The sequence below is a fragment of the Paenarthrobacter sp. NPDC058040 genome (assembly GCF_042885775.1).
Lineage (GTDB): Bacteria > Actinomycetota > Actinomycetes > Actinomycetales > Micrococcaceae > Arthrobacter.
The window spans coordinates 57,672-115,342 of record NZ_JBHVRN010000014.1 but is presented as its reverse complement, the minus strand read 5'-3'; the positions used below and the strand labels follow the sequence as shown (position 1 = coordinate 115,342).

The window sequence follows — 57,671 nt, the reverse complement described above, 5'->3', positions numbered from 1 at the left end:
TCCCGGACTCGATGCCTGGCGTGACCTGCCCATTTCGCAGCAGCCTTCCTGGGCTGACGCGGACGTCTTCAAGGCTTCCGTCAAGGAACTCTCGATCGTTCCGCCCCTTGTTTTCGCCGGTGAAGTTGACGTGCTCCGGGACCGCCTGGCGGCCGCTGCACAAGGGAAGGCCTTCCTCCTGCAGGGTGGCGACTGTGCCGAGACCTTTGAAGCCGCGACCGCGGACAAGATCAGTGCACGCGTCAAGACGATCCTCCAGATGGCAGTGGTCCTCACCTACGGCGCGGCCATGCCCGTCATCAAGATGGGCCGCATGGCCGGCCAGTTCGCCAAGCCGCGTTCCTCGAACGACGAAACACGCAACGGCGTTACCCTGCCTGCCTACCGCGGGGACATCGTCAACGGCTACGACTTCACCCCGGAGTCCCGCGCCCACGACGCCGGAAGGATGCTGCAGGCCTACCACACGTCGGCCTCCACGCTGAACCTGATCAGGGCGTTCACGCAGGGCGGTTTCGCGGACCTTCGCCTCGTCCACCAGTGGAACAAGGGCTTCACGGAAAACCCCGCGCACGCCCGCTATGAATCCCTGGCCCGGGACATCGACCGCGCCATCAAATTCATGGATTCCTGCGGCGCCGACTTTGAGGCCCTCAAGCGCGTCGAGTTCTTCGCCAGCCATGAGGCCCTCCTCCTGGACTACGAGCGAGCTCTGACCCGCATCGACTCGCGCACCGGGCTTCCGTACGACACGTCGGCGCACTTCCTGTGGATCGGGGAGCGCACCCGCGAACTCGACCACGCCCACGTGGACTTCCTGTCCCGGGTCCGCAACCCGATCGGCGTCAAGCTCGGCCCGACCACCAGCGGTGACGACGCCCTGCGCCTGATCGACAAGCTGGACCCGAACCGCGAACCCGGCCGTCTCACCTTCATCACCCGGATGGGCGCCAAGAACATCCGGGAAAAGCTGCCGGCCGTCGTCGAGCGTGTCACCGCGTCCGGCGCCCAGGTCCTCTGGGTTACGGACCCGATGCACGGCAACACCGTCACTTCGCCCAACGGCTACAAGACCCGGAACTTCGACGACGTCATTGACGAGGTCCGCGGGTTCTTCGAAGTCCACCACTCGCTCGGTACCGTTCCGGGTGGCCTGCACGTGGAGATGACTGGTGACGACGTCGCCGAGTGCCTTGGCGGCGCTGATCCGATTGACCAGGATGCGTTCCTGGATCGCTACGAGTCTGTCTGCGACCCGCGCCTGAACCACATGCAATCCTTGGAGATGGCCTTCCTGGTGGCGGGAGCCCTCTCGAAGCGCTGACCCTAGGAATACAAAAGGCGCGGCCCGGAATACGGGGCCGCGCCTTTGGTCTGCCTGCACCTCTTAGACCACAGTCAGGGTGATGGTTGAACCCTCGGGAACCTCAGTGTTCACTGGGTTCTGGTCCCGCACCGTTCCGAAGAAACCACCCAGGATTTCGTTGACTTTGACATCGAAGCCCAGGTCCTTGAGTTGCTTCTGTGCTTCCTTCGCCTGCTTGCCTATGAAGCTGGGAACCTTCACCAGCTTGGGCCCCTTGGAAACGGTCAGCGTCACGGTGTCGCCCTTGAACAGGTTTCCGTTGGCAGGAGCCTGCGACACGACCGCACCTTTTGGCACTGTTTTGTCATTAACGGTCTCCGGCGCGATCACGGCTTTCAATCCGGCGTCCTGGATGGCCTTGACCGCGGCGTCCTGTGCCTGGCCACGCACGTCCGGAACCGGGATGGGCTGCGGGCCCTTGGAGACCACAAGGGCCACCGGGGTGCCGTGGCGTACTTCGGTGCCTTTGGCCGGGTCCTGCGAGAGTACGACGCCGGCAGGCGCCTTGTCGTCGTAGGCCTGGGTGACGTTACCCAGGGCCATTTGGGCTGTGTTGAGCGCGTTCTTGGCGTCGTCGAGCGTCCCGCCGGTCAATCCGGGAAGCGCAAAGAGTTGCGCGCCTTTGGACACGAAGAGGGTGATTGGCTGGAATTTCCGCACCTGCGCGCCCGACTCGGGCTTGGTTCCCACAGTGAGGCCGGCCTTGATGTCGTCGTCGAAGACGTCCTGCGGTTCCGATTGGAATCCCGCCGTGCGAAGCAGTTGCTGTGCCTCGGCAACCGACTTGTTCTTCACGTCCGGAACTGTGCCAGGAGAGCCCGGGCCCATGCCGAAGAACCAGCCGGCGGAACCGGCCAGGAGCGCCAGGATCACTATCACGACCGCCCAGATGACCCCCCGCCGCCGTGGATTCCCTTCGCGCAGGGGCCGCACAGGTGTTGCTGCAGCCCGGGCCCGGTCCTTGGCATCCTGCTTTTCCATCCGCTTCAATTCCCGCTTTCCCGGCGGGCGTGCGTCCTCGTCAACGCCGGGAACGGCCATCCGGCTCCGGGAATCGGCGGATGCCATGACCGTTGTGGGATTGCTTTGGTGGGAGATGAATTCGGTGGGGGACGACACTGCCGGGATCGCTTCGGTTGGGCGTTGCCCGTGCGGCATCGCCTCCGTGGCCGGCATGCCCGCGGGGAAGGGCTGCCCGTTCGGGGACGCCTGCTTGTGGTCGAGTTGCTCGTCGCTGAGCGATGTACGGATGTGCCGCAGTTCCGACAGTAGCGCGGTTCCATCTACGGGCCGGTTCTCGGCGTCCACCGCAGTGCACCACTGGACCAGTTCGTCCAGGTCCTGTGCCAGGCCGGGAGCCGCCTCGGAGGGCCGTGCTACCGCGGAGTTGACGTGCTGGTAGGCCACCTGGATGGGGGACTCTCCGGCGTATGGCTGCTTGCCCGTCAGCATTTCGTAGAGCATGATCCCGGCAGAGTAGATGTCGCTGCGGGCATCGGCAGCTTTGCCGAGAACCAGTTCCGGGGCCAGATAGGCCACAGTTCCGATCAGGGCTCCGGTGCTGGTTGTGGCAGTGACCGCGCGGGCCAAGCCGAAATCGGCCACCTTGATCCGGCCGTCGTCGGCAATGAGGACATTTTCGGGCTTGATATCGCGGTGGATGAGGCCGGAACCGTGCGCCGCAGCGAGGCCGGCGATCACAGGATCGATCAAGGCCAGGGCCAGCCGGGGAGGAAGTGCCCCTTGCTCATTGAGGACATCGCGGAGTGTGTGTCCCTTGACGTATTCCATCACGAGGTAGGCGATGTGGCCGTCCTCGCCTTGGTCAAGGACACCTACCACGTGCGGGTGGGACAGGCTCGCGGCAGCCTTGGCCTCGCGGCTCAGGCGCTCCAGGAAGGTCTGGTCGTTGGCCAGGTGGGGGTGCAGGACTTTCAGTGCCACGTCGCGTTCCAAGCGCTGGTCCGTGGCCAAGTAGACCGTGGACATTCCGCCCCTGGCGAGGCGGGAGCGCACCAGGTAACGCCCGTCCACAGTTGTTCCGATGAGATGGTCCTGCTGAGGTTCTTGCACCTTACGATCCTAATCGAGGCATGGAAGAGGCCCGAATTCCAGCGGAATCCGGGCCTCTTCCATGCGTGGCGGCAGGGTGCTCAGGCGAAGGTTCGCTGGCGGGCCTTGATGGACTCGACGTAGCGCTTGGTGTCGTCGTACATGCCGTATTTACTCACGGAGTACTGGCCTTGGTAGTAGCCGGCAATCGCGGTGTCCAGGTCCTTGCTTGTGGCAACGAGGGCACGGATGATGGCGACGCCCGCAGTGGCATTGTCGTACGGGTCCAGGAGGTTCAACTTCCGGCCCACCAGGTCCGATGCCCACTCGCCAGAGGACGGGATGACCTGCATGGTTCCGATTGCGTTGGCAGGGGAGACTGCACGCTGGTCGAAACCTGATTCCTGTTCCGCGAAAGCCAACGCCAGCGAAGGGCTGACGCCCATGCGCCGGGCCGTGTCCGCCACGATCGTCTTCATCTCGGCGCGGCTGGGCACCGGTGAGGCGTTGAGCAAGGCTTTGTTTTCGTTGGCCGAACTGACAACGGCGGGCGGGTACGTAAACCCCAGGAAGGAACTGGGCACCAAAGGCGCGGTGCTCGACGCCGGCGCGAGGCCGGTGCTGCCTGGAATGGTCAGTTTCTGGCCGGGATAGATGACCGTCGTGGCGGTGACGTTGTTGGCGCTCATGAGCGCGGACAGCGAAACGCCCTGCCGGGATGCGATGGAGCTAAGGGTGTCGCCGGCTTTGATGGTGTAAGTGCCGGAGCCCGACGACGGCGCGGAAGGAGCCGGAGCGGGCGCGGGAGCCGACGGCGCAGGTGCAGCGGAGCCGCCACTGACCTTGATCTTCTGGCCGGGATAGATGATGGAGCTGCCATTGAGGTTGTTCCAGCTGAAGATGCTGGAAAGAGGCACACCATGACGGGCAGCAATGGCGCCCAGCGTGTCCCCGGCTACCACGGTGTAGGTCGTGGCATTGGACGAGGTTGCCGGGGCTGGCGCAGCTGCCGGCCCTGGGGCGGGAGTGGAAGCGGGCGCCGTTCCCTTCAGCTGGATGGTCTGGCCTGGGTAGATCAATGTCGTGGCAGTGAGCTTGTTCAGCTTCAGGACGTCGTTGGTGTCCAGGTTGAACCGGTGGGCAATGGCGCTGATGGTGTCGCCCCGGACGATCTTGTACGTGTCCGGAACGGACGGTGCCATGGGGCGCAGGGCCGCAGGAAGAGTTGATGCGACCGCCTGTGCGGGGATGACGTTGCCGGCTTGTGCGGCCTGGGCCTGGATCGCCGCGGCAAGCGTGGCCGGTATCTTCCGCGGCTGCGGCGCCGGAGCCGCCATGGCTGGCTGGGCCACCGCAAGGGAGGACAACACCACGGCAGGAAGCGCAGCCGTGGTAGCCGCGATAACGGGCATGCTCATGGTTCGTTTCGTCGAGCGGGGCGTGGTCATGGAGTGGGTCCTCATCTCGGCAGCGGGGATGGTTGGGTGTTGCCGCTGTTACCAATGTTACTGATGTTATCAATGATGCAGTTGTTATCAATGGTACAAGTGTGATCAGTGTGAATCTCTCACACTTATTCCATCGGCACAACAATTCCGCCCGTTTGACGAAATCAAACGCGAATGGCCACGCAAGGCCCAATCGGGAAATTCGCACCTTGCTTAATCAACCGGCTAGGCGGGGAGCGGGGCGTCGTGGCACCCTTGATCCGTGAGTAATCTTGAAAGCCTTGTAACCGACTGGCTGCCCCTGCCCGATGTAGCCGAGTTGTTGGATGTCACCATCACCAAAGTCCATGGACTGCTCGACGAACGCGCGATTGTGGCGGTCAGGCGGGGTGAGCGGAATATCCGTTCCATCCCGGCGCTGTTTATCCAGGATGGACACGTCGTGGACAGCCTCAAGGGGACCGTTGCGGTCCTGAGCGATGCAGGCTACAGCGACGAAGAACTGATCGTCTGGCTGTTCACGCCCGACGAGTCCCTGCGCGGACGGCCAATTGATGCGTTGCGTGAAGGACGTAAGACGGAAATCAGGCGCCGGGCCCAATCCCTGGCCTGGTAACCGGACCAAACAGAAGGGACGACGGCGGTGGCATACCGCCGTCGTCCTTCTTTAAGCCGCGCGGCTTACTGCCGCCTCCGCCAGTTGCCGAAGCGCCGAAAGCGGCAATTCCGCCAGAGGGAGCTGTTCCAGCGCAGCGAATGCCTTGTCACTTAGTTCGGCAATGAGTGATTCAGTAGCGTCCAGGGCTCCGCATTCGACAATAATGTGACGGATGCGGTCAACTTCCTCCGCGCTGAGGTCCTGCTTGCCCAGGATTTGGTCCACGTAGGCTGCGTCGGCGTGGGATGCCATATTGATGGCGAATCCCACCAGGACGGTGCGTTTGCCTTCCCGGAGGTCGTCACCGGCAGGCTTGCCGGTGGTTTCCGGATCACCAAAGACACCGAGGACGTCATCACGCATTTGGAAGGCTTCGCCCAGCGGCAGTGAGAATGCAGAATAACCCCTGAGCAATTCCGCCGGGGCACCAGCCAGGGCCCCGCCGAGGGCCAATGGATGTTCAGTTGAATATTTAGCCGATTTGTACCGGATGATCGACTTGGCCCGGTCCACCGATCCTGCGCGATCCCGCACCGGACCAGCTACCTCCTCGAGGATGTCCAAGTACTGTCCGGCCATCACTTCGGCGCGCATGAGATTGAAGATGGCCCTGGCCTGGGTGCCGGCGGCGGCCCGGGGGCCGATCAAGGTAAACGATTCTTCGCTGAAGGAGAGGCAAAGATCTCCGGTCAGGATCGCGGCCGCGTGGCCGAACCGTTCGTTGTCCAAGGCCCAACCGTTGACCTCGTGCAGTTGGCTGAAGCGCTTGTGGACACTGGGGCCACCGCGCCGGGTATCTGAACGATCGATGATGTCATCGTGGATCAAGGCCGCCGCCTGGAAGAGCTCCAAGGCACAGCCCGCGGTTTGGATATCCGGATGGTTCTCGGCGCCACCGGCTCCGCGCCAGCCCCAGTAGCACATCAGGGCCCTAAGCCGCTTGCCGCCCGTTACCAAACTGGAAATCGACCCGAGCAGGGGCTCCACATCGGGCGAGACTGTGGCCATGATGTCCTGCTGCGAGGTCAGGAAGGCCTCGAGGTGGTCCGCTACGCCCAGGACAAACCGGGACTGCTCCGTTTGGACTTGCTGCACGTGTGCGGTCACTTGACGGAACCGGCCGCCACGTTGGCGCCGATGGTGAAGGTGGAGACACCTTCCTTCTGGCGCACAGACAGGTTCACCGTTTCCCCGTCACCACGGATGAAATCGATCGAGGTGAGGTTGCCCACAGTTCCGGGTCCGGGCACAACCTTGAAACCCTGGGCCTCCAGCGATGCCTTGTAGTAGTCAGCAACTCCTTCAGGCGGGGACTTGACGGTTCCGACGAGTGCCACGGTGGCCGGGGAAGCAGTCTTGTCGAAACTGCTGGAACGGACGGACGACTTTGGCATGACCGGAATCAGTTGCTGCGGGAAGCCCTCCACGAGCGCTCCGACCGTGGCCGTGGCGTTCGGAACAGCCGAGGCGGAACTGCTGGCCGCCGCAGTGGCGCTTGCCGAAGAAGTGGACGAAGCCGGTGCCGTGGAGGATGCAGAGCCGGAGGTCGATGGGGCGGCTGTACCTTGGGGCGCGGGCGTGCAGGCGGAAACCGCCAGGGCGACGCTGACCGCTGTCAGGGCAAGTCCTCGCACGTGGGCAGTTCCAGGGAGCTTCACAGGGGTATCCTTCCTTTGGCTGACGCCGGGGCCGTTCCTCCAGTTTAGTCAGTGGCCGGGCATAGTATTGCCGTTGTGAGGCAGGATGGATTTGGCGGCGGGGCGGACCCGGGCCGGGAGTCGGCCCGCAGTGCTGCAGACGCCCTGCGGGAACTTCGCCGAACCAGCATCCTCCATGTCGACATGGACGCGTTCTTCGTCTCAGTGGAGCTTCGCGACCGTCCGGATCTGCGGGGCAAGCCGGTCATTGTCGGTTTCCCCGCTGAACGCTCGGTGGTTCTTTCGGCGTCGTATGAGGCCCGGGCTACCGGGGTGAAGTCGGCGATGCCCATGGCTGTAGCCATGAGGATGTGTCCGGCAGCGGTCATCATCAATCCCCGCCACAAGCTGTACTACGAGGTTTCCGGACAGATCATGGACATCTTCGCCTCCATCACGGACCTCGTTGAGCCATTGAGCGTGGACGAGGCCTTCCTGGATGTCGCGGGAGCAATCAGGCGGTTGGGACCGCCCCTGGAGATCGGCCATTTAGTCCGCCGTCGGGTCCAGTCAGAGCTCGGCATCACCGCCTCAGTGGGTATTGCCGGAACCAAATTCGTGGCAAAGATCGCTTCGACGCGTTGCAAGCCGGATGGCATCCTCAAGATCGAGGCCTCGGACACTGTGGCGTATCTGCACAGTTTGCCGGTGAATGCGCTCTGGGGCGTAGGCGGCAAGACGGCGGAGGTTCTTGCCCGGCTTGGCATCCGCACTGTGGCGGATGTCGCAGCTACCCCGGTCGCATCCCTGAAGAAGGTCCTCGGAGCCAGCGGCGAGCACGTGCATCGGCTTTCCATGGGGGTGGACCCGCGTCCGGTGACCCCCTCCAGACTGGAAAAGAGCATAGGTGCCGAAGAGACATTCTCCACAGACACTGCCGATGGTGCACTGTTGAACAGGGAGTTGCTCAGGCTGTCGCACCGGGTGGCCGGCCGGCTGCGCAGTGCAGGGATGCTCGCACGGACAGTGGCCCTGAAGCTCCGCTATTCGGACTTTTCCACCGTGACCCGCAGCAGGACGGTGCAAACCCCAATGGACAGCGCCCAGCTCATCTACCAAGTTGCGGTTCAGCTCCTGGACTCCCTGGGACCGCGTTCCTTGAGTGTCAGGCTGGTGGGCGTCAGGGCGGAGCAATTGGAGGCTGCTGGCCAAACGTCGATGCAGCTCAGTCTTGACCGCCGGGACGACAACTGGCGGGCAGCGGAGCAAGCACTGGACCGGGTTGCCGAGCGGTTTGGTTCCAAGACACTGCTTCCAGCGCGGCTGCTGGAGCCGGGAAGGCCTTCCGAAGCCCCTTGAGCCGGGGCCGGGGGCTTCCACTGCGCCGTCCGCCTGTCTTTCAGAACAGCGCTGGACAAACTATTCTAATTAGTACAGATATTTAGATCGTCTGGACTGCTGTTTCCTGAGCTATCGGTCCCGGGAAGCCTGCTCGCCTTTGCAGGAATTCAGGGGAACGAATTTTCGGTTCCGTACGTTCTGGTTACAGACGCAAAGGCCGCGGTCCGTCCAGACGCTGGCTGACTTAAGGAGGTCGCGATGCCCCTCTCGGAGCACGAACAGAAGCTGCTGGAGCAACTTGAGAAGCAGCTTCACGAGGACGATCCGAAGTTTGCCAACACAATGGGCTCGGATCCCATCCGCAGTTGGTCAACCCGCCACGTCATCATCGGTGTGCTGGGCGCCATTGCGGGCATTCTTCTGTTGCTCGTCGGAGTATCGCTCCAGCAGATCTTTGTGGGCGTCCTCGGTTTTGTTGTGATGGGCGCCGGTGTGTACTTCGCTACTCTCCGAGGAGCAGCCTTCGGCAAAGGACGCAAGGGCAAGCCCGGCAAGTCCAAGTCCAAGAGTTCGTTCATGAGCAGCCTGGAGGAACGCTGGGACGAACGACGCCGCGACGACAATTAAACGTTCCTGACAAGGATTGACATCCGGCTCCACGGGCCGGTCCTGGCTCAGCCACCAGTTTGATGTGTGGCGCCCCCGAACGGGTGTGCCACAGCATCCAGCGAAAGACCCGAAGAGGGTCTTTCGGCGTTTAACGGCCGGCTGGCCCTTCCGGTCCTCCACTCTCCACCCTTTTCCGGGTTTCCCCCACTTTCCTCCCGCCTGTGCAGCTTTTTGGGCAATTGCGCCTTCCGGGCCGTGCCGGAATGGGACAACCGATCGCGCGACCCCTGCCTCCATCCCAGGCTCCTCCACCGCCCTCCACTCCGCGGTTTCCGCGTGATACCGGCATTCAGGAATCTCAAAGTGGTGGAGAAACGCCGTCTGGTGCGTTGACTGTGGTGTGTTGTGGAGTAAAGTGGAGCGCATAAGAGGGTAATGGCAGGGCTGGGTATGTGCGGGCACCTTGATTGAGGGGCGGTGGGCCGGTGTTTCTTGGCACCCATTCGCCGCGTCTCGATGAAAAGGGCCGGATCATACTTCCCGCCAAGTTCCGCGAGGAACTGGCTGACGGTTTGGTTCTCACAAGGGGCCAGGAGCGCTGCATTTATGTCTTCAGCCAGAAAGAGTTCGAACGCATTCACGAATCAATGCGGGAGGCGCCTTTGTCCTCCAAGCAGGCACGTGACTACATTCGGGTCTTCCTGTCTGGGGCCTCCGACGAGGTACCTGACAAGCAGGGGCGCGTGACGATTCCGCCGGCGCTCCGGGCCTATGCGGGACTCGGCAGGGAACTGGCAGTCATCGGTGCCGGTACCCGCGCTGAGATCTGGGATGCCGAAGCTTGGAACGAGTACCTCTCCGAGAAGGAAGCCGCCTTCTCGGAGACCGACGACGACAATCTGCCCGGGTTCTTTTAGCCGGACGGACAACGCAGTACCGGTTCTTGGATGGGATCTCCAGCCGCCCATCGAACCGTCTTCCTGGCTCACCTTCCCCGGAGCCAGGCCGGCGGCGCGATAGGCGCGGATGGGGATCCGGTTCAAGAACCACCAGCAAGGCCATTGAGGAAAGAGGAGGCAGCGTGGAGGAGCAAGACGCGGCAAAGCCGACATCGGAACGCCACGTACCTGTCCTGAAAGACCGCTGTATCAATCTCCTTGCCCCTGGCTTTGAGGCCGCCCGGAAGCGGGGCGAAACGCCAGTTGCCATTGATGCAACGCTGGGCATGGGTGGACACTCCGAAGCGATGCTGCAGCGGTTCCCCGATCTGCACCTTGTGGGCATCGACCGTGACGAGGAAGCCCTTGCTTTGGCTGGCACCCGGCTGGAGCCTTTCGCGGGCCGCACCGATCTGGTCCATGCGGTCTATGACGAGATCGAAGATGTCCTGGCGGACCTTGGCATCGGCGAAGTTCACGGCATCTTGATGGATCTGGGCGTGTCTTCCCTGCAGCTTGACGAACGTGAGCGTGGCTTTGCCTACTCTTACGACGCGCCGCTGGACATGAGGATGGACACGAGCCGCGGTCAGACAGCTGCCGATGTGGTCAATAACTACAGCGAGGAAGACCTCGTGCGGATCATCCGCAAGTGGGGCGAAGAAAAGTTTGCCGGTCGCATCGCCAACAGGATTGTCAGCGCCCGCGCCCTAAAGCCGTTCGCCACCACGGGGGAGCTCGTGGAGCAGATCCGTGCAGTGGTCCCTGCCGGAGCTGCCAAGAGTGGCGGGCACCCGGCCAAGCGCACCTTCCAGGCCCTGCGGATCGAGGTCAATGAGGAACTGGATGTCCTGGAGCGGGCGGTCCCGGCCGCCGTTGCCTCCATTGCGCTGGGGGGCCGTGTGGTGGTCATGTCCTACCACTCCTTGGAAGACAAGATCGTCAAGTCGGTTTTCCAGGCGGGGTCCAAGTCTTCGGCTCCCGTGGGCTTCCCCGTGGAACTGGAAGAACACAAGCCCGAGCTGAAAACACTGACCAGGGGCACCGAGGTGCCCACCGCCGAAGAAATTGCCGAGAACCCACGCGCAGCATCAGCCCGGTTGCGGGCCGTGGAGCGCATCAAGCCAAGGAGAGCCGTATGAGCAACGCAGCAGCGAAATCGTTGCCCTCCGTGGTGGGCGCCACCGCCCGGGCGCTTCCCTCCCCGGCCGGAAAGCCCGGGGAGGGACGCAGGCAGCGGACCCCGCTCTCCGTAGTGCGCAGCGCCCCGGGGAGGCGGCGGACACCTGTGGTTGTCCTGTGCCTCGTTGCCTTGGCCGCTGCCCTCTTGACGGTGTTGGTGTTGAACATTTCAGTTTCCACGGCCCAATACCGATTGGTCCAGTTGAAGGCCGAGGCTGCGACCCTGACCAAGGAAAACCAGGATCTGACACAGCGGAAGCAGAACTACGAGGCTCCCCAGAACCTGGCAGCGAAGGCGGCAGAATTGGGGATGGTACAGTCCACCGTCAAGGGGCAGATCGATGTGAACACCATGACGGTCACCGGAAAGGCAACCCCGGCCGTCAAGGGAGAGAATCCCTCGGCGCTTATTGCCCCTCCGGCGATTGCCGGGCAGCTTGACGTGGTTCCTTCGGTGACAACCAAGGATCCGCTGGAGAACCTCAAACCGGCAACCCCCTCGGCGCCGGACTCCTCGGCTCAGGCAACAGCCCCGGCCACGCCGGCTGGTGGAGCGACGCCTGCGCCTGAACTCCACGGAGGATCTGTCCCGGCTCCCCAGCAAAAGACACCAGGGCACTAACCAGACCGACCACTGAACCAAGGCCAGCAGCAAGGAATCAACGTGGCGCAGAACCCCGGCAAATCGAAAAAGACGAAGGTGCCGGCGGCGAGGAAGCGCCTGCGGGTTGGTTTGGGCATCATGCTCACCTTGCTGCTGGTGGTGGGCGGCAAGCTGTTCATGGTCCAAGGCTTGGACATGGGTGGCATGGCCGAGGCCGCCCTCGCCAACCGCCTGACGCCCCAGGTCCTGCCGGCTGAGCGCGGAAGAATCGTCGATGCCAACGGAACCGTGCTGGCGAGCAGCGTTATCCGGTACAACATCGTGGTGGATCAGGTCCTGAATACTGCAACCACCGAGTTCAAGAGATACAACCAGGAGACTGAGGCCGTGGAGACAATCTCCCGGGACCACGGGATCACCGAACTGGCCACCTTGCTCGGCACCGATGCTGCCAAAGTCCGGGAATCACTGACCGGCGACAAAAAGTATTTTGTTGTAGCCAAGGACGTCAAGCCTGAGCTTGAGGACAGGATCTCGAAACTCCATGTCCCGGGTATCGCCGCGGAAGGCGTCAGCAAACGCGTGTACCCCAACGGGAGCGTGGCCGGCGGGGTTGTCGGTTTCCTCCAGGACGGCACTACCGGCCAGGCGGGCATCGAGCAGACCCAGGACGAGGTGCTGCGCGGCACTGAAGGCAAGCGGGTCTTCGAGATCGGTGCCGACGGCCTCCGCATTCCCGTAGCCACGGATGAACTGACGCCTGCGGTGGATGGCAGCGACGTCAAACTGACCATCAACACGGACATCCAGTACTTCGCACAGCAGGCCATCCAGAGCCAGGTGAACAAGCTCAATGCCGAGTGGGGCGTCATTGTAGTCATGGACACCAAAACGGGCAACCTCATTGCCCTCGCTGATACGAATGCCCCCGATCCCAACGATCCCGGAAAAGTGGATGCCAAGGATCGTGGCGTCCGCGCGGTCACGGCTGCCTATGAACCGGGCTCCGTGGAGAAAATGATCACTGCCGCGGCTGTGATCGAAGAAGGCAAGTCCAATCCGTTGGACCACTTCACCATTCCGCCTTCCTACACGATCGACGGCCAGACGTTTACGGATGCCTTCGAACACGGGACCGAAGAGCGGACTCTCGCCGGGATCCTGGGGTGGTCCATGAACACTGGAACCGTCATGGCCGGCAGCAGGTTGAGCAAGGAACAGCGGTACGACTGGCTGAGGAAGTTCGGCATTGGCGAACAAACGGACATCGGCCTGCCGGCCGAAGCTACGGGCATCCTTGCCAAACCCGAGCAGTGGGACGAACGCCAGCAATACACCGTGCTGTTTGGCCAAGGCGTCTCGCAATCGACGCTCCAAACGGTCCGCGCCTACCAGAGCATCGCCAACAACGGAGTGATGCTGCAGCCACGGCTCATTGACAGCTACATCACTCCGGACGGGGTGGAACAAAAGGTCCCAGCCAAGGACACCAGGCAAGTCGTCTCCAAGGAGACTGCCCAGCAAGTCCGGGACATTCTTGAAAGCGCCGTCACGGAGGGCCAAATCAAGGATGCTGCGATCGATGGCTATCGGATAGGCGCCAAGACGGGAACGTCCCAGGCGCCTCGCGAGGACGGACTCCCGGGCTTTGATGGCTACACGGCCTCCATGGTGGGCATGGCTCCCATGGATGACCCGAGGTTCATCGTGGAAGTTGTCCTCCAGCGCCCGAAGGGCAGCATCTACGGGATCACCAACGGGCCGGTCTTCCGGTCGGTTATGTCGCAGGTACTGAGGACCTACAACGTGGCGCCGTCCACGGGGACGCCCGCGCACTTGCCGCAGTTCGTCAAGTAAGCTTCTTGGGCGTCTGTTTCGGCCCCAAGTTTCGATCCAGCACGACCGGTCCGGTGCCCATGGCAGCCGGCCGGTCGTTCCACTGAGCACCAATGGAGAACCACGTGTCAGAGCAAAATGAGGCAGCTTCCAACGCCACGACGCCGGAGGCCGGGTCCGCGTTCCGTCCCGGGTCCGTTGCGTCCGTGCCCCTCGAAGTCATTGCCGGGGCCCTTGGTGTCGCAGCGCCAGAGGCCACTGAAGGTGGGGGAGTAACGGGGATTTCCCTGAACTCCCGAGCGATCGAACCTGGCGATCTGTACATGGCCCTTCCGGGGGCCAGCCGCCACGGTGCCGATTTTGTTGACCAGGCTGTTGAAGCTGGTGCTGTGGCAGTGGTGACGGACGACGCCGGCGCCCGCCAGCTTGCGCTGTCAGGCGAGCAGCCCGTTCCTGTGCTGATCATCGATCAGCCCAGGGCCGCCGTCGGACGCCTGGCTGCCTTGATCTACCGCAGCCAGCCCGACGAAGGCGGGCACCCCACTCTGTTCGGCGTTACGGGCACCAACGGCAAGACCACCACGACGTACTTCGTTAATTCGTTGCTGCGGGCGCTGGGCAAGGTTCCCGGCCTCATCGGCACCATCGAGATCCTTGCCGGCGGGGATCCGATTCCCAGCCTGCTCACCACGCCGGAGTCCACGGACGTCCACGGTCTGCTGGCGCTCATGCGTGAAAAAGGACTCGACGCAGCGTCCATGGAAGTCTCCTCCCATGCCCTTTCCTACCACAGGGTGGATGGCGTGATGTTTGATGTGGCGGGCTTCACCAACCTCACCCAGGACCACCTGGACCTCCATGGCAGCATGGAAGAGTACTTCCGCACCAAGGCTGAGTTGTTCACCGCTGCGCGGGCCCGGCAGGCAGTGGTCACGGTGGACGATGCCTGGGGTCGGCGACTGGTGGAGCTCGCGGACATCCCCGTCACCACCCTCGCAGCTGCCTCGGAAGACGTCGACGCCGACTGGCGGGTTGGGTCGGTCACACCACGGGGCTTGGGAACAGCCTTTGAACTGCTGCACCGGGACGGCCGTGTGCTTCGGGTCCACACCGGGCTGCCAGGCGACTTCAACGTGGCCAATGCCGCCCTGGCCACGGCAATGGTTGCCGCGTCCGGGGTGGACACCGATACGCTCCAGGGCGCGCTGGACCGGCATGATCCGTTCACGGTGGCCGTTCCGGGCCGCATGCAACTGGTGTCCACTGCACCCGCGTCGGTGGTTGACTTTGCCCACAACCCGGACGCACTGGCGCGGGCCCTCAAGGCTGTCCGTTCGTCCGAGGACGGGTCCCGGGTCATCGTGGTGTTTGGCGCCACCGGGCAGCGGGACCAGGGCAAGCGTCCCACCATGGGAGCCATTGCGGCCCGGCTGGCCGACGTCGTGATTGTGAGTGACGACGACCCCCACGACGAGGACGCCGCAGGCATCCGCGCCGAGGTTCTTGCCGGTGCCAGGGCAGCGCAGGACAAAGAGGGCCTGACCTGCGAAGTCATCGAGTCTTACCCCCGCGACGCCGCCATCCGGCTCGCCGTGGACCTGGCCACCGCGCAGGACACCATCCTCATTGCCGGCCGGGGACACGAGGTGTGGCAAGAGGTCAAGGGTGTCAACCTGGCGTTGGATGACCGGGTTGAATTGAGGAACGCCTTGACATCCAAGGGATTCAGCGTTTCATCGGACCAGCGGATAGAGTCCTGAACCGAGATGATTGCATTTACTGCGGCGGAGATCGCCGACATCACCCATGGCCGTTTGACCGGAAGCGGGGACATCGTGCCCGGTTCGGTCGTCACCGATTCGAGGGAAGCGACCCCGGGTTCGCTCTACGTCGCCAAGCCCGGCGAACACGCTGACGGCCACGACTTCGTCAGCGCGGCCTTTGACCGCGGCGCCGTCCTGGTACTCGGCGAACGCGAAGTTGCCGATGCCGACGGCGAGCCGTATCCCGCCGTCGTGGTTGACGATGCCGTGATCGCCATGGGCGCCCTGGCCGCAGAAGCCGTGCGCCGTATCCGCGCTGCACGAGCGCAGCGCGGCGAGGACTTCACCGTCATCGGGATCACGGGTTCCGCCGGAAAAACCACCACAAAGGACCTTCTCGCCGGCATCCTGTCCCAGGCAGGCCAAACCGTGGCGCCCCAGGGTTCCTACAACGGCGAAGTGGGCGTTCCGCTTACGGTGTTCACCGCAACCGCAGACACCCGCTTCCTGGTCATCGAGATGGGTGCCACGGGCCTCGGCCACATCAAGTACCTCGCGGACATGGTCAAACCCGACATTGGAATGGTGCTGGTGGTGGGCACCGCGCACGCAGGCGAGTTTGGCGGCGTCGAGAACATCGCGAAGACCAAGGGCGAACTCGTCGAAGCCCTCGGCGAAGACGGCACTGCCGTCATCAACCTAGACGACGGCCGGGTGGCCGCCATGCGGTCCCGGACCAAGGCCCGGGTGCTTGGATTCACTTCCGCACCTGGCACCAACGAGGAAGTGGAAGCCCGCAACGTCGTGGTCAACCCACAAGGCCACCCTGATTTTGACCTGGTACTGCCCGACGGCGGTCCCGCCGTTGAGGTACGGAGCAAACTCATCGGCGGCCATCACGTCACCAACCTCCTGGCCGCGGCATCCGCGGCATTCGCCGCGGGCATTCCCGCTGCCGACATAGCGGCCTCGCTGAGTTCCCAGTCTGCTGCCAGCCGTTGGCGGATGGAGCGGACGGAACGTCCCGATGGCGTCACCATCATCAACGACGCTTACAACGCCAACCCCGAGTCCATGCGTGCAGCACTGCGGACCCTCGCTGACCTGGGCCAGGGACGGCGCACCTGGGCCGTCCTGGGAGCGATGCTTGAGCTGGGGGAGGACTCCATCCGCGAGCACACCGCGGTAGGCACGCAGGTGGTTCGACTCAACATCTCCAGGCTGGTGGTCGTGGGCCGCGAAGCCCGGGCCCTGTACGTCTCGGCCATCCAGGAAGGTTCCTGGGGAGACGAATGCTCGTTCACGGAGACAGCCGAGGAAGCGTATGAGCTGCTGCAGCGGGAACTGCAGCCCGGCGACCTGGTCCTGTTCAAGTCCTCCAACGGTGTTGGGCTGAGGCACTTGGGCGATCGGATAGCATTACCCCCACGGGCCGAGCCCATCGGGGAAGAAGCGGCAACTGACGCCGCAAGCGAAGGGAACGAGCTGCTGTGATTGCACTATTGATCGGCGCCGGCGTCGCCCTTTTGGTGGCCCTCATAGGCACGCCCCTGTTCATCCGGTTCCTCGTGGCCAAGAGCTACGGGCAGTTCATCCGCGACGACGGACCCACCTCGCACCACACCAAGCGCGGCACCCCCACCATGGGTGGCACAGTGGTTGTGGCGGCAGTCCTGGTGAGCTACTTCGTCACGCACCTGATCATGTGGTTGATGAATCCCCGCTCGCCTGGTCCGTCCGCCTCCGGCCTGCTCCTGCTGTTCCTGATGGTAGGCATGGGCTTCGTTGGCTTCCTGGACGATTACATCAAAATCTCCAACAAGCGCAGCCTGGGCCTGAACGCCCGCGCCAAGCTCATCCTGCAGGCCGCCGTGGGCATTATCTTTGCGATCCTGGTGCTCCAGTTCCCCAACGAGGACGGGTTGCGGCCCGCTTCCACACAGATATCGCTGGTGCGTGACATCCCCTGGCTGGACCTTGCGTTCGCCGGCACGGTGGTGGGGGCCATCCTCTTCATCATCTGGTCCAACCTGATCATCACAGCCGCAACCAACGGCGTGAACCTGACCGACGGGCTTGACGGCCTTGCGGCGGGCGCGTCCATCATGGTCTTTGGTGCCTACACCATCATGGGCATCTGGCAGAACAACCAGGCCTGCGGGTCACCCCGGGAGGCCGGGAGCGGTTGCTACCAAGTGCGGGACCCCATGGACCTCGCGCTCCTTGCCGCCATCCTCAGTGCGGCCTTGGTCGGTTTCCTCTGGTGGAACACCTCGCCCGCCAAGATCTTCATGGGCGACACCGGATCGCTGGCGATCGGCGGTGCCGTAGCCGGCTTCGCCATCCTTTCCCGCACGGAACTGCTCCTGGCCTTCATCGGTGGCCTGTTCGTCCTGATCACGTTGTCCGTGATCATCCAAGTGGGTTTCTTCAGGTTGTCCGGCGGCAAACGGGTCTTCAAGATGGCACCGCTGCAACACCACTTTGAACTCAAGGGATGGGCGGAAGTTACGGTGGTGGTCAGGTTCTGGATCCTGGCCGGGCTCTTCGTCGCTGCAGGCCTCGGAATTTTCTACGCTGAATGGGTGGTGCTGCTGTGAACGGAACGCCGGAGCCGACGTCGGCCATTGACCGTCTCAAAGACCTCACCACCTGGGATTCCGACTGGAGCGGCCTCCGCGTGGTGGTCACCGGAATCGGAGTGTCGGGTTTCGCTGCTGCGGACACCCTGATCGAGCTTGGTGCGCGGGTTGTGGTGGTGGACGCCGCCACCACAGCGAAGGCCGAGGCGCAGGCCGACACTTTGAAGATCGTGGGGGCCGTGGACGTGCTCCTGGGAGAGGATGCCGTCAGCGCCCTGCCCTTGATCGATGGCGAAAAACCTGAACTCGTGGTCACATCCCCGGGATGGCGGCCCGACCAAGCACTCTTGGCAGCAGCAAAACGCAAGCACATCCCGGTATGGGGCGATGTGGAGTTGGCATGGCGGCTCCGGGTCCGTGAGGGCCGGAAGACTGCGGACTGGTTGGCGATCACCGGAACCAACGGCAAAACCACCACTGTGGGAATGACCGAGTCAATGCTGCAGGCCGCCGGGCTCAAGGCCATTGCAGTGGGGAACGTTGGCACACCCATCCTGGACGCGCTGCGCGATCCCGTGGAGTACGACGCTTTTGCGGTGGAGTTGTCCAGCTTCCAGCTCCACTGGAGCCACTCCTTGTCTCCCGTGGCCAGCGTCTGCCTCAATGTCGCCGAGGACCACGTGGATTGGCACGGCTCCTACGAGTCATACCTGGCGGATAAGGCCAAGGTGTACGAGAACACCCAGAAGGCTGCCATCTACAATGCCGAGCAAATCGAAACCGAGCGCATGGTGGAGAATGCCGACGTCATCGAAGGCTGCCGGGCGATTGCCTTTACCACCAATACGCCCGCCATCAGCATGGTGGGCGTCGTAGACGGCCTTCTGGTTGACCGGGCCTTCATTGCGGAACGGAAGGACTCGGCCGCGGAACTCGCCGCCATGTCCGATCTCGGACCGGTGGCTCCGCGGCACATGGTGGCCAACGCTTTGGCAGCAGCCGCACTGGTCCGCGCCTACGGCGTGGAGCCGGCGGCCGTCAAGCAGGGACTGGTCAACTTCCTCCCCGGCGCGCACCGCATCCAGCTTGTGGCCAAGCACAACGATGTCCTGTGGATCAACGATTCCAAGGCCACGAACCCGCACGCAGCCTCAGCGGCCCTCTCGGCGTTCACCCAGGTGGTGTGGATTGCCGGGGGCCTGTCCAAGGGGGTCAACTACGACGACCTTGTGAAGGAGCAAGCGCCGCGGCTTAAGGCGGTGGTGCTCATTGGTACGGACACGGAGGCCCTGGAGGGCTCCCTCAGGCGACACGCACCGGATGTCCCCGTGATCGCGCAGCCCAAGGGCGACACTGAAAAGGTGGAGACCGCAGCCGCCTCGCCGATCTTTGGTGAGACCATCATGGCCCAGGCCGTGGCATCGGCAGCGGAAGTGGCAGGGCCGGGCGATACCGTCCTCATGGCACCGGCCGCAGCATCCATGGATCAGTTCTCTTCCTACGCTCACCGTGGCGACGCTTTCATCCAGGCAGTCCGCGAGCTCGTGGAAGGGCAGGCACAGACCACCGAGGAGTAACAATGGTCAGCACGCCCACCCGCAGCCGCGGTGGCGCCGGCAACGGCAAAGCCAGGACCTCCGAGGCTGCCGGCAAGAAGCCCGCCAGGCTTCGGGGACACGTCAGGACATTCTGGGAAAGCCTCGAAGGCAAGAGCGCGGCACCCAACAGCTCCACGTACTACCTCATCCTGGGGTGTGCCATGGCGTTGACCGCGATTGGTGTGATGATGGTGTTGTCGGCCTCCAGCGTGGAAGCAATCTCCGAGGGCAAGTCTCCGTACGCCGATGCGCTGAAGCAGGCGATGTTCGGCGTCGTGGGGCTCGTCGCCATGTACGTCATTTCCCGGACCAACGTCAGCTGGATGAAGAAGCTGTCCTGGTGGGGGCTCGGCGCCGTGGTTGTCCTCCTGATTGCCGTCCAGGTTTTCGGCCGCAGCGCCCTCGGCAACCAGAACTGGCTCGATGTCGGCGGGATCAGCATCCAGCCCTCCGAGATTTCCAAGCTGGTGTTGTGCGTGTGGATCGCTGCCGTGCTTGCCCGGAAGGAAAAGTACCTGAACCGTTGGATGCACGTCATCATTCCCGTGGTTCCCGGCGCAGGACTGGTGCTTGGCTTGATCCTCATCGGCAACGACCTCGGCACCGCAATCGTGGTCATGGCCATTGTGGCGGCAGGACTCTACTTCGCCGGCGTACCCGGGAAGATGCTGGCCATTGCCGGAGTCATCGGTGCCGTCGCCGCTACGGCAATGACCGTCATCAGCCCCAACCGCATGTGCCGTGTCACTGCCTGGCTCGGCGTTGCAGGTGACTCCTGCACCGCCGATTCGGACTTCAGCTACCAATCCACCAACGGCATGTACGGCCTGGCCCAAGGCAGCTGGACGGGCTTGGGCCTTGGCCAGAGCCGGCAGAAATACAACTGGCTGCCCGAGGCCCACAACGACTTCATTTTCGCCATCATTGGCGAGGAACTCGGACTGGTAGGCACCATCGTTGTCCTGGTGCTTTTCGCTATCCTGGGCATCGCGATTTTCCGCGTGGTGGTGCGACAGACCGATCCCTTCCAGCGCACCCTCGCCGGTGGCATCATGGTTTGGCTCCTGGGGCAGGCAAGCATGAACATGGCAGTGGTGACGCAGCTCCTGCCCGTGATCGGCGTTCCTTTGCCCTTCATCTCCGCAGGTGGTTCGGCGTTGGTGATGTCCCTGTGTGGCGTGGGCGTAGTGTTGTCCTTGGCCCGGGGCCAGCTACCCCCACAGCAGCGACCACGCCTTCTGCCACGTCGAACGCCCAAAACCGCACGAAAGCGTACCCGCACTTCATGACTCCCGAATCATCCCGGCCCGGCAAGCAGCTGTCCGTCGTTCTTGCAGGCGGCGGTACGGCCGGCCACATCACTCCGCTCCTGGCCATAGCGGACGCCATCAAGGCCAAGCGTCCGGAGGCTGCCATCCTGGCGGTGGGCACGCCGTCGGGTATGGAAACCAGGCTGATCCCGGCAGCGGGTTACGAGCTGGCCACGATCGACCGCGTACCGTTTCCCCGCCGGCCGTCGCTTGACCTGCTCAAGTTGCCAGGGCGCCTGTCCGGTGCCGTGAAGCAGGCCGGTCGCATCCTTGACGATGCGAAGGCCGACGTCCTTGTTGGCGTCGGCGGCTACGTGTGCACGCCCATGTACTTGGCCGCACGCAAGCGCCGCGTCCCGATCGTGATCCACGAGGCCAACATGAAGGCGGGGCTCGCCAACCGGGTTGGCGCCCGCTTCAGTGACCACGTGGCTGTGGCGTTCGCTGGTACCAAGCTGCGGGGCGCGCGGCACGTCGGCATGCCCATGCGCCGGGCCATTTCCGGATTGGACCGCGCCACAGCAGCCCCGGCCGCCAAAGCATCGCTCGGCTTGGACACCGACAGGCCGGCGCTCATCGTCACCGGTGGGTCTTCCGGCGCGGCAAGCATCAACCGTTCCGTGGCTGCCGCCCTCCCGGCCCTCGCGGCGGCAGGAATCCAGACGCTGCACATCACCGGAACGGGGAAGGCTGTCCACAACCACGACGGCGGCTTGCTCGCCGCCGAAGGTTACCGCCAAGTGGAGTATGTGGACGGGATGGAAAACGTCTATGCCGCTGCTGACGTTCTCCTGGCCCGGGCGGGGGCCGCTACTGTCAGCGAAGTGGCTGCAGTCGGCGTTCCGGCGGTCTTTGTTCCCTTGCCGATCGGCAATGGGGAGCAGGCATTGAACGCCGCTGCCTTGGTCGAGGCCGGCGCCGCGCTCCTCGTCGAGGACAAAGCACTGACTCCCGACTGGCTGGAGACCCGGCTGGTCCCACTCCTGTCGGACCGGCAGCGCTTGGAGACCATGGCCCGGACATCGGAGCACCTTGGTATTAGAAACGCCGATCAGCGCATGGCTGATCTTGTCCTGGAAGCGGTATCCGCATGACCCACACTGTTGACTCGCTGGAATCCCTTGGCCGTGTCCATTTCATCGGCATCGGTGGGGTGGGCATGTCCGCCGTGGCCCGGATCATGGTGGCCGCCGGCGTTCCCGTGAGCGGCACAGACGCCAAGGACCTGCCAGTGATGCACGATCTCGCGTCCGCTGGTGCCCGCATCAACGTCGGCTACGCGGCCGGCAACGTGGGCGATGCCCAGACGATCGTGGCCGGCTCCGCTATCCGGGAAGACAATCCCGAGCTCTCTGCTGCCCGTGCGGCGGGCTTGCCCGTGCTCCATCGGTCCCAAGCGCTGGCCGCCACCATGGCGGGCCACAAAGTGGTGACCGTCGCCGGAACGCACGGAAAATCGACCACGACCTCCATGGTCGCCGTCCTGCTCAAGGAAGCGGGCTTTGACCCGACGTTTGCCATCGGCGCCAATGTACCGGCCCTGGGGGTCAACGCTGCCCGTGGTTCTTCTGACATCTTCGTTGCCGAGGCCGACGAATCGGATGGTTCGTTCCTCAACTACCGGCCGTTGATCGCGGTGGTTACCAACGTCGAGGCGGATCACCTTGACCACTACGGCACGGCCGAGGCCGTCTACGCCTCCTTTGACAGCTTCGCGGAACTGTTGCCGCCCGAAGGCGTCCTGCTGGCTTGCGCCGACGACGCGGGCGCCAGGGCCCTGGCCGAACGTACGGCTTCAAAGGGAACCACCCGCGTTCTCACCTACGGAACAGCGGACGACGCCGATATCCGCCTTGCGGACGGGGGCCCGGGGGACGTTTCGGTCGCCGTCGCGGGCGCCCGCCACGCATTGAACCTGCAGGTGCCGGGACGGCACAATGCCTTGAATGCGGCGGCCGCCTTCGGTACGGCGCTTGAACTCGGCGTGCATCCGGCTGCAGCTGCCGCCGCCCTGGGACACTTCACCGGCGCCTCGCGGCGCTTCGAATTCAAAGGCCAGGGCAGGGGAGTGAGGGTCTACGACGACTATGCCCACCACCCCACAGAGGTCCGCGCGGCCCTGTCGGCTGCCAAGTCGGTGGCCGGACAGAACAAGGTCCATGTGCTGTTCCAGCCGCACCTCTTCTCAAGGACAAGGGAGTTCGCAGCCGAGTTCGCCGAGGCCCTGGACCTTGCCGATACCGCTCTGGTCCTGGACATCTACCCGGCCCGGGAAGATCCGATTCCCGGTGTGACAAGCGCCCTGATCGCTGACCGGCTCTCGCACGGCCACATGGTCGGTGCGCCGGACGCCGTAGCCACGATCGTCGAGGCCGCACGCGACGGGGACGTGGTGCTCACCGTGGGAGCGGGGGACGTTACCGCCTACGGACCCACGATCGTGGAGGCGCTGGATGGCTAGTACCCGCAAGCCGACCTTCAAGCCGGGAAGCGACGCGCAGCGCGGTGCCTCGGGCCGGGCGTCCACAGGGCAGCGGAGCCCGGGAGTCATCAGCGCCGAGCGGTCCATCGAACCTGTAGCCGTGCCGTCCTCCGGAAAAGCTGCGCCGTCCGTGCAGGACTCTCCCAAGGGCAAAGCCTCCCCGCGCGCCAAGCGGGGAGACAAAGCCTCCGCACGGGCGTCAGGCCAAGCGTCTGCCCCGGGGAATGTCATTGCCTTTCCGGAACCGAAACGCCGCCGCACCCGGCGCCACGTGCTGTGGGCTCTCCTTGCCGTGCTGGCTGTTGTTGCCCTGGTGGTCGGGGGCGCCGTCTTTTCACCCGCCCTGGCAGTACGGAGTATCACGGTGGACGGGACCAAACTCCTGACACCGGATGCGGTGCAGACTGCCTTGGCCAAGGTCCAGGGCAAACCGCTTCCGCAAGTGACCGAACAGGAGGTCAACGAGCTCCTGAAGCCGTTGGTCCAGGTGCGGTCCGCCACCATAGAGGCGCGCCCGCCGTCGGAATTGCTGGTCCACGTGGAAGAGCGTGTTCCCGTGGCGCTGCTGAAGCAAGGCGGGTCTTTCGTCATGGTCGACGTGGATGGCGTGCAGCTCGGAGCAACCCAAGATCAGTCCGCCGTGGCGCTTCCGCTGATTGACGCTGGCGCGGGAGCCGGCAACACCGCTCTCTTCAAGGCGATTGCTTCCGTGCTGAACACATTGCCCGCGGACGTGCTGGCAAAAATGTCCACCGCATCGGCCGCTTCGCCGGACGCGGTGGAGCTAAAATTGGTGGACGGAAAGACGGTAGTGTGGGGCAATGCCGAGGACAGGGAACTGAAGGCGAAGGCGCTTGAGGCATTGTTGAAAATGCCAGCCGATCCGAAGGTTCCAGTGAGTGTCTACGACGTCAGCGTACCGCGGCACCCGTTCACAAAATAGCTGTTTCAGAAGGTAACCCTGCGGTCGGAGAAGGCCTTATTTCTCCTCAATCAAGCGACACGCGCAAGCGGTCATTGCATGAGTGAAGCAGAGCAAATACCGTCGCTGTAGAGTTACTTGACATAACTATAACCTTCAACTAGAGGGTTAAGGTCCAAGGATTCACGTTGGACTCGATCAGTTTCGCAATAGGACACAAGCAAGGGGCACGAAACGTGGCAGCACCGCAGAATTACTTGGCCGTCATCAAGGTCGTCGGCATCGGCGGCGGTGGCGTGAACGCAGTCAACCGGATGATCGAAGTCGGCCTTCGCGGCGTCGAGTTCATCGCTATCAACACTGACGCGCAGGCGCTGCTCATGAGCGACGCCGACGTCAAACTCGACGTTGGGCGGGAACTCACCCGTGGCCTCGGCGCAGGTGCCAACCCTGAGGTTGGCAAGCAAGCCGCCGAGGATCACGCTGACGAGATCGAAGAGGTGCTTCGCGGCGCTGACATGGTCTTCGTGACGGCCGGCGAAGGCGGCGGTACCGGTACCGGTGGAGCCCCCGTTGTGGCACGCATCGCCCGTTCGCTCGGAGCGTTGACCATCGGTGTGGTGACCCGCCCCTTCACCTTCGAGGGCCGCCGTCGTGCCGGTTCCGCGGAGGCCGGCATCGACGCCCTGCGCGACGAAGTCGACACCCTGATCGTCATCCCCAACGACCGCCTCCTGTCCATCAGCGACCGCAACGTCTCCGTCCTGGACGCTTTCCGCTCCGCTGACCAGGTGCTTCTTTCGGGTGTCCAAGGCATCACCGACCTCATCACCACCCCTGGCCTGATCAACCTTGACTTTGCGGACGTCAAGTCCGTGATGCAGGGCGCTGGATCGGCACTCATGGGCATTGGCTCCGCGCGCGGTGAAGACCGTGCAGTCAAGGCAGCAGAACTCGCCATCGCGTCGCCGCTGCTGGAAGCCTCCATTGACGGCGCCCACGGTGTCCTGCTGTCCATCCAAGGCGGCTCGGACCTTGGTCTGTTCGAAATCAACGAGGCCGCCCGGTTGGTCCAGGAAGTAGCCCACCCGGAAGCGAACATCATTTTCGGTGCCGTGATCGACGACGCCCTGGGTGACGAGGCCCGGGTCACCGTTATTGCTGCGGGATTCGACGATGTCAAAGCCACATCCCCGTCCATGGACCAGTCGCGTCCGGCGCAGAACCCGGTGCCCGCCGACCGTCCCGCTGCGCCCGCGGCGGCCCCGGCCAGCGCGCCCCAGCAGCATGCGACTGCCGGGGTTGGTGCAGCCAGCCTCAGTAACTGGGGGCAGCAGCGCCCCGCGGCACTGCCTGCCGATTCGGGCTTCGACGTGGACCTTCCGGCCGTCGTCGAGCCGGACCTCTCGGGCAACCGCTCGGACGACCTCGACGTTCCCGACTTCCTCAAGTAAGCGAGGGAGTTAACGCCCGGTGTTTTGGTGGCGCAGCGAAGTTCGTCCCGGTGTCTCTGTCGCTTTCACGGATGTGGGTGCCGGTAATCTGGCACTCCACGTGGGAGATGACCCGGAAAAGGTAGAAGAGCGTCGGCTCCGCTTGGAAGCAGCAGCCAATCCAGGCGGGGCACGGTTTCAGTACATGAACCAAGTCCATGGAAATCACGTCGCGGAAATTTCCGGATTTGGTCCGGGCCCCACGGCCGACGCCATGGTGACGGTGGCCGGAGCCACGGCGGCGCAGGCATTGGCCGTCATGGTTGCTGATTGCGTGCCCGTCGTTTTCGTGGGCGAGTCGGACCACTTGGAACCCATACTTGCCGTTGCCCATGCCGGACGTCCAGGGGTTGCCTCCGGCGTGGTCCCTGCGACCATCGAACACATGCGACGCAGCGGTGCCCGGACCATCGAAGCCTGGCTGGGTCCGTCGATCTGCGGAAAGTGTTACGAGGTACCCGAGGAACTTCGGGCTGATGTGGCCCGGACCGTTCCGGCCAGTTGGTCGCAGACGTCGTGGGGCACACCGGCGCTGGATCTCCCTGCGGCCGTTGGAGCGCAACTTTCGGAGCTTGGGGTGGCTGTCAAATACTCGGGCGCATGCACCTTGGAGAACGACGCCCTCTTCTCATACCGCCGGGATTCCCGGACCGGTCGATTCGCAGGTTTGGTGTGGACCCATGACTAGTTTTGGACCCGGCGACGCTGTTCCATCCCTGGCGACGGACCAGCGCAGTGCAGAGCTTGCGGTCCGTCTGGAGACCGTGACGCGGCGCATCGATGCGGCAACCCTCGCAGCGGGGCGAGCTGAGGGTCCCGGTTTGATTGTGGTGACCAAGTTCCATCCCGCTGCCGATGTCCGCCGCCTTGCAGCATTGGGGGTCCGCGATGTTGGCGAGAACCGCGACCAGGAAGCAGCCGCCAAAGCTGCGGAGCTGACCGATCTTGACCTTCGCTGGCACTTCATCGGCCAGCTCCAGGGCAACAAGGCCAAGTCGGTGGCCAAGTATGCAACCTCGGTCCAGTCCATTGACCGGATCCAGCTGGTGGGCGCCCTGGAAAAGTCAATTGCCCGTGAGCAGGACGCTACAGGCCGGGCAGCCCTTGAGTGCTACATCCAGGTCAGTTTGGATGACGACGCCGGAGCGCACCGGGGCGGTGCACGTCCCGGTGACGTCTCGGGCCTGGCTGACGCCATCGCGGAGGCCGCCGGTCTGGAACTAGCCGGACTGATGGCGGTGGCTCCCTTGGGAGCGGACCCCGAGGCCGCTTTCGAGAAGCTGGCCGGTATCTCCGCGGAACTTCGGGCGGTGCATCCCGAGGCGGCCGGCATCTCGGCGGGCATGAGCCAGGATCTTGAATCCGCGATTAAATTCGGAGCGACACACCTGAGAATCGGCTCCGATATTCTCGGTTCGCGTCCGCCTGTGGGGTAGCGTCAAAGTATTGGAATGACGGGCCGGGGTTCCAACTACGTCAAGTCATGGCGGCCCGCCTACTGCAGAAACGATAGGAGTGCACCATGGCTGGCGCTCTGCGCAAGACAATGATCTATCTTGGGCTCGCCGACGGCGATGAACACTACGAATCTGAGCAGGCCGTCGCGCACCACGAAGAAGAACGCCCCCAGTCGCAGGAACGGGAAGAGCGTCGTGCTCCTGCCCCCGTCCGGGAAGTTGTCCGTGAAATGCCCACAGTTGACGCCGAAGAGGAATACCGCGCACCCGTGACACCCATCAAGCGTGCGGCTTCCGGCCGCGAAGATGCCTCCGGCTTGAGGCAGATCACTACCGTCCATCCCCGTTCCTACAACGATGCGAAGCTCATTGGTGAGAGCTTTCGGGATGGCATCCCCGTCATCATGAACGTCACGGACATGGGGGAGGCGGATGCCAAGCGGCTGGTGGACTTCTCAGCCGGATTGGTCTTTGGCCTGCATGGCAGCATTGAACGGGTCACCAACAAGGTGTTCCTTCTGTCGCCGTCGTATGTTGAAGTCATCGGCGATGATAAGAAGGCCACCGAATCGCAGGCAAGCTTCTTCAACCAAAGCTGAGGGCGATCCTTGTTTTTAGATGCCAGGCGGGTCATCCCGCCTGGCATCTGTGTTGCAATAGTAGGGACCGATCGGCATTCCGGAACAAGTGGGAGATCTGAGCTAACTCGTGGGCATTGTTTTCGGCCTTATCTATATTGTGTTGCTGCTGTTTTTCATTGCTCTGATCATCAGGTTGATCTTTGAATGGGTGCAGATGTTTGCCCGCCAGTGGCGGCCCCGTGGTGTGGCTTTGGTAACAGCGCACGTGGTCTATTCGGTGACGGACCCGCCACTGAAACGCTTGCGGAGGCTCATACCCCCCTTGCAGCTGGGTGGAATCTCGCTGGACTTGGGGTTCCTGATCCTGATTATCGCCGTGAGCATCGGCATGCAGGTGACCGGCAACCTCGCCTAGCAGGAAGCGGAACCGGATGTCCTAATGGCCCGGGCCCGTAAATTCTCCAAATCAACACGATGGTGTTGAATTGGAGGAACAAGATGATATTTAGGTACCGTAGTTTTGAACGGCCGGAAGGCCTACTGACTAACTAGACCAACGAGGTGACCAGATGGCTTTGACGCCAGAAGACGTTGTCAACAAGCGCTTTCAGCCGACCAAGTTCCGCGAAGGCTACGACCAGGACGAGGTCGACGACTTCCTCGACGAGATCGTGGTTGAACTGCGTCGCCTGAACCAGGAGAACGACGAGCTCCGGAAGAAGCTCGGCGAAGCTGGTTCGGCCACGCCGGCGGCAACTGCAGCGGCTCCGGTCGTCGAGAAGGTTCCGGCCCCGGCCAAGGTGGACAAGGAAGCGGAAGCCAAGGCTGAAGCAGAAGCCAAGGCTGCCGAAGCTGCCAAGAAGAAGGAAGCAGAGCAGGCTTCCGCTGCGGCTGCTGCCGCTGAAGCTGCAAAGGCGCCGGCTCCCTCCGCCAACGCACACACGGCCTCGGCCGAGTCTGCCGCAGGCCTGCTGGCCATGGCCCAGCAGATGCACGACAAGCATGTGGCCGACGGCGCCCAGCAGAAGGAAAAGATCATTGCCGAGGCCCAGATCGAGGCCTCCAGCTTGGTCAACGACGCACAGGAGAAGTCCCGCAAGATCCTTGGGGCCCTCGAACAGCAGCGTTCCGTCCTTGAGCGCAAGGTTGAGCAGCTCCGGGGCTTCGAGCGCGACTACCGCTCCCGCCTGAAGGCCTACATCGAAGGACAGCTGCGCGACCTCGACGCCCGTGGTTCCGTTGCCGCCCCCGAAGTTGGCGAAGCAACCGCCGACGTTTAACAAGTATTCTGAAAGCCGGTGGCTGAGGACTCCTCGGCCACCGGCTTTTGCTGTTAAGGCCTTGGCAGCTCCCTGATGGTTCACGAATGAAAGCCTTATGACCGACCACACCACTGACGGCGCATCGCAGCCGGCTCCCACCGTCCAGCGTCAATGGCGTCCTGCCATGCTCTGGCTTTTTGCGGGCTTTGCCGTGTTTGCCTACACCTTTGACCAGCTCACCAAGCTCTGGGTTACCAGCACCATGACCGAGGGCGAACGGATTCCCGTGCTCCCGCCGCTCCTGCACTGGTACTACATCAGGAACTCGGGCGCCGCCTTCTCCATTGGCGAAAATGTCACGTGGATTTTCACGATCGTCATGGCGGGCGTTTCCGTCGCCATTCTCCTCCAGTTGCGCAAGCTGGGTTCGGCGTGGTGGGCGCTCTCGCTTGGGCTGCTGCTTGGCGGTGCACTGGGGAACCTCACTGACCGCCTCTTTCGTGAGCCGTCGTTCGCCATGGGGCACGTAGTGGACTTTATCCAGTTGCCCAATTTTGCGATCTTCAACATCGCCGACTCCGCGGTGGTGTCCGGCGTCGTTATTATCTGCCTCCTCACCTTGCGCGGCATCGGCATGGACGGCAAGCGGCACGCTGCGCAGCCGAAGCCCGCCAAGGGCGGGGCAGGGGAGCCTTCCGGTGAGTGACTTGGTGGTTATACCGGAGGAGCTGGCAGGCGTACGGGCAGACGCCGGCCTGGCAAGGTTGCTGGACATCTCCCGTTCCGCTGCGGCCCTGCTGATTGCAGAAGGACATGTCACCTGCGGGGGAGCGGCGCTTGGCAAGTCCGCGAAGCTCGTTGCCGGTGCCGTGCTGGATGTGGCGGTTCCCGAGCGTCGGGATCCCCTGGAAGTGGTGGAGGAAGTCGTGGAAGGCCTGAAGATCCTGCTGGATGACGAGGATTTCGTCGTCATCGACAAGCCGGTGGGGGTTGCGGCGCACCCCTCGCCAGGTTGGGTGGGCCCCACCGTGGTGGGTGGCCTGGCGGGCGCCGGCTACCGTATTTCCACCTCCGGGGCACCTGAACGTGCGGGCATCGTGCACAGGCTCGACGTCGGCACCTCCGGGGTGATGGTCGTGGCCAAGACAGAGCATGCCTATACGGTGCTGAAGCGCGCCTTCAAGGAACGCACGGTGGACAAGGTGTATCACGCCGTGGTCCAGGGTCTTCCGGATCCGTTGGAAGGAACCATCGACGCTCCCATCGGCCGCCATCCGGGGCACGACTGGCGCTTTGCAGTGGTGGAGGACGGCCGGCCTTCCGTGACCCACTATGAGGTGCTTGAGGCGTTCGGCAAAGCCACGCTGGTTGAAGTCCATCTGGAAACCGGACGCACCCATCAGATCCGTGTGCATTTTTCGGCCCTCCGCCATCCCTGCGCAGGTGACCTCACCTATGGTGCAGATCCGCGGCTCGCGGCTACCCTCGGCCTGACCAGGCAATGGCTGCACGCCCGTCAGTTGGGCTTCACCCATCCGCGCACGGGGGAGTGGACCCAGGTCACCAGCGCCTATCCTGCGGACCTGCAGTACGCCCTGGACCTGCTGGCCAGCGGCGCCGCCTGATCGCCCGGCTGCATGCGCCGGGTTGGTCCCACCTCCCAGCGGTGCCCGGGCCTGGACGGTAGACTGTCCGGGTGACTTCCAGCAATGATTCGTTCGTCCACCTGCACACCCACACCGAATACTCCATGCTGGATGGAGCGGCCCGGTTGGGTGAGCTGTTCGATGAAACGGAACGGCTGGGCATGCCGGCCCTGGCCACGACGGACCATGGCTACCTGTTCGGGGCCTTCGATTTTTGGCGCAAAGCCACGGACAAGGGCATCAAGCCAATCATCGGTGTTGAAGCCTATGTGACGCCGGGGACCGCCCGGGGGGACAAGGAACGCGTCCGCTGGGGTGAGGAAAGCCAGCGCAAGGACGACGTCTCCGGTGGTGGCTCCTACACGCACATGACCCTGCTGAGCTACAACAACGTGGGCATGCGAAACCTGTTCCGGGCGTCCTCGATCGCTTCTTTGGATTCGGTATTCGGCAAGTGGCCGCGCCTGGACCGTGAGCTGCTCAACACCTACTCGGAAGGGCTCATAGCCACGACGGGCTGCCCTTCGGGGGAGGTCCAGACCCGGCTGCGGCTGGGCCAATACCGTGAGGCCGTTGAGGCAGCTGCAGAGTTCCGGGACATCTTTGGCGCAGAGAACTATTTTTGCGAATTGATGGACCACGGCCTGGACATCGAGCGACGGGTCACGGGTGATCTCCTCCGCCTGGCCAAGGAACTGAAGCTTCCCCTCGTTGCCACCAATGACCTTCACTACACCCATGAGCATGATGCCAAGGCACACGAGGCACTGCTGGCCATCCAGTCAGGTTCCACGCTTCTGGAGCCCACCTACGACAATGGCGGCTCAAGGTTCGCGTTCTCCGGCAGCGGCTACTACCTGAAGTCGCCGCAGGAAATGCGGGAACTCTTCCGTGACCACCCTGATGCTTGCGACAACACCCTCCTGATCGCCGAACGTTGTGAAGTGTCCTTCAACACGGACGCCAACTTCATGCCGAGGTTTCCCTGCCCGCCCGGCGAAGACGAGACGTCGTGGCTGGTGAAGGAAGTGGACAAGGGCCTCGCGTACCGCTACCCGCAGGGCATACCGGACAACGTCCGCAAGCAGGCCGACTACGAACTCGAAGTCATTACCTCCATGGGTTTCCCCGGCTACTTCCTGGTGGTTGCCGACTTCATCAACTGGGCCAAGAACAATGGAATCAGGGTGGGTCCCGGCCGTGGTTCCGGCGCCGGCTCCATGGTGGCCTACGCCATGCGTATTACGGACCTCGATCCGCTGCGGCACGGATTGATTTTCGAACGCTTCCTCAACCCGGACCGTGTGTCGATGCCCGACTTCGACGTCGACTTCGATGATCGGCGCCGTTCCGAAGTCATCGACTACGTGACCAGGAAGTACGGCGACGAGCGCGTTGCGATGATCGTCACGTACGGCACCATCAAGACCAAGCAGGCGTTGAAGGACTCTTCGCGCGTACTCGGCTACCCGTTCAGCATGGGTGAGCAACTGACCAAGGCGCTCCCGCCTGCTGTCATGGCCAAGGACATCCCGCTTTCGGATATCCAGAACCCCGAAGCGAAGCGTTACGGCGAAGCGGGCGATTTCCGCCAATTGGTGGCCACGGATCCGGAAGCTGCCAAGGTCTTCGAAACGGCCCTGGGCATTGAGGGACTGAAGCGTCAGTGGGGCGTCCATGCCGCCGGCGTCATCATGTCTTCTGACCCCATCATCGACGTCATTCCCATCATGCGCCGTTTCCAGGACGGCCAGGTCATTACCCAGTTCGACTATCCGACGTCCGAGGGTCTTGGCCTGATCAAGATGGACTTCCTGGGCCTCCGAAACCTGACGATCATTTCGGATGCCCTCGAGAACATCAAGATGAACCGGGACATCGACCTCGACCTCGAAAACCTCGAACTCGATGACGCGGCCTCCTACGAGCTGTTGGCCCGCGGCGATACCTTGGGCGTCTTCCAGCTCGACGGCGGCCCCATGCGTTCGCTGCTCAAGCTCATGAAGCCGGACAACTTCGAAGACATTTCCGCCGTGCTTGCGCTGTACCGCCCTGGTCCGATGGGCGCCAACGCGCACACAGACTACGCGCTCCGCAAAAACGGGATCCAGGACGTCATCCCGATCCACCCGGAACTTGCAGAGCCGCTGCAAGACATCCTGGGTGGCACGTTCGGCCTGATCGTCTACCAGGAACAGGTTATGGCTGTGGCCCAGAAGCTGGCCGGATACTCGCTTGGCCAGGCTGACATCCTGCGCCGCGCGATGGGCAAGAAGAAGAAGTCGGAGCTGGACAAGCAGTTCGCCGGCTTCTCGCAGGGCATGCAGGACAATGGCTATTCCCAGGAAGCGGTCAAGACGCTGTGGGACATCCTCCTGCCGTTCTCCGACTACGCCTTCAACAAGGCGCACTCGGCCGCCTATGGAGTGATCTCCTACTGGACGTCCTATCTCAAGGCCCACTACGCGCCCGAATACATGGCTGCCCTCTTGACGTCGGTGGGTGACGACAAGGACAAGTCGGCCATCTACCTCAACGAGTGCCGGCGCATGGGCATCACGGTCCTGCCGCCGGACGTCAACGAGTCCTCCCTCAACTTCACCCCGGTGGGCACAGACATCCGCTTCGGTATGGGGGCCATCCGCAACGTGGGCGTGAACGTCGTGGAAGCCATGGTTTCAGCCCGCGCAACGGAGGGCGCGTACACCTCATTCAAGGACTTCCTGATGAAGGTCCCCGCGATCGTGTGCAACAAGCGCACCATTGAGTCCCTGATCAAAGCAGGAGCTTTCGACTCGCTGGGACACCACCGACGCGCGTTGGCCATGATCCACGAAGAAGCCATCGACTCCGTCATTACGCTCAAGCGCAACGAAGCGATCGGACAATTCGACCTTTTCGCCGGTTTCGAGGACCAGGAACCTGAAGCTTCGCTCAGCACGGAGATTCCGGACCTTCCCGAATGGGAGAAGAAGGACAAGCTATCCTTTGAACGCGACATGCTGGGACTCTACGTTTCGGACCATCCCCTGCAAGGCCTGGAAGGTGTCCTGAGCCAGCACGCGGAAATGTCCATCACGTCGATCATTGCCGAAGACGGACCGCACGACGGCGCCATCGTCACCATTGCGGGCATGATCACCTCGCTCAGCCGGCGCATCGCGAAGGCCAGCGGCAACGCGTACGCCCGGGCAGAAATCGAGGACCTCGGTGGCTCGATGGAAGTGATGTTCTTCGGGCAGGTCTACGGACCCATCGCTTCCGTCCTTGCGGAGGACCTGATCGTGGTGGTCAAGGGGAGGCTGCAGCGCCGGGACGACGGCGCAGTCACGTTGAACTGCATGGAATTGTCCGTGCCCGATTTGAGCGAGAGCGTCAACGGACCCGTGATCATCACCATTCCGACGTTCAAGGCAACTGAGACGGTGGTGACGGACCTGCGCGATGTCCTTCGGACCCACAGGGGCAACTCGGAGGTCCGGCTTAAACTCATGGGTGACACCAAAGTGGAGGTCATGGGGCTCCCGGTGCACATGCGCGTCAATCCCAGCCCGTCGCTCTTTGGAGACCTGAAGGTCCTGCTTGGCCCGGCCTGCTTGGACAACTAAGGCCGGAGTCCCGACTGCTAGATTTCGTAGTCCAACGGGGCCGGCTTGCTGTAGCTCCCACTGTGGTACAGCAGTGGCGTGCCGTCGTCGCCCACCTGGCCGTCCACCACCTCTACTACCACCACGGCGTTGTTTTCGAAGGACAGCCGCATCTGGATCTTTCCCACGAGCCAGCCCGTAACGTCCTTGAGGATGGGTACGTCATGCGGACCGGGCTCCCAGTGGTCTCCTTCGAAACGGTCCCGCGTGCGGGCGAAACGGTCTGCGAGGGCCTGGTTTTCCAGGCCGAGCATGTGGACTCCGATGTAATTGGCGTTGGCCACGGCTGGCCATGAACTGGAGCTACGGGCCATGTTGAAGGTAAAGCGGGGTGGCTCGGCGGACAACGAGGCTACGGATGTCGCGGTGAAACCGAAAGGCTTGCCGTTGAGGTTCGCAGTAATGATGGCCACGCCCGCTGCATGGCGGCGAAACATTTCCCTGAAGGTCTGTTCGAAACCCGGTGTTGCACTTGCCACTGTGGTCTTGTCTCCTGCGCTGGGGCTGGGCTGGCGTCTTCCATCAGGGTATGCCTCATGAGGATGACGTTGCGTATTTTGTTGAGCCCGCGTGAACCTTTGTTAATCTGAGTTGCATGACCGAGCCCGCAGTCCACGTTCCTGATGACACCGAGACAGTTCCCCTCCGACGTACGTGGCGTTCACGGGACCTGCTGTGGCTCGCCGTTCCCGGAGCGTCGGGCCTGGTTGTGGGCCTGCTGTGGTGGATCCTCGCGCCGGGTGGGTTGAACCTGGTGTCCGGCAATCCTGCCTTGGCCAATCCTTCCAATCCGGACTCATGGCTGCCGAGGGACTTGGTTCTTGCGGCCCTCTCGCTCATTGGCGGCTGTGTAGTTGGCCTGGCACTCGACGGCAAACTGCAGGGACCAGCAGCCGGACGTCGTCTGGGACTGGCGTTGGCCGGCGGCGCCGTGGGCGCTGGACTGGCTTGGTTGTTTGGCCTCCTCGCCGCCTCGCTGTGGGGTCCCGCCCCGGATCCTTCGCTGGGTCCCGAGTACGGATTCACGCTCCGCTCCTATGCTGTTCTGTTGCTGTGGCCTGGCGCCACCGCCTTCGTGACGTTCGTCCTTGCCTTGTTCGGGGTTCTTTCGGGCAAGCCCGTAAAATAGCCTGGTGACCATTCCTTCGGATACTTCTGCCCCTGCCATTGATTCCCTGAACTTCCGCAGCATCGATTTCCGCGGCCGCCACCTTTCGTTGGCCGAATTGCGGGCTGCCGTTCCCAGGGCGCAGCATCAGACGCTGGCTGATGCGGAGCACAAGGTCCTGGACATCATCGCTGACGTGCGAAGCCGCGGCTTTGCCGCGCTGGGCGACTTGGCGCGCAATTTCGACGGCGTCGAGCAGTCCCATCCGCGGGTGCCGGCCGAGGCGATCGCCAAGGCCCTGGACGAGCTGGACCCGCGCGTCCGCGCCGCCTTGGAGGAATCCATCCACCGAGCCCGGCAATTTGCCGAGCGGCAGCGTCCCGCCAACGTCGATGTGAGCCTCGCTGATGGCGCCGTGGTGAGCCAGAACTGGATACCCGTGGGACGCGTCGGCCTGTACGTCCCGGGCGGGCTTGCCCCGCTGGCGTCCTCGGTGATCATGAACGTCGTACCGGCCGTCGCCGCGGGGGTAGAGTCCATTGCCTTGGCTTCTCCGCCCCAGAAGGACTTCGGCGGCCTTCCGCACCCGACCATCCTGGCGGCCGCGTCGCTGCTGGGCATCGACGAGGTTTATGCGATTGGCGGAGCGCAGGCCATTGTCTCCTTTGCCTACGGCATCCCCGGCAGCGGCGGGGAACTGCCCATCGAGCCGGTCGACGTCGTGACAGGGCCGGGCAACATTTTCGTGGCCACTGCCAAGCGTCTGGTCAAGGGAGTGGTGGGCATCGATTCCGAGGCGGGCACCACCGAGATCGCGATCCTTGCCGATTCGAGCGCCCAGGCGCCGCTCGTGGCTGCCGACCTCATCAGCCAGGCCGAGCACGACCCCAAAGCAGCTTCAGTGTTGGTGACGGACTCGCCTGAACTGGCCGACGCCGTCGTAGTGGAACTTGGCCGCCAGGCCGCCGCGACAAAGCACAGCGGGCGCGTGTTCGAGGCACTTTCGGGACCGCAGTCCGGGGTTGTGCTCGTGGACGACATTGAGCAGGGTATCGCCGTATGCAACGCCTATGCCGCCGAGCACTTGGAGATCATGACTATCGACGCGCCGGCAGTCGCCGGACGCATCCGGAACGCCGGCGCCATCTTCGTGGGGGACTACAGCCCTGTGAGCCTCGGCGATTACTGCGCCGGCTCCAACCATGTGTTGCCCACCAGCGGCACGGCTGCCTTCTCTTCGGGGCTCAACGTCACGACGTTCCTTCGGGCGGTCCAAATCATCAACTATGACCGTGCGGCACTGGAACAGGTCAGCAGCCACATCGTCAGCCTGTCTGGTGCCGAGGATCTTCCGGGGCATGGAGAGGCCGTGAAGATCCGCTTCGCGTAGGGTCGGCAACCACTACATATACGGGTGGGCACCACTACATATAGTAATTACACGCTTGTCATTAGGGTGCACCCGAACGTAAACTGGTGCCGGAAGTGAAACTTCCGGCACCTTTGCGTTCCCCTGCAGCGGGTGCCAAGTAACGGAACCGATCAGGGAGGCCCAACGTGTACTGTCCGTTCTGCCGGAATCCTGATTCACGAGTTGTTGACAGCCGCATGGCCGACGACGGGTCTTCCATTCGCCGCAGGCGCCAGTGCCCCGAGTGTGGCAGGCGTTTCACCACCGTGGAAACCACCAGCTTGTCCGTCATCAAGCGTTCGGGAGTTGGCGAACCGTTCAGCCGCATCAAGGTGATCAGCGGTGTCCGGAAAGCGTGCCAAGGCCGCCCCGTCACCGAGGACGATCTCGCGATGCTCGCTCAAGAGGTGGAAGAGAACATCCGTTCGTCCGGGGCAGCGGAAATCGACGCCCACGAGGTAGGCCTGGCCATTCTTGGACCCCTCCGCAAGTTGGATGAAGTGGCCTACCTGAGGTTTGCCAGCGTGTACCAGGCGTTCGAATCCTTGGAAGACTTCGAGTCGGCCATCTCTTTGCTCCGCCATGAAGCCGAAGGGCATGCAAAGTCTGCCGCCAAGGGTGCGAAAGGTTCTGAGAAGAGCCAACTCTGACTCCGGTGGTGGCAGCGGAGGGGAAGCCGCAGCCACCACCGGCACCATATCCGGACCAGGTGGTTGCCGGGTATGGTGCCGGAAGGCACGTGTTGGCTTACTTGGCCAGATTATGGTGCAGGGCAACCTCAAGGGCCGCGCCCACGATCCCGGCATCGTTCTTCAACTTTGCCGTAACGATGTCCGTGCGGAGATCCAAGTGCGGGAAGTACTCGTCGGACCGCTTGGAGATGCCTCCTCCGATAATGAAGAGCTCGGGCGAGAACAGGAATTCGACGTGCTGCAGGTAGCGGTTGAGGAGGACACCGTACTCGTCCCAGCTCAGGCCGTCGCGTTCCCGCGCCACCGCTGATGCCTTCGTTTCGGCGTCGAAGCCGTCCACTTCCAGGTGCCCGAGTTCGGCATTGGGAACAAGTTGGCCGTTAAAGATGAACGCCGAGCCGATGCCGGTGCCGAGGGTGATGACCAGGACCGTGCCGTCAACGCCCTCGCCTGCACCGTAGCGGGCCTCCGCAAGGCCGGCGGCGTCGGCGTCGTTGATGACCTCGACCGGGCGACCCAGCCGCTCAGTGAACTTCTTGTCGATGTCTGTCTCAAGCCAGGACTTGTCCACGTTGGCGGCTGAGTGGACCACGCCGTGCTGGATGATCCCCGGGAAAGTCACGCCCACCGGGGAGTCCGCCGCGGGTGCGTCAGGGCGCTTGGAGAGTTCTTCCACGATTTCGGCCACTACCTCGGCCACGGCTTCGGGCGTGGCAGGCTGCGGCGTGGGGACCCGGAAGCGGTCGCCGATCAGTTTGCCCTTTTTGAGGTCGACGATGCCGCCCTTGATACCGGTGCCGCCGATGTCGATTCCGATCAGCGGAGCGTTCTTGTGGGTCTTCTCATCCTTTTTGGACAATTCATTTCCGTTCATGGCAGGAGCTGGACATGCCGCAGCAGGGGCTGCGAGGACCTTCCGAAGTGCTCAGGGAAGGGTAAGGATTTCCGCGCCGGTCTCTGTGACCAGCAGGGTGTGTTCGAATTGGGCCGTGCGTTTGTGGTCCCTCGTGACGACTGTCCAGTCGTCGGCCCACATGTCCCAATCGATGGTGCCGAGCGTCAGCATGGGCTCGATGGTGAAGACCATGCCGGATTCGATCACCGTGTTGTAGGCCGGAGCGGCGTCGTAGTGCGGAATGATGAGGCCCGTATGGAAGGCCTCTCCGACGCCGTGACCGGTGAAGTCCCGGACCACGCCATAGCCGAACCGCTTGGCGTACGACTCGATGGCGCGGCCGATGACATTGATTTCGCGGCCGGGGGCCACGGCCTTGATGGCCCGGTTGAGCGACTCCTGCGTGCGCTCAACCAGCAAACGGGACTCTTCGTCCACGTCGCCAACCAGGAAAGTGTAATTGGTGTCCCCATGGACCCCGTTGATGAAAGCCGTGATGTCGATATTGAGGATGTCGCCGTCCTGGACGACGGTGGAGTCCGGGATGCCATGGCAGATGACCTCGTTCAAGGAGGAACACAAGGATTTGGGAAAGCCCCGGTAGCCCAGCGTCGAAGGATAGGCGTTGTGGTCCAGGAGGAATTCGTGACCGACCCTGTCCAGCAGGTCCGTCGTCACGCCGGGCTGGATGTGTTTGCCGACCTCAACGATGGCCTGGGCGGCGATCTTGCCTGCGATGCGTATCTTCTCGATGGTCTCAGCAGACTTGACTTCAGAGCCCGTGAATTTGGCAGGTGCCTTCTTGCCCACATACTCGGGACGTGCGATGGACCCGGGAACCGGCAGTTCAGGACTGATGGTTCCCGGTGTGAGCGTGCCGATGGGTGCGGTGGAGACTGGAGAAGGCATAGATTGATCATATAAGGCGGGCACGAGACGCAAGTAACAATGCGTGCCTGTTCCGGGAGAGCCCGCGGACGTTACGCGACGGACGGTCCACAGATGGAGGAGGAGACGTGACGGAGTACTGGTACAACGTCAAGACGCACCAGATCGAAGAGGACGCAATGTCCGATTGGACCCAGCTCATCGGCCCCTACAAAACCAGGGAAGAAGCCGAACACGCACTGGAGAAGGTCAAGCAGCGCAATGAAGCCTGGGACGCCCAGGACGACGATTAGAAGGAATGCTCCGGGCCGGGGAACTGTCCGGACCTGACGTCGGCTCCGTATGCGGCTGCCGCATCGCTCAGCGTAGTGCGGAGATCGGCATACTGCTTGACGAACTTCGCCATCTTCCCACCCCGCAATCCGGCCATGTCCTGCCAAACCAGGACTTGGCCGGTGGTGCTCTTGCCCGCTCCAATGCCGACCGTTGGGACGCGGAGAGCTGCGTCAACGGCCGCTGCGGTGTCTGCGGGAACCATCTCCATGAGCACGCTGAAGGCGCCGGCATCCTGCAGCGCGACTGCGTCATCGATCAGGCGCCGGGCGTCATCGCCGCGGCCCTGGACCCGGTAACCGCCCAGGGAGTGTTCGCTCTGCGGTGTGAAGCCAATGTGGGCCATGACGGGAATACCCGCCTGGACCATGGCACGCACCGTTTCCGCGTAGTAGGCGGTCCCTTCGATTTTGACGGCGTGGGCCAGGCCCTCCTTCATGAAGCGGACCCCCGTCTCCACAGCTTGCCCCGGGGAGACCTCGTAGCTGCCGAAGGGCAGGTCGGCAACAATCAGGGCGCGCTTGGCTGAGCGGCTGACGGCGCGGCAAAGCGGCAGGAGTTCATCGACGGTGACCGGGAGGCTGGTTTCGTTGCCGAAAACGTTGTTGGAAGCCGAATCGCCCACGAGCAGGACTTCGATGCCCGCTTGGTCGAAAATCTCCGCCGTGTACTGCTCATAGGCGGTGAGCATGGCAAAGTGTTCGCCGTTGTCCTTGGCCTGCTGAAGGTGATGGATGCGCACCTTGCCTGTGGGCTTTTTGGCACCCGTCGACAATTCCGGGCCCGTAGCGGCTGGTCCCGAGCCATAGGGCGCGGGAACTTCGGCGGGCGTGCTGGACTCAGGAAGGTTGCTTGGGGCCATGGATAGAGCCTAAGCCGTGCCGACGGCGGCTGCCAGCAGTGTGCCAAGCGTCACCATTTGTAAACGCTGTGTTACGCGAGGGCCCCGCGGCGGCATTCGCCCCGAATGCTTAGTAGAGTGAAGGCTGAGCTGCCGCGCCTTCCTCACGGAATGGTGCGGCGTGGATACCGACCGGAAAAGAGGCCTCAATGGACCGCCAGCAAGAGTTCGTTCTGCGGACGATCGAAGAGCGTGACGTGCGCTTCGTACGCTTGTGGTTCACCGACGTCGTGGGTTCCTTGAAATCAGTGGCTCTCGCGCCCGCAGAGGTTGAGGGTGCTTTTGAGGAAGGCCTCGGATTCGACGGTTCCGCCATCGAGGGCCTGGCCCGTGTTTTCGAATCGGACATGCTGGCCCAGCCGGACCCGTCGACCTTCCAGATTCTTCCGTGGCGCGGCGAGACCGAGCAGACGTCCAGGATGTTCTGCGACGTGTTGACGCCGGACGGTGAACCTTCTGCCGCCGATCCCCGCAACGTCCTGAAGCGCACCTTGGCCAAAGCCGCGGACATGGGCTTCACCTGCTACACGCATCCGGAGATTGAGTTCTACCTCCTGAAGTCCAAGGACCTTGGCCCGGATGGCGCCCCGGTCCCCGTGGACGAGGGCGGCTACTTCGACCATGTGCCTGGCGGCGTCGCCCAGGACTTCCGCCGTACGGCCGTCACCATGCTGGAGTCGGTAGGCATCTCGGTGGAGTTCAGCCACCACGAAGGGGGCCCCGGCCAGAACGAAATCGATCTCCGGTACGCCGATGCACTGCAGACTGCGGACAACATCATGACTTTCCGCACCGTGATCAAGGAAGTGGCCCTGCAGCAGGGTACGTACGCCACCTTCATGCCCAAGCCGTTCACGGACCACCCGGGCTCGGGCATGCACACGCACTTCTCACTCTTCGAGGGCGACACCAATGCGTTCTTCGAGGCCGGAGCGGAATTCCAGCTGTCAAAGACTGCCCGGCAGTTCATCGCCGGCATCCTCAAGCATGCTCCCGAGTTCACGGCAGTGACCAACCAGTTCGTGAATTCCTACAAGCGTCTGTGGGGTGGCGGGGAAGCCCCGAGCTACCTCAGCTGGGGACACAACAACCGCTCCGCGCTGGTGCGTGTGCCGCTCTACAAGCCGGGCAAGGGGCAGTCGGCGCGCATCGAGTACCGCGGCATCGACTCCGCCACAAACCCCTACCTGGCCTACGCTGTCCTGTTGGGCGCCGGCCTGAAGGGCATCGAGGAAGGCTACGAACTCCCGGCCGCGGCGGAAGACGACGTGTGGTCGCTGACTACCGCTGAGCGCAAGGCGATGGGGCACGCACCCTTGCCGGCCAGCCTCCATGACGCCATCCGTGCCATGGAAGAGTCGGAACTCGTGGCCCAGATCCTGGGCGAACAGGTCTTTGAACACTTCCTGCGCAACAAGCGCGCGGAATGGCAGGACTACCGTCTGCAGGTCACCCCTTACGAACTGCAGCGCAACCTCGGCATTCTCTAGGCGCCGCAATGAGCCTTGCACGCCGGCTCATCTCGGCTGGATTCAGTGACCTGGAGAAGGGCGAGCGGTTCCTTGCTGCCCCGGAGCTCGAGGGGATAGAGCAGGACGCACTGTTCAGCGGCCTTTCGTTGGCTGCAAGCCCGGATACCGCCCTGCAGTCGTTGGTACGGCTCATCGAGAAGCATCCGGGGCTGAAAACGCTGGTCGCGGCGGACCCCGATACCAGCGAGCCGATGTACCGGTTGCTGGGAGCCTCGGAAGCGTTGGGTGAGTTCCTCATGCGCAGGCCGGAGCATCTGGATGTGTTCAACACCAAGGCCAGCCCGGAGCCGCTCTCGGCGTCCAGCGAAGAACTTCGTTCACTCCTGCTGCGGTCCGTCAAAGCAGAGCCGGGTGCAGTTCGTCCTGTCGCCGCCCTGACAGGCCTTCCCGCGTACACGGCCCTGCGGACGGCGTACCGACGGGGCCTGACCGAGCTTGCCATCAAGGATCTTTGCGCGGCGTCGCCGCAGGATTTCATGCCGGCCGTCGGGGCCGAGCTGGCGGACCTCGCCGGTGCAGCCATCGAGGCGGCCTTGGCCGTCTCCCGGGCCGAAGCGACAGGACAGTTTGACGCTGCGGAGGTTGCCGGCGTCGGGCTTGCCGTCATCGGCATGGGCAAATGTGGTGCCCGCGAGCTGAACTACATTTCCGACGTCGACGTCATCTACGTTATTGAGGCGGGAGAGTTGGATGACGCTCGTGCTGCGACCATTGGAACCGCTTTGGCGTCGGGCATTTCCCGGGCGATTTCTTCCTTTGCCCCCGAACCTGGGTTGTGGGAAGTGGATGCAAACTTGCGTCCCGAAGGAAAGTCGGGTCCGTTGGTACGGACCCTCGCTTCGCACCTGAGCTACTACGCCAGATGGGCTGAAAGCTGGGAATTCCAAGCACTCCTCAAGGCCCGGACCATTGCCGGCGACCGGGAATTGGGCCAGCGCTACGAGGAAGCCGTGGAGCCGCTTGTCTGGGCTTCAGCGGGCCGCGAAGGATTTGTGGAATCCGTCCAGGCCATGCGGCGGCGCGTAACAGACCACATTCCTGCCGCGGAGGAGCAGCGCCAAATCAAGCTGGGCCGTGGTGGGCTCCGGGACGTGGAATTTACCGTCCAGCTCCTGCAACTGGTCCACGGTAAGTCGGACGAGACCCTTCGGTGCCGTGACACAACCTCCGCGATCGCCGCGTTGTCCGCGGGAGGGTACATTGGGCGGGTCGACGCTGCAGCCTTCGACAACGCGTACCGGTACCTTCGCGTCCTTGAACACCGGATCCAGTTGTTCCAACTTCGCCGCACCCACCTCATGCCTGTGGCCGAGGACGCCCAGCGCTTCCTGGCCAAAGCCGTCCTGGGACCGTTCTCGCTTGAGCGACCGCATCCGGACCAACTGATCGGCGCATGGCAGAAGACCAAACGGGCAGTCCGTGATTTGCATGAGCGGATCTTCTACCGCCCTCTGCTCAACACGGCGGCGAAACTCAGCACCGAGGATGCCAGGCTCAGCCCGGAAGCAGCCCAGGGACGGCTCGCTGCCCTGGGCTATCTTGATCCCCAGGGTGCCATGCGCCACATCGAAGCCCTGACAGCCGGGGTCAGCCGTCGAGCGGCCTTGCAGCGCCAGCTGCTTCCTATCCTTCTTGGATGGCTGGCCGAGGGCGTGGATCCCGACGCCGGCCTGCTGGCTTTCCGGCGGGTGAGTGAGGCCTTGGGGACCACCCACTGGTACTTGGGACTCCTTAGGGATTCCCAGGCTGCGGCGGAACGCCTGTGCCAAGTACTGGCGAACTCGCGCCTGATCTCGGACCTGCTGGAGGTATCGCCGGAATCGGTGGCTTGGCTGGGAAGTGACAAGGAGCTGGCTCCGATCCCGTTCGCGGCGCAGTGGCAGGAGATCCAATCCAAGCTCTCGAGGCATCCGGACCCGGAAAGTGCCATGCGCCTCATCCGACTGATCCGGCGTCGCGAAATCCTGCGTACGGCCATCGCGGACAGCGCGGGGTTGTTGGACCAGGACGCTGTTGGTCTGGCCCTGGCTGAAACGGACCGCGCAGCGGTATTGGGCGCCCTGCATGTGGCGGAAGCAGCAATCTCCGACGCGGGGCCCCTGAAGACCGATGTCCTGGTGGTGGCCATGGGCCGCCAAGGCGGGCGCGAGATTGGCTACGGATCGGACGCCGACGTCATGTACGTGCACCGGGCCCGGCCCGGGTTCACCGACGCTGAAGCGCAGGAACAGGCGACGGCGATCGTCGCGAAAATCTCGAGCCTCCTGACCCAGCCGCTTAAGCCGGCCATCATGGCCGAGAGGGTGCTGCAGGTGGATGCCGATCTCCGGCCGGAGGGCAAGAACGGTGCCATGGTCCGGTCCTTGGAATCATATGCCGAGTATTACCGGCGGTGGTCCTTGATCTGGGAAGCCCAAGCGCTTCTGCGCGCCCGGCCCATGGCTGGATCGGACGAACTGGGCGCGGACTTCATCCGGCTGATCGACCCCATCAGGTACCCGAATGAACTGTCCGAGCAGGATGTACGGGAGATCCGGCGCGTTAAAGCACGGGTGGAATCCGAGCGGCTTCCACGGGGCGCCGATCCTGCCCGCCACGTGAAGCTTGGCCGGGGTGGCCTGAGCGATGTCGAGTGGCTCGTGCAGCTGATCCAGCTCCAGCATGCAGGCAAGCATCCGGAGCTCCGTACCACGTCGACCCTTGAGGCGCTTGCCGCCGCCGAAGAGCTCGCCTTGATAGGAAAGGGCGACGCTGGCCTGCTGCGTCAGGCATGGAAACTGGCCAGCCGCATACGGTCGGCAAATGTCATCGTGACGGGCCGAGCGTCCGACCTGTTGCCGTCCTCGCGCCGCGATCTTGAGGCCGTGGCCCGCTGGTGCGGCTATGAGCCCGGTACTGCCGGCCGGTTCGAAGAAGACTACTTGCGCTTGAGCCGACGTGCCCGGAGTGTTTTCGAGAAGGAGTTCTACGGAACCTGAGCTGCCAGGGCTTCCCTGGTGTGCCGGAGGATGGACACTACGGGTGCCCCGGGAACCAGAGCGCCGTCCATCACGAAGCCTTCTTCACGTTGGCCCAGGGCGTCGACCATCAGCCCGCGCCATTTTCGAAGCTCCTCGCCGTGTGCAGCGTCGGAGGCCAGGTTCCGGCGTTCCTGGGGGTCGTCGTGAAGGTTGAACAGCTCTTCCGTGCCCTTGCCGGAGCCCCAAATGTATTTGTGGTGGCCGTCGGTCAGCCAGTGCAGGTTTTGGCCCCAGTAGACGTGTTCACCGTGCAAATGCTTGCGCACGGCTGCCGTGCCCTCGCCGCGGACAAGATGCGCCAGGGATTTGCCGTCCACGCTGTCCGGGATGGGCAATCCAGCCAAGTCCAGCAGGGTGGGCATCAGGTCCCGCAGTTCCACTACGTGGTCCACCACCGCGCCCCGTGCGGAGTCGGGGGCACTTGGGGCATCGGCGATGATGAATGGGATCCGGGCAGACCCCTCGTAGGGCACGGCCTTCCTGAACATGTGGTGATCACCCATCATTTCGCCGTGATCGCTGGTGAAAGCGATGACGGTGTTGTCCAGCAGGCCGAAGTCCGCCAGCGACTCCTTGACGCGGTTGACCTGCAGATCGATCTGGGCCATGAGGCCGTAATAGCCGGCCCGGGCCCGGTGGACGACGCGATCCGGAAGGTGACCATGGCTTGCCTGGTAGTCGCCATCGGCACGGTGGTCCTCCCAGTGCTGCTCCCAGTCGCCCTCTACGGCCTCGTAGGGCGGAATGTCGAGGTACTGCTCGAAAGCCCACGACGGCGGGTCGTAGGGTGGGTGCGGACGGTGGAAGGACAGGTAGAGGAAGAACGGCTTCACAGGGTCACGCCTTTGCATCCATTCGATGGCCTGCGTGCCGATCCAGTGCGTGGGATGCAGGTGCTCCGGCTTGTCCCAGGGGCGGGCGACCACAGAGTTGCAATTGACGCCATGATCGAAGTAATCGGCGTCCGGCGCCACCCCGGGTTGCCTGCGGAGCCAGGGAACGTAGTCGTCGAACAGGGCAAAGTGCTGCCGGTGTTCCCTGCGCGCGTGGTGCAGGTAGCCGTCATGGAGGATGACATCGTCGAATCCCAACCTTGAGCGCTCAGGCCAGACGTGCATCTTGCCGATGGCCTGGGTATGGTAACCGGCATTCCTGAACTCGGATTGAATGGTCACAGGGTGCGCTGCATGGAACGGGACGCCGTCGTTGTATCCCAACCGGCCGTGCCGTTCCTGGGATTGTCCCGTAAAGAGGGCGGCGCGGGCGGGCACGCAGGACGGAGTCGCCGAGTATCCTTTGGAGAACCGCACGCCATTCCGGGCCAGTTCATCGAGGTGTGGGGTTTCCAAAGAGGGATGGCCATCAGCCGAGAGGCAGTCTCCCCGCCATTCATCGACGCAGATCAGAATGACGTTCGGCTGGCCCATGGGCGAGGTTCCTTAGGTGGAAGGGTGGTTGGATCCACCCTAACCGGGAATGGGCCGAGAGTGCGGGAATGTGACGGAAAGAAGGTGTTTGTGAGCTATAAGAATCAGGTCGGGTTCCAGTCCGTGTGGCTCATACCCCTTAAAACCCTGGACGAGGACGCGCGCGCCATCAAACTCGGCGACATTGCGGAGGTGGGTATTCTGCCCGCCCAGGGCGAATTCGTAGGAGATCCACTGCGCATGATGCTTATTGCCCTTGAGGATCCCTCCCGCTTTCCGTTCGCCATTGAATCCGGGGGAGCGGTGGTTGGCGTGTTGACCCTCCAATCCGGCGCGGCCTCCCTTGCTGGTTGGCGGGATGATTCCTCGGCCTGGTTGTTGAGGGGATTCGCCATTGATTCGGCAAGCCAAGGCAGGGGGCTTGGGCAGCTGGCTGCGGCAGCGGCGGTGGATGAAGCACGAAAGCTGACGGCAAAGCTGGAAGGCGGGGAGGCCGGCGTCGTGCTTTCCGTCAACGAGCGCAATCCGGCCGCGAGGGCGGCGTACGCGAAAGCCGGCTTTGACGATGCCGGACGCTATCTGGGTGGCAGTTCCGGGCCGCAACGCATTATGTTCAGGTCTTTTGCTTGACCTGCCCGCGTCAACTTTTGTTGACGCGCATCACGTCGTCAACTATGGTTGACGTCATGGAGGTGGATCGGATGAAAACACTGGTTGGATCGATGGATGGCATGGGACCTGCGGAAGCGCTCTATGCCGTAGCGGAACTGCATAAGGAAGTGGGCAGGGCCGAGGCCTCGCTGGTTCGGGCGGCCCGTCAGGCCGGATTGTCGTGGGAGGCAATTGCCCTGTGCCTGGGAGTGACCAAGCAAGCGGTGCACAAGAAATACGGCAAGCAGTAAGAGGGTGCCCGAAGCCCTGTTCGATGGCGGGTGTTTGCCCTAGGATTCATCCCGTGACGGTGAGGCTCGACGCGGACGGCGCGTCTTTTTCGGATGCTGCCTGCTTTCGTTGCGCCCAGGCCGGTCCGCACTGGGCTTCGCGGCATGCAACTCCGGGACACTATGCCTGCCGGCGTTGTTTTGCCACCTTTCTGGACGAGGAATCCGTGGCAGGCGACGCCGGGCTTCCGGGGCTGGGCGTCGCTGGCGCCCACGGCATGGGCTTTCTGGAAAGCAAGTAGTTTTCCCTTGACCAAGTAGTCGCCCCGGGCAGGTGGCGAAAAGACGAGTACACGCTACTCGTGTCCCGGCCTCGCGCGGTCGGCACCATTGACGCTATGACAGCCTATGTAGTTGAAACAGGAGCACTGATTCACCGCTGCCAATGCTGCGGTGAGGAAACCGACAGGGTGTTCTGCGAGGAATGCGCGGCACCCGAGCAACCTGGGAAGTCCCCTGCTGCCGAGCACTGAGGAGTCGGCCCGGCTCTGGTGACTCTGGCGGCTGGGTGCTTTGCGAACTCAATGCGAAAGGCCGCCAACAGGAATGCTTCCTGTTGGCGGCCCTCAGCGGTTGGAGACCGGCAGGTCTCCTGCCGGGCAAAGCCTGCTTTGTCCCGGGAGGTGACTAGACGCCGTAGTAGAGCTCGAACTCGTAAGGGTTCGGACGCAGCGACAGCGGGCGGATCTCGTTCTCGTACTTGTACTCGATCCAGGTGTCGATCAGGTCCTGGGTGAAGACGCCGCCGGCCTGCAGGAACTCGTTGTCCTCACGCAGTGCCTCAAGTGCCTCTTCGAGGGTGCCCGGAGCCTTGGGGATGTCCTTGGCTTCCTCGGCGGGGAGCTCGTAGAGGTCCTTGTCGATCGGAGCCGGGGGTTCAATGCGGTTGCGGATGCCGTCGATACCGGCCATCAGCTGGGCAGCGAACGCCAGGTACGGGTTGGACGACGGGTCCGGAGCGCGGAATTCGATGCGCTTGGCCTTCGGGTTGGTGCCCGTGATCGGAATACGGATACCGGCAGAGCGGTTGCCCTGCGAGTAAACCATGTTGACCGGGGCTTCGAAGCCCTTGACCAGGCGGCGGTAGGAGTTCACCGTCGGGTTGGTGAAAGCAAGGACTGCGGAGGAGTGCTTCAGCAGGCCGCCGATGTACCAGCGAGCGGTGTCCGAGAGGCCGGCGTAGCCCTTCTCGTCGTAGAACAGCGGCTCACCGTTGCTCCACAGCGACTGGTGGCAGTGCATGCCCGAGCCGTTGTCGCCGAAGACCGGCTTCGGCATGAAGGTGACGGACTTGCCCCAGGCGTCAGCGGTGTTCTTGATGACGTACTTGAACTTCTGGAGATCGTCAGCAGCTGCCGTCAGCGTGGTGAACTTGTAGTTGATTTCGGCCTGGCCGGCAGAACCAACTTCGTGGTGGGAGCGCTCGACTTCGAGGCCGGCCTTGTCCAGCTCGACGCACATGGCGTCGCGGAGGTCAGCCTGCTTGTCGGTGGGGGAGACCGGGAAGTAACCGCCCTTGACCGGCGTCTTGTAGCCGAGGTTTCCGCCTTCTTCCTTGCGGCCGGTGTTCCAGTGCGCCTCTTCGGAATCGACCTTGTAGAAGCTGCCCTGCGGGGAGGACTCGTACTGGATGTTGTCGAAGACGAAGAACTCGGCCTCGGGAGCGAAGAACGCGGTATCCGCGATGCCCGTGGAAGCGAGGTAGGCTTCAGCCTTCTCGGCCACGCCGCGGGGGTCGCGGTGGTAGGGGTCACCGGTGCGCGGGTTGACGATGGAGAAGTTCAGGGCCAGGGTCTTCTCGATGCGGAAGGTGTCGATGAAAGCCGACGTGACATCCGGGATGAGCTGCATGTCGGATTCGGCGATGCCCTGGAAGCCGCGGATGGAGGAACCGTCGAAGAGCTGGCCGTTCACGAAGAAGTCGAGATCGACGCTCTTGGCCGGCACGTTGAAGTGCTGCTGGACGCCCGGGAGGTCAGTGAAGCGGATATCGACGAATTTGACGTCTTCTTCTTTGATGAACTTGAGGACTTCGTCCGCAGTCTTGAACATCTATGCTCCTTATGCATATCAAGTAACAGGCCCGGAAGGCCGTATGGTCCAGCCCAAGCCGAAGACCTGGAGACACAAAAATTTCCCCTTGCCGCGGTGGCTGGCAACTTCTATCACCTTAGGGAGACGGGATTTCCCGGGAGTGTCAGCATTGTTTCCGGCAGGTTACAGAATCATCTGTTGTGTAAACGGTAGTCGGCTTACGGGTGCCTGGTCCATGCGCGTCCGGTGGGCGAACACCGTGGGCAGGTTTCGAACGTGCCCGGTGCCTTCCGCGTCGGACGGGTGTGCCCACAGCCGGTAGGCTTAAATGGTGGTTGATCGTAAAGACATTGGCTCCTGGTTGAGCGGTCCGGATACGTCCGGCATCTCCAAATATCCCGGCGAACGGCTGGGCCTTCCCGAGTCGGGGCCTGGCTCCATGGCCCGCGCCGGGCGGCGCATCCTGGGCATAGTGATCGACTGGACCATTGCCCTGGTCATCAGCAACTTCGCTTTCGACGGCAACCAATGGGCAACCTTGGCCATTTTCGCGGTTGAGCAGATCCTCCTTATAGGAACCCTGGGATACAGCATCGGGCACAGGATTGCGGGCATCCACGTGGTGCGCCTGGCCGGAGGGCGCCCCGGCCCGTTGGCTGCCATCGTGAGGACGGTGCTCGTCTGCTTGGTGATCCCGGCAGTGATCTTCGATCCGGATCAGAGGGGCCTTCACGACAAAGCCATGAACACCATTCTCATCCGCATGTAGCATCCGGACATCCAGACACAAACGCGCCCCGGCCCTCCTTCGAGGGCCGGGGCGCGTTCTTTGAAGCCGTCAGCGTCCGCGGGCCGCTTTGCGGTCCGGGCGAGCCTTGTAGGGATCGATGCCCTTCGGGATCGGAAGCCGGTTCCCCAAGGAGCTGATGCGCTTGGAAACAGCGTTGACCTCAACCTTGGTCAGTTCGTTCTTCAACTTGCCCATGGTCTTGGCGAGCTGGTTCAGCGGAACCTGGCCTTCGCCGCGGCCGGACTCCAGGACGTGGATGGTGACGTTGGGCAGGATACGTCCCAAACGCTTGCGTTCGGCGTCCACCAGGGCCTTGACCCGGTGGCTGGGGCCTTCCGTAACCAGGACAACTCCCGGACGGCCAATGGCCATGAAGACGGCGTCCTGGGTACGCGGGTTTACCGCTACCGGCTGGTCCTGGGTGACCCATCCCCGGCGGAGCGTTCCCAAGGCGGCACCGGAAGCGCCGGGCTGGTTTTCGATCTGCGCGAAAGCGGCCCTCTCAGCGCGACGCGACAGGATGAAGACGGCGGCGAGCAGGCCCAGTGGGATACCGATGATCAGGCCGGTGACCCAGTTCTCCAGGAGGAAGCCAACAACGAAGGCGACGGCCACGACAGCAAGGAATGCCAGGACCATGATCAGCACAACCTGCGGATCGTTGCGCCGGGTCATTTTGAAGACTTCAGCGATCTGTTTCAGCTGGCTTGGCTTCTTGGCCTTGGCTTCCTTGGGCTTGCGCTGGAAGAGCCCACGCTTTGGTGCGTCGGCCGAAGGGGTCGAATTGTTGGAATCAGGGGAGTTCGCCATAGTGCCTTAATTCTACGTGATGTACGCCTTAGGACCGGACCCCTGTTTGCAGGGAGTGCGGGTGTCGCGCAGCTTTCGCCTAGCCGTGGGCGGCGAGGATGGTGGAGGCTTCTTGGCGGGTGGTGCCGGAGGACTCGATGTGGGCGAGGGCTTCGGGGATGTCCCAGCCCTTTTTGCGCATCGCGGTGGCCCAGAGCCGTCCGGCGCGGTAGGAGGACCGGACCAGGGGACCGGACATGACGCCGAGGAAGCCGATCTCCTCGGCCTCGTGCTGGAGGTCCACGAACTCCTGGGGCTTGACCCACCGGTCCACGGGCAGGTGCCGTTCGGACGGGCGCAGGTACTGGGTGATCGTGATCAGGTCACACCCGGCAGCGTGCAGGTCACGCAAGGCTTCGGAGATTTCCTCGCGGGTCTCGCCCATGCCCAGGATCAGGTTGGACTTGGTCACCATGCCCAGGTCCCGGCCCTGGGTGATGACATCGAGGGAGCGTTCGTACCGGAACGCGGGCCGGATCCGCTTGAAAATCCGGGGCACGGTCTCGACGTTGTGCGCGAACACCTCGGGCTTGGAGTCGCAGATCGCGGCGATGTGTTCGGGTTTGCCGGAGAAGTCCGGGATCAGCAACTCCACCCCGGTGCCGGGGTTCAGTTCGTGGATCTTGCGGACCGTTTCGGCGTACAGCCACACGCCCTCGTCTTCGAGGTCGTCGCGGGCCACACCGGTCACGGTGGCGTAGCGCAGCTGCATGGCCTGCACGGACCGGGCCACCTTGGTGGGTTCGAACCGGTCCAGCGGTGAGGGCTTGCCGGTATCGATCTGGCAGAAATCACACCGCCGGGTACATTCGGACCCGCCGATCAGGAACGTCGCTTCCTTGTCTTCCCAGCACTCGAAGATATTCGGGCACCCGGCCTCCTCACACACCGTGTGCAGGCCTTCCTTCTTCACCAGGTTCTTCAACCCAACGAACTCAGGACCCATCTGGACCTTCGCCTTGATCCACTCAGGCTTACGCTCAACGGGGACAGCCGAATTGCGCTGCTCAATACGCAGCATCTTGCGGCCTTCAGGTGCCAGGGTCACTGGAGTGCTCCTTCTGGAGTGGAAACGAGTGCTTCTTCGTGCTTGCGGAACTCTTCCACGAAGCGGTCAACGATGTCTTCCGGATTGATGGTCCGGCCAGTCTCCAGCGACATGGTGGTGACGCTGGCGTCGGTGATGCCGCACGCGATGATCTGCGCGTAAGGCGCCAGGTCGTTGCTGCAGTTGATGGCCACACCGTGCATTGTTACGCCATCGAGGATACGGATGCCGATTGCGGCAATCTTGCGGTCCGGTCCTTTGTCGTCGGCCAGTACCCACACGCCTGCGCGGCCTTTGACGGTCACGGCTTTGATTCCGTAGTCCAACATCACGGCGATCATGGTGGCTTCAAGCCGCTCTACATAATCCCGGATCCCCGAGCGGTTCTTGAGTTTGATAATGGGGTAGGCAATGAGCTGGCCCGGGCCGTGCCATGTCAGTTTGCCGCCACGGTCAACGGGTACCACCGGAGTTCCGTCGAATGGACGCTCATGATCCTCCGTGAGTTTGCCTGCCGTATAAACGGCGGCGTGCTCGAGAAGCAGGACGGTACTGTTCTTCTCACCGGCAACAACTTTGTTGTGGATCTCGCGCTGAAGGTCCCAGCCCTGCATGTAATCAACGAAATCCGGGGCAAGACCCAGTTGTGAAAACTCAAGAGTCATGCGTTCAAGCTTAGACCCAGCAGGACGCTGCCCATGATTTTGTGGTGAACCTCTCAGTCGCATCCGGGTCGCTGCTCCGAGGTCCGAGCGTGCGGCGGCCTGTGGATAACTTCTGCAGGGAATTCCGACTTCGGGTAGACCTTTGACATGGACACTCTGGACACCGGCACTGCAGTGCCTCCCGTCATTTCAGGCCACACACCGTCGCGGATGCTGGGGCGCGGCGGATCGGCATCGGTCTGGTTGACGACGAGGGATGCAGATGGCGTCCGTTTCGCGATCAAGGTCGTGACAGTTCCGGTTGGTCCTGAGGAGCAGTTGCACCCGCAGGGTGCCGCGGGCCGGATCCTTCGCGAGGCAGGCCTTCTCTCGTTTGCCAGACATGAGCACCTGCTTCGCGTTCACGAGGTTGTGCCTGTCGGCGCGGAGGGTTTCGATGGTTGGGGCCTGGTGATGGATTATGCGGCGGGCGGGTCCTTGGCTAACCTTGTCCGTGGGCGCGGCAGCTTGGGCGTTGGCGAGGCGGTTACCGTGTTGACCCCCATTGCCCAGGCGTTGGCCTTCCTGCATGACCAGGGGATCGTGCACGGCGACATCTCCCCGGGAAATGTCCTGTTTACCTCCCACGGGAAGCCACTGGTTGCCGATCTTGGGGTGGCCGGGCTGCTGGGCGAACTGCAGGTGTCCCGGGACGCCGGCACACCCGGGTTCACCGACCGGGATGCAGCGAACCGGCCCGGGGGTGACGCCCGCATTGAGCCTGCACGAGACGTCTTCTCGCTGGCGGCGTTGGGCTGGTATTGCTTGACGGGCATGGCCCCGGAGCCCGCGAGGCACCGTCCGCCGCTGTCCATCCTCGTCCCTGGCGTACCGAAAGGACTCGCTGCCGCTTTGGAAGCGGGGCTGGATCCGGACCCCCGCGCACGCCCGAACGCCAAGGAACTGGGGACAGCCATTTACCGGAGTGCTGCACCTGTACCGGTGGACCTCGTTGGCTCCGTGCATGAATCGGTTATTCCGGAGTTGCTGACGAGGCGTCCAGACGGCGCGGCTTCCACCAGGGCACAGAACGGTGCCAGGCTGTTCAGGAGATTTCGAAGGTCACGGGGAACCGGGACGCCGGCACGGCCCGCAGCCCATCGGGTAAGGAGACCAGTGGCAGACAGGGGTCTCCCTGCCCTGTGGCCCGTCCGTCCGGCAAGGCGGTCCAGGCAAAAAATGAAAACGCGATCGCCAGTGGCGGTGGAGCGCCGGGATCAGGGGTCGCCGGTGCATGTCCCGGTGTCTCGCCGCGGCCACCCACGCAGCCGTGAACGGCTCGTGTCCCGGGTTCCCGCAAAGGCAGTTGCGGGAGTTCTCGGTGTTTGCCTTGTCGGCCTGCTGGCATTGATCAGCTGGACAGGAAACGGAACGTCGACACTGCCGGCGAAGCAAGCCGGAGCCGGGTCCGCGGCGTCACGCCCGGTGATTGCCACCCTGGGCCCCACGGAGTTCCCTCCAGCCGTGGTCGAAGCGCTTCGCTCAAGTGATCCTGCCGCGGCCATCGTTGCCCTGTCTGCAGCGCGTGACCAAGCCCTGGGCGATGGGCACCCGGACCTGCTTGGCCTGGTCAACGCACCAGGTTCGCCCGCTGAGGCGGCCGACGCGGCCCTGGCGAAGAAGTTGGAGTCGCAGGGTATCCGCTTCGTCGGGCTGAAAACCGAGTTGAATGGCGTGGCCGTGGACTTCGTGCAGGGCGACCACGCCGTTGTATCGCTGGCTGCCGTGTCGTCCGGTTATGAGGAACGTGATGCCCAAGGCGCCGTCCTCCACTGGGAGCCCCCGGGGCAGCCGCAGCAACTGCGCCTGGTCCTTGCCAAAGTGCAAGGCCAGTGGCTGATTTCGGAGGTACTGGCGCCGGCACCAGAATGAGCTGAGGTGGGCTCAGCGTTTGGCCTCGGCTGCCAACCAGGCCATGGCGTCGCTGAGCTTGGGGTGGGTCCATTGAAAACCCGCTCCAGCCAAACGGCCCGGATCCATTGCTTGGTTGGCCAGAACCAGTTCATCGGCCAAACCGCCAAGAACCAGGCGGAGCGCCGGTCGGGGCACCCGAAGCAGCGCCGGACGCTGGAAAGCCTTCGCCAGGTGGGAGACGATGGTGTTTACGTCAGCCAGGCCCGGGGCGCATACGTTGACCGGACCCTCGACTTCGGCGGTGATAAGGAAAGCCAAGGCGGCCGCTTCATCTTCCAAGGTGATCCACGGCCAGTACTGGCGTCCGTTTCCGAATGGCCCTCCGAGTCCAACCTTGAGCAGAGGAAGCAAAGGTCCCAACGCTCCTCCGGCGGGACTGAGGATGACGCCGGTGCGGGGTATTACCACCCTGACGGAATCCGGGGCCTTTCTTGCTTCTGCTTCCCACTCGGTGCACAAGGGGGCGAGTACGCCGGTGCCGGGCCCGGAGCCTTCGTTAAGCACTTCGTCCCTGGAAGCCCCGTAATAACCGGAGGCCGATTGGCTGACGAATACAAGGGGCGGACGGCTTAGTCGCCCCATTGCCGTTGCCAGGGTCCGGGTGGGGAGGATACGGGAATCATGCAGCACCCTGATCCTGCCCTTGGTCCAAGGCCGGTCTCCAATGCCTGCGCCGGAGAGATTGACCACCGCGTCTACGCTGTCCAGCACCGATTCATCCAGGATCCCGGACGTCGGGTCCCAGGAATACTCGTCTGAAGAGCGGGCGGGGCGGCGCACGAGCCTGACCACTTCATGGCCATGGGACAAGAGCACTGTGGTGAGGGCGGTTCCAATCATTCCGGATGCCCCGGACATCACGATTCGCATGACCCATCTCACCATGCTGCGGCACGGGCCGAAAACACGGTCCAAAGGGCAAGGGCCAGGTCACCCATCTGACTATGATCGAACAATGACCTCCTCCAGCTACCTCCGTTTCCCGCATGTCCACGGTGACCTTGTTACTTTCGTGGCTGAAGACGACATCTGGATCGCACCGGTGACGGGCGGACGTGCCTGGCGGGTGTCATCCCAGCAGTTACCGGCCAGGAATCCGCGCTTTACGCCGGATGGAAAGCGGCTCGTCTGGACAGCCGTTGCGGGCACCGCACCGGAAGTGGTGACCGCGCACATCGACGGCGGTGACTACAGGCAACTGAGTTACTTTGGCCACAGCACCACGAAGGTCCGGGGTTTCACGCCCGCCGGCAACATCGTGGTTACCAGCGCTTTCCAGCAGGCCGAAAGCCGCCACACGCATGCCTACAGCCTGCCGCTGGATGGTGGATCCGCCGTCGAACTGCCGTTTGGACCAGTGGAGGCCGTGGCTTTCGGACCTGAGATCGGTGATGAAAAGCCAGTGGTCCTGGCCAGCGTCCTTTCCCGCGAACCGGCATGGTGGAAGCGGTACAGGGGTGGCACGGCAGGCAAGTTGTGGATCGACGCCGACGGAAATGGCGAGTATGAACGGTTGCTCCCGGCGATCGAAGGCAACCTGACGGACCCGATGTGGATCCGCGGCCGCATTGCGTTCCTCTCGGACCACGAGGGGTACGGAAACCTCTACTCGGTGCTGCCTGATGGTTCGGGCCTTGCACGGCACACTGACCACGAGGACTTCTATGTTCGGCACGCGAGCACCGATGGTCAGCGGGTCATCTTCGAATCCGCCGGCGAGCTGTGGCTCCTGCCGTCGTTGGAGCCCGATGCAGTTGCCAGGAAGCTGGACATTACGCTTGGCTCGGCGTCGCCTGCCCGCCGTCCATCGCCCTTGAAGGTCGCTGCGCACCTCGGAGACGTTTTCCCGAATGCCTTGGGTACCGCCAGCGCGGTGGAGTCCCACGGTACGGTCCACTGGCTCCGCCACAAGGACGGTCCGTCCCGTGTGGTCGAAGCGACTCCTGGGGTGCGGGCCCGGTTGCCGAGGCCGCTGACCGACGGCAGGATCGCTTATGTAGCTGACCACGGTGGCGTGGAGGCCGTATACATCAAACGGATTGCCGCACGGCTGGTTCCTGCCATCCAAGTGCAGAGTTTCCAAGCACCGGAATCGCCGGCCGAAGCGACTGCGGCAGCAGATCCCTTGCCCAAGCCCGTTTCAGCGTCGAACGTTGTGGGCCAAGGGCCTCAGCCGGTTGTGACCCCCGTTGCGCCGGAACGCGAGGAGTCCCGCCAAGCCCAACCGTCTCCTGACACAGCGGCGGACGTGGAAGAGCAAGCGACGGGCAGCGGTGCGGGAGCATCCGAGGCCATTCGGGTGGACTTCCCGGCACCGACACGCACCAGTGCCCTGGAAGCCAGCCCCGATGGGCGTTGGCTGGCCATAGGCACCTCGTTCGGTGACGTCTTTGTGGCTGACACAGCTTCCGGCGAACTGAAGCGCCTGCTCAGCATAGGGGAAGGCAGCGTAGAGCAGTTCTCCTGGTCCGTCGATTCCCAATGGCTCGCCTGGTCCGAGCCGGTTACGTCCTTCGGTTCCCGCAGCAAGCTGAGGCTTACCCGGCCCGCCGAGGACGGGGCCGGGATTATCGACGCCACGGACGGCCGCTTCTGCGACGAGTCACCGCGATTTACTCCCGACGGAAAATTCCTCGCCTTCCTCTCCAACCGGAGCTTCGACCCCGTCTATGACGGACACTCATTCGACCTCTCTTTCCCAAGCCCCATCAAGCCCTACCTCGTTGCGCTCGCCGCGGATACCCCGTCTCCCTTCGGACCGTCGGTGGAC

Annotated in this window: 50 protein-coding genes (2 of these 50 cut by a window edge); 36 read left to right on the top strand and 14 right to left on the bottom strand. The window is 63.3% G+C overall.

Going from position 1 to position 57,671, the window contains the following annotated elements; translation table 11 throughout:
* On the top strand, window positions 1-1,324 hold the 3' portion of the coding sequence (locus ACFVSJ_RS19155) for a class II 3-deoxy-7-phosphoheptulonate synthase (RefSeq protein ID WP_387438584.1). It extends 80 nt beyond the left edge of the window; the window shows 1,324 of its 1,404 coding nt (coding positions 81-1,404); its start codon lies off the left edge, out of view; its stop codon occupies window positions 1,322-1,324.
* Between the two features lie 63 nt (window positions 1,325-1,387).
* Here ACFVSJ_RS19155 and pknB read toward each other — a convergent pair whose 3' ends face one another.
* Both pknB and ACFVSJ_RS19145 read right to left on the bottom strand, forming a co-directional pair.
* Window positions 1,388-3,439, bottom strand: a complete 2,052-nt coding sequence (gene pknB, locus ACFVSJ_RS19150) for a Stk1 family PASTA domain-containing Ser/Thr kinase (protein WP_387438582.1) — start codon at window positions 3,437-3,439, stop codon at window positions 1,388-1,390.
* A gap of 80 nt (window positions 3,440-3,519) precedes the next feature.
* Window positions 3,520-4,866, bottom strand: coding sequence for a LysM peptidoglycan-binding domain-containing protein (locus ACFVSJ_RS19145; protein WP_387438581.1), 1,347 nt, complete (start codon window positions 4,864-4,866; stop codon window positions 3,520-3,522).
* 262 nt (window positions 4,867-5,128) lie between these two features.
* Between ACFVSJ_RS19145 and ACFVSJ_RS19140 the strand changes: the two genes are divergently transcribed.
* Complete coding sequence (locus ACFVSJ_RS19140; RefSeq protein ID WP_387438579.1) at window positions 5,129-5,482, top strand: Rv2175c family DNA-binding protein; 354 nt, start codon at window positions 5,129-5,131, stop codon at window positions 5,480-5,482.
* A gap of 51 nt (window positions 5,483-5,533) precedes the next feature.
* On the opposite strand, the gene ACFVSJ_RS19135 is transcribed toward ACFVSJ_RS19140, so the two are convergent.
* Together ACFVSJ_RS19135 and ACFVSJ_RS19130 are read right to left on the bottom strand one after the other, a co-directional pair.
* Entirely contained in the window at window positions 5,534-6,619 is a 1,086-nt protein-coding gene (locus tag ACFVSJ_RS19135) for a polyprenyl synthetase family protein (protein ID WP_387438578.1), read from the bottom strand.
* An 8-nt stretch (window positions 6,620-6,627) separates the two neighbouring features.
* Entirely contained in the window at window positions 6,628-7,182 is a 555-nt protein-coding gene (locus ACFVSJ_RS19130) for a hypothetical protein (RefSeq protein WP_387438576.1), read from the bottom strand.
* A 75-nt stretch (window positions 7,183-7,257) separates the two neighbouring features.
* Between ACFVSJ_RS19130 and dinB the strand changes: the two genes are divergently transcribed.
* The 23 genes from dinB (at window position 7,258) to dnaE (ending at window position 34,375) form a co-directional block, all read left to right on the top strand.
* On the top strand, window positions 7,258-8,520 hold the full coding sequence (gene dinB, locus ACFVSJ_RS19125; RefSeq protein WP_387438575.1) for a DNA polymerase IV: 1,263 nt from the start codon (window positions 7,258-7,260) through the stop codon (window positions 8,518-8,520).
* A gap of 240 nt (window positions 8,521-8,760) precedes the next feature.
* Window positions 8,761-9,129 carry a DUF3040 domain-containing protein gene (locus ACFVSJ_RS19120; protein WP_387438574.1) on the top strand — a complete coding sequence of 123 codons (369 nt, stop codon included), beginning with the start codon at window positions 8,761-8,763 and terminating at the stop codon, window positions 9,127-9,129.
* Window positions 9,130-9,596: 467 nt separating this feature from the next.
* Window positions 9,597-10,028 (top strand): division/cell wall cluster transcriptional repressor MraZ, encoded by a 432-nt coding sequence (gene mraZ, locus ACFVSJ_RS19115; RefSeq protein WP_387438573.1) that lies wholly within the window; start codon window positions 9,597-9,599, stop codon window positions 10,026-10,028.
* 164 nt (window positions 10,029-10,192) lie between these two features.
* Window positions 10,193-11,191: a 16S rRNA (cytosine(1402)-N(4))-methyltransferase RsmH gene (rsmH, locus tag ACFVSJ_RS19110; protein WP_387438571.1), complete on the top strand. Its 999-nt coding sequence runs from the start codon at window positions 10,193-10,195 to the stop codon at window positions 11,189-11,191.
* Window positions 11,188-11,853 (top strand): hypothetical protein, encoded by a 666-nt coding sequence (locus ACFVSJ_RS19105; protein ID WP_387438570.1) that lies wholly within the window; start codon window positions 11,188-11,190, stop codon window positions 11,851-11,853. The genes rsmH and ACFVSJ_RS19105 overlap by 4 nt, the downstream gene beginning before the upstream one ends.
* A 42-nt stretch (window positions 11,854-11,895) precedes the next feature.
* Complete coding sequence (locus ACFVSJ_RS19100; protein ID WP_387438569.1) at window positions 11,896-13,692, top strand: peptidoglycan D,D-transpeptidase FtsI family protein; 1,797 nt, start codon at window positions 11,896-11,898, stop codon at window positions 13,690-13,692.
* Window positions 13,693-13,796: 104 nt separating this feature from the next.
* Complete coding sequence (locus ACFVSJ_RS19095) at window positions 13,797-15,431, top strand: UDP-N-acetylmuramoyl-L-alanyl-D-glutamate--2,6-diaminopimelate ligase (protein ID WP_387438568.1); 1,635 nt, start codon at window positions 13,797-13,799, stop codon at window positions 15,429-15,431.
* Between the two features lie 6 nt (window positions 15,432-15,437).
* A complete protein-coding gene (gene murF, locus ACFVSJ_RS19090; protein WP_387438566.1) occupies window positions 15,438-16,928 on the top strand; it encodes a UDP-N-acetylmuramoyl-tripeptide--D-alanyl-D-alanine ligase in 1,491 nt (496 codons plus the stop codon).
* Complete coding sequence (gene mraY / locus ACFVSJ_RS19085; protein WP_387438565.1) at window positions 16,925-18,034, top strand: phospho-N-acetylmuramoyl-pentapeptide-transferase; 1,110 nt, start codon at window positions 16,925-16,927, stop codon at window positions 18,032-18,034. Before murF ends, mraY begins: the two co-directional genes overlap by 4 nt.
* Window positions 18,016-19,593, top strand: a complete 1,578-nt coding sequence (gene murD / locus ACFVSJ_RS19080) for a UDP-N-acetylmuramoyl-L-alanine--D-glutamate ligase (protein ID WP_387438563.1) — start codon at window positions 18,016-18,018, stop codon at window positions 19,591-19,593. Before mraY ends, murD begins: the two co-directional genes overlap by 19 nt.
* Before the next feature lie 2 nt (window positions 19,594-19,595).
* Window positions 19,596-20,903 carry a putative lipid II flippase FtsW gene (ftsW, locus tag ACFVSJ_RS19075; RefSeq protein WP_387438562.1) on the top strand — a complete coding sequence of 436 codons (1,308 nt, stop codon included), beginning with the start codon at window positions 19,596-19,598 and terminating at the stop codon, window positions 20,901-20,903.
* Complete coding sequence (gene murG, locus ACFVSJ_RS19070) at window positions 20,900-22,018, top strand: undecaprenyldiphospho-muramoylpentapeptide beta-N-acetylglucosaminyltransferase (protein ID WP_387438560.1); 1,119 nt, start codon at window positions 20,900-20,902, stop codon at window positions 22,016-22,018. The genes ftsW and murG overlap by 4 nt, the downstream gene beginning before the upstream one ends.
* The gene (gene murC, locus ACFVSJ_RS19065) at window positions 22,015-23,385 is read left to right on the top strand and encodes a UDP-N-acetylmuramate--L-alanine ligase (RefSeq protein ID WP_387438558.1); all 1,371 of its coding nucleotides are present in this window, start codon (window positions 22,015-22,017) and stop codon (window positions 23,383-23,385) included. Before murG ends, murC begins: the two co-directional genes overlap by 4 nt.
* Window positions 23,378-24,349: an FtsQ-type POTRA domain-containing protein gene (locus ACFVSJ_RS19060; RefSeq protein ID WP_387438556.1), complete on the top strand. Its 972-nt coding sequence runs from the start codon at window positions 23,378-23,380 to the stop codon at window positions 24,347-24,349. Before murC ends, ACFVSJ_RS19060 begins: the two co-directional genes overlap by 8 nt.
* A 215-nt stretch (window positions 24,350-24,564) precedes the next feature.
* Window positions 24,565-25,782 (top strand): cell division protein FtsZ, encoded by a 1,218-nt coding sequence (gene ftsZ / locus ACFVSJ_RS19055; protein ID WP_387438555.1) that lies wholly within the window; start codon window positions 24,565-24,567, stop codon window positions 25,780-25,782.
* 19 nt (window positions 25,783-25,801) lie between these two features.
* Entirely contained in the window at window positions 25,802-26,509 is a 708-nt protein-coding gene (locus ACFVSJ_RS19050) for a polyphenol oxidase family protein (protein ID WP_387438553.1), read from the top strand.
* A complete protein-coding gene (locus ACFVSJ_RS19045) occupies window positions 26,502-27,257 on the top strand; it encodes a YggS family pyridoxal phosphate-dependent enzyme (RefSeq protein WP_387438551.1) in 756 nt (251 codons plus the stop codon). The genes ACFVSJ_RS19050 and ACFVSJ_RS19045 overlap by 8 nt, the downstream gene beginning before the upstream one ends.
* Window positions 27,258-27,343: 86 nt before the next feature.
* On the top strand, window positions 27,344-27,877 hold the full coding sequence (locus ACFVSJ_RS19040) for a cell division protein SepF (RefSeq protein ID WP_387438550.1): 534 nt from the start codon (window positions 27,344-27,346) through the stop codon (window positions 27,875-27,877).
* A gap of 109 nt (window positions 27,878-27,986) precedes the next feature.
* The gene (locus ACFVSJ_RS19035; RefSeq protein ID WP_387438548.1) at window positions 27,987-28,274 is read left to right on the top strand and encodes a YggT family protein; all 288 of its coding nucleotides are present in this window, start codon (window positions 27,987-27,989) and stop codon (window positions 28,272-28,274) included.
* Between the two features lie 154 nt (window positions 28,275-28,428).
* Window positions 28,429-29,139: a DivIVA domain-containing protein gene (locus ACFVSJ_RS19030; RefSeq protein ID WP_387438547.1), complete on the top strand. Its 711-nt coding sequence runs from the start codon at window positions 28,429-28,431 to the stop codon at window positions 29,137-29,139.
* A 97-nt stretch (window positions 29,140-29,236) separates the two neighbouring features.
* Window positions 29,237-29,827 (top strand): signal peptidase II, encoded by a 591-nt coding sequence (lspA, locus tag ACFVSJ_RS19025; RefSeq protein WP_387438546.1) that lies wholly within the window; start codon window positions 29,237-29,239, stop codon window positions 29,825-29,827.
* On the top strand, window positions 29,820-30,746 hold the full coding sequence (locus ACFVSJ_RS19020; RefSeq protein ID WP_387438545.1) for an RluA family pseudouridine synthase: 927 nt from the start codon (window positions 29,820-29,822) through the stop codon (window positions 30,744-30,746). Before lspA ends, ACFVSJ_RS19020 begins: the two co-directional genes overlap by 8 nt.
* A 71-nt stretch (window positions 30,747-30,817) precedes the next feature.
* Window positions 30,818-34,375 carry a DNA polymerase III subunit alpha gene (dnaE, locus tag ACFVSJ_RS19015; protein ID WP_387438544.1) on the top strand — a complete coding sequence of 1,186 codons (3,558 nt, stop codon included), beginning with the start codon at window positions 30,818-30,820 and terminating at the stop codon, window positions 34,373-34,375.
* Window positions 34,376-34,392: 17 nt separating this feature from the next.
* Here dnaE and ACFVSJ_RS19010 read toward each other — a convergent pair whose 3' ends face one another.
* Entirely contained in the window at window positions 34,393-34,851 is a 459-nt protein-coding gene (locus ACFVSJ_RS19010; RefSeq protein WP_387438650.1) for a flavin reductase family protein, read from the bottom strand.
* 158 nt (window positions 34,852-35,009) lie between these two features.
* Between ACFVSJ_RS19010 and ACFVSJ_RS19005 the strand changes: the two genes are divergently transcribed.
* From ACFVSJ_RS19005 to nrdR, 3 genes are all read left to right on the top strand, one after another.
* Window positions 35,010-35,543 (top strand): hypothetical protein, encoded by a 534-nt coding sequence (locus ACFVSJ_RS19005; RefSeq protein ID WP_387438542.1) that lies wholly within the window; start codon window positions 35,010-35,012, stop codon window positions 35,541-35,543.
* Window positions 35,544-35,547: 4 nt separating this feature from the next.
* Entirely contained in the window at window positions 35,548-36,912 is a 1,365-nt protein-coding gene (gene hisD / locus ACFVSJ_RS19000) for a histidinol dehydrogenase (protein ID WP_387438541.1), read from the top strand.
* 167 nt (window positions 36,913-37,079) lie between these two features.
* Window positions 37,080-37,583 (top strand): transcriptional regulator NrdR, encoded by a 504-nt coding sequence (nrdR, locus tag ACFVSJ_RS18995; RefSeq protein WP_387438540.1) that lies wholly within the window; start codon window positions 37,080-37,082, stop codon window positions 37,581-37,583.
* Window positions 37,584-37,680: 97 nt separating this feature from the next.
* On the opposite strand, the gene ppgK is transcribed toward nrdR, so the two are convergent.
* Together ppgK and map are read right to left on the bottom strand one after the other, a co-directional pair.
* Window positions 37,681-38,484, bottom strand: a complete 804-nt coding sequence (gene ppgK / locus ACFVSJ_RS18990; RefSeq protein ID WP_387438539.1) for a polyphosphate--glucose phosphotransferase — start codon at window positions 38,482-38,484, stop codon at window positions 37,681-37,683.
* A 66-nt stretch (window positions 38,485-38,550) separates the two neighbouring features.
* Window positions 38,551-39,429, bottom strand: a complete 879-nt coding sequence (gene map / locus ACFVSJ_RS18985) for a type I methionyl aminopeptidase (protein WP_387438537.1) — start codon at window positions 39,427-39,429, stop codon at window positions 38,551-38,553.
* 107 nt (window positions 39,430-39,536) lie between these two features.
* Here map and ACFVSJ_RS18980 point away from each other — a divergent pair, with 107 nt between their 5' ends.
* A complete protein-coding gene (locus ACFVSJ_RS18980; protein ID WP_387438536.1) occupies window positions 39,537-39,701 on the top strand; it encodes an SPOR domain-containing protein in 165 nt (54 codons plus the stop codon).
* Here the strand turns inward: ACFVSJ_RS18980 and panB are convergent.
* Complete coding sequence (gene panB / locus ACFVSJ_RS18975) at window positions 39,698-40,603, bottom strand: 3-methyl-2-oxobutanoate hydroxymethyltransferase (RefSeq protein WP_387438534.1); 906 nt, start codon at window positions 40,601-40,603, stop codon at window positions 39,698-39,700. The two genes, ACFVSJ_RS18980 and panB, sit on opposite strands and share 4 nt — an antisense overlap.
* A 188-nt stretch (window positions 40,604-40,791) precedes the next feature.
* Between panB and glnA (ACFVSJ_RS18970) the strand changes: the two genes are divergently transcribed.
* Both glnA (ACFVSJ_RS18970) and ACFVSJ_RS18965 read left to right on the top strand, forming a co-directional pair.
* On the top strand, window positions 40,792-42,132 hold the full coding sequence (gene glnA, locus ACFVSJ_RS18970; RefSeq protein WP_364161421.1) for a type I glutamate--ammonia ligase: 1,341 nt from the start codon (window positions 40,792-40,794) through the stop codon (window positions 42,130-42,132).
* An 8-nt stretch (window positions 42,133-42,140) separates the two neighbouring features.
* Window positions 42,141-45,152: a bifunctional [glutamine synthetase] adenylyltransferase/[glutamine synthetase]-adenylyl-L-tyrosine phosphorylase gene (locus ACFVSJ_RS18965; protein WP_387438532.1), complete on the top strand. Its 3,012-nt coding sequence runs from the start codon at window positions 42,141-42,143 to the stop codon at window positions 45,150-45,152.
* Here ACFVSJ_RS18965 and ACFVSJ_RS18960 read toward each other — a convergent pair.
* A complete protein-coding gene (locus ACFVSJ_RS18960; protein ID WP_387438530.1) occupies window positions 45,140-46,621 on the bottom strand; it encodes an arylsulfatase in 1,482 nt (493 codons plus the stop codon). The genes ACFVSJ_RS18965 and ACFVSJ_RS18960 overlap by 13 nt on opposite strands.
* A gap of 90 nt (window positions 46,622-46,711) precedes the next feature.
* Here ACFVSJ_RS18960 and ACFVSJ_RS18955 point away from each other — a divergent pair, with 90 nt between their 5' ends.
* Together ACFVSJ_RS18955 and ACFVSJ_RS18950 are read left to right on the top strand one after the other, a co-directional pair.
* Window positions 46,712-47,251 carry a GNAT family N-acetyltransferase gene (locus ACFVSJ_RS18955; RefSeq protein WP_387438529.1) on the top strand — a complete coding sequence of 180 codons (540 nt, stop codon included), beginning with the start codon at window positions 46,712-46,714 and terminating at the stop codon, window positions 47,249-47,251.
* 56 nt (window positions 47,252-47,307) lie between these two features.
* The gene (locus ACFVSJ_RS18950) at window positions 47,308-47,523 is read left to right on the top strand and encodes an AsnC family protein (protein ID WP_216923798.1); all 216 of its coding nucleotides are present in this window, start codon (window positions 47,308-47,310) and stop codon (window positions 47,521-47,523) included.
* 666 nt (window positions 47,524-48,189) lie between these two features.
* Here ACFVSJ_RS18950 and glnA (ACFVSJ_RS18945) read toward each other — a convergent pair.
* Complete coding sequence (gene glnA / locus ACFVSJ_RS18945) at window positions 48,190-49,614, bottom strand: type I glutamate--ammonia ligase (RefSeq protein WP_387438527.1); 1,425 nt, start codon at window positions 49,612-49,614, stop codon at window positions 48,190-48,192.
* Window positions 49,615-49,927: 313 nt separating this feature from the next.
* Between glnA (ACFVSJ_RS18945) and ACFVSJ_RS18940 the strand changes: the two genes are divergently transcribed.
* Window positions 49,928-50,365, top strand: a complete 438-nt coding sequence (locus ACFVSJ_RS18940) for an RDD family protein (RefSeq protein WP_387438526.1) — start codon at window positions 49,928-49,930, stop codon at window positions 50,363-50,365.
* A 69-nt stretch (window positions 50,366-50,434) separates the two neighbouring features.
* On the opposite strand, the gene ACFVSJ_RS18935 is transcribed toward ACFVSJ_RS18940, so the two are convergent.
* The 3 genes from ACFVSJ_RS18935 to lipB form a co-directional block, all read right to left on the bottom strand.
* On the bottom strand, window positions 50,435-51,196 hold the full coding sequence (locus ACFVSJ_RS18935) for a DUF4191 domain-containing protein (protein WP_387438524.1): 762 nt from the start codon (window positions 51,194-51,196) through the stop codon (window positions 50,435-50,437).
* Between the two features lie 79 nt (window positions 51,197-51,275).
* The gene (gene lipA / locus ACFVSJ_RS18930; protein WP_387438522.1) at window positions 51,276-52,283 is read right to left on the bottom strand and encodes a lipoyl synthase; all 1,008 of its coding nucleotides are present in this window, start codon (window positions 52,281-52,283) and stop codon (window positions 51,276-51,278) included.
* Window positions 52,280-52,948, bottom strand: coding sequence for a lipoyl(octanoyl) transferase LipB (gene lipB / locus ACFVSJ_RS18925; protein WP_387438521.1), 669 nt, complete (start codon window positions 52,946-52,948; stop codon window positions 52,280-52,282). The genes lipA and lipB overlap by 4 nt, the downstream gene beginning before the upstream one ends.
* 147 nt (window positions 52,949-53,095) lie before the next feature.
* Here lipB and ACFVSJ_RS18920 point away from each other — a divergent pair, with 147 nt between their 5' ends.
* A complete protein-coding gene (locus ACFVSJ_RS18920) occupies window positions 53,096-54,859 on the top strand; it encodes a serine/threonine protein kinase (protein ID WP_387438519.1) in 1,764 nt (587 codons plus the stop codon).
* Window positions 54,860-54,871: 12 nt separating this feature from the next.
* On the opposite strand, the gene ACFVSJ_RS18915 is transcribed toward ACFVSJ_RS18920, so the two are convergent.
* Window positions 54,872-55,771, bottom strand: a complete 900-nt coding sequence (locus tag ACFVSJ_RS18915) for a TIGR01777 family oxidoreductase (protein WP_387438518.1) — start codon at window positions 55,769-55,771, stop codon at window positions 54,872-54,874.
* An 85-nt stretch (window positions 55,772-55,856) separates the two neighbouring features.
* Here ACFVSJ_RS18915 and ACFVSJ_RS18910 point away from each other — a divergent pair, with 85 nt between their 5' ends.
* Window positions 55,857-57,671 carry the 5' portion of a S41 family peptidase gene (locus tag ACFVSJ_RS18910; RefSeq protein ID WP_387438517.1) on the top strand. Its footprint extends 1,680 nt past the window's final position, so the window shows 1,815 of its 3,495 coding nt (coding positions 1-1,815); it begins with the start codon at window positions 55,857-55,859; its stop codon lies off the right edge, out of view.

What these genes read in the sequence shown, in the direction of transcription:
- ACFVSJ_RS19005 (WP_387438542.1), top strand. Translation starts at nt 35,010, where the DNA reads ATGACCGAGCCCGCAGTCCACGTTCCTGATGACACCGAGACAGTTCCC.
- ACFVSJ_RS18950 (WP_216923798.1), top strand. Translation starts at nt 47,308, where the DNA reads ATGGAGGTGGATCGGATGAAAACACTGGTTGGATCGATGGATGGCATG.
- ACFVSJ_RS18920 (WP_387438519.1), top strand. Translation starts at nt 53,096, where the DNA reads ATGGACACTCTGGACACCGGCACTGCAGTGCCTCCCGTCATTTCAGGC.
- ACFVSJ_RS19045 (WP_387438551.1), top strand. Translation starts at nt 26,502, where the DNA reads ATGACTAGTTTTGGACCCGGCGACGCTGTTCCATCCCTGGCGACGGAC.
- ACFVSJ_RS19145 (WP_387438581.1), bottom strand. Translation starts at nt 4,866, where the DNA reads ATGACCACGCCCCGCTCGACGAAACGAACCATGAGCATGCCCGTTATC.
- murD (WP_387438563.1), top strand. Translation starts at nt 18,016, where the DNA reads ATGGGTGGTGCTGCTGTGAACGGAACGCCGGAGCCGACGTCGGCCATT.
- murC (WP_387438558.1), top strand. Translation starts at nt 22,015, where the DNA reads ATGACCCACACTGTTGACTCGCTGGAATCCCTTGGCCGTGTCCATTTC.
- ACFVSJ_RS19040 (WP_387438550.1), top strand. Translation starts at nt 27,344, where the DNA reads ATGGCTGGCGCTCTGCGCAAGACAATGATCTATCTTGGGCTCGCCGAC.
- ACFVSJ_RS19060 (WP_387438556.1), top strand. Translation starts at nt 23,378, where the DNA reads ATGGCTAGTACCCGCAAGCCGACCTTCAAGCCGGGAAGCGACGCGCAG.
- glnA (WP_387438527.1), bottom strand. Translation starts at nt 49,614, where the DNA reads ATGTTCAAGACTGCGGACGAAGTCCTCAAGTTCATCAAAGAAGAAGAC.
- murG (WP_387438560.1), top strand. Translation starts at nt 20,900, where the DNA reads ATGACTCCCGAATCATCCCGGCCCGGCAAGCAGCTGTCCGTCGTTCTT.
- ACFVSJ_RS19120 (WP_387438574.1), top strand. Translation starts at nt 8,761, where the DNA reads ATGCCCCTCTCGGAGCACGAACAGAAGCTGCTGGAGCAACTTGAGAAG.
- panB (WP_387438534.1), bottom strand. Translation starts at nt 40,603, where the DNA reads ATGGCCCCAAGCAACCTTCCTGAGTCCAGCACGCCCGCCGAAGTTCCC.
- ACFVSJ_RS19030 (WP_387438547.1), top strand. Translation starts at nt 28,429, where the DNA reads ATGGCTTTGACGCCAGAAGACGTTGTCAACAAGCGCTTTCAGCCGACC.
- ACFVSJ_RS18915 (WP_387438518.1), bottom strand. Translation starts at nt 55,771, where the DNA reads ATGCGAATCGTGATGTCCGGGGCATCCGGAATGATTGGAACCGCCCTC.
- ACFVSJ_RS18965 (WP_387438532.1), top strand. Translation starts at nt 42,141, where the DNA reads ATGAGCCTTGCACGCCGGCTCATCTCGGCTGGATTCAGTGACCTGGAG.
- lipB (WP_387438521.1), bottom strand. Translation starts at nt 52,948, where the DNA reads ATGACTCTTGAGTTTTCACAACTGGGTCTTGCCCCGGATTTCGTTGAT.
- ACFVSJ_RS19010 (WP_387438650.1), bottom strand. Translation starts at nt 34,851, where the DNA reads ATGTTTCGCCGCCATGCAGCGGGCGTGGCCATCATTACTGCGAACCTC.
- ftsW (WP_387438562.1), top strand. Translation starts at nt 19,596, where the DNA reads ATGGTCAGCACGCCCACCCGCAGCCGCGGTGGCGCCGGCAACGGCAAA.
- map (WP_387438537.1), bottom strand. Translation starts at nt 39,429, where the DNA reads ATGCCTTCTCCAGTCTCCACCGCACCCATCGGCACGCTCACACCGGGA.
- lspA (WP_387438546.1), top strand. Translation starts at nt 29,237, where the DNA reads ATGACCGACCACACCACTGACGGCGCATCGCAGCCGGCTCCCACCGTC.
- ACFVSJ_RS19105 (WP_387438570.1), top strand. Translation starts at nt 11,188, where the DNA reads ATGAGCAACGCAGCAGCGAAATCGTTGCCCTCCGTGGTGGGCGCCACC.
- ACFVSJ_RS18960 (WP_387438530.1), bottom strand. Translation starts at nt 46,621, where the DNA reads ATGGGCCAGCCGAACGTCATTCTGATCTGCGTCGATGAATGGCGGGGA.
- ACFVSJ_RS18935 (WP_387438524.1), bottom strand. Translation starts at nt 51,196, where the DNA reads ATGGCGAACTCCCCTGATTCCAACAATTCGACCCCTTCGGCCGACGCA.
- murF (WP_387438566.1), top strand. Translation starts at nt 15,438, where the DNA reads ATGATTGCATTTACTGCGGCGGAGATCGCCGACATCACCCATGGCCGT.
- glnA (WP_364161421.1), top strand. Translation starts at nt 40,792, where the DNA reads ATGGACCGCCAGCAAGAGTTCGTTCTGCGGACGATCGAAGAGCGTGAC.